Source organism: Halomonas ventosae (assembly GCF_004363555.1).
In the GTDB taxonomy this organism is placed as follows: Bacteria; Pseudomonadota; Gammaproteobacteria; order Pseudomonadales; family Halomonadaceae; genus Halomonas; species Halomonas ventosae.
In genome coordinates, this window is record NZ_SNZJ01000003.1 from 158,019 (window position 1) to 214,656 (window position 56,638).

Sequence of the window (56,638 nt, forward strand, 5' to 3'; positions counted from 1 at the left end):
GCGAAGCTGTCGAGGTAGCCGCCGTCGGTGGCGTCGGCGACGCTGTCGTTGTCGACGGTGCTGTCGAGCGTGTAGCTGTAGCTGAGGGTGCCGCCGGCAGCATCACCGCTGAAGCCGGTCAGCGTCAGCGTGCCATGATCGCTGGTCAGCGTCAGCGGGGTGCTGGCGGACAGGCCCTGCAGGTCGGCCAGCGACAGGCTCTGGCCACCCACGCTCAGGCTGCCCAACTCGTCCAGAGCAGTGAAGCTGAAGGTGCCGCTCTGGGTCAGCGCGGCAGCCTCGGGGCTGGAGCCCGCCGGCAGGTTGGCCTCAGCCACGGTCTGCTCGGCGCCTTCGGCGCTGAGCCCGGTGAGGGTCACGCCGTCGTCCTGGCCGGTGATGGTGATGGTCAGACTGGCGGTACTCTCATCGCCGTCGGCGTCGGTCAACGTATAGCCGAAGGTCTCGGTCAGCGTGTCGCCCTCGCCCAGCGCCTGGACCGCGGCCAGGCTGTTGTCGAGGCTGTAGCTCCAGGTGCCATCGCCATTGTCGGTGAAGGTGCCATAGCTGGCCTGGGTGTCGCCGAAGGCCACACTGGCGGGACGGTCGGCGCCCAGGGTGTCGTTGGCGAGCACGTCGCCGGTCAGCGCCGTGGTGGTGTCCTCGGCGATGCTGGCGCTATCGTCCCCGGCCTCGGGCTCGCTATCCCGGACCTGGATATCGAGGCTATCACTGGCGGTCTCGCCGGCCAGGTCGGTCACTACAAGGCCAAAGGAGTCGACGATGCTGTCGTCGCCACCGCTGTGGTCCTCGGCATTGCCATCCTCGGTGTAGTCGTAGCTGATCACACCGGTGGCGGCGTCGAAGCCGGTGATCACCAGAGTGCCGAAGCTACCAGCCAGGGTAACCGGGTTGGTAGCACTGGCATTGGTGATGTCCTGACCGCCGGCGGTCAGGGTGGCAATACCCGCTTCGGCGGTGACAGTGGCGGTGCCACTGACGGTGTTGCCGGTGGCTTCTACCACGTTGTTGTCGGCACCGGTCAGACTGCCATCAACGTCCTCGACCACGATAGTCGGCGGGCCGTCGGTCTGGCCATCGATGGTGATGGTCAGGCTGGCGGTACTCTCATCGCCGTCGGCGTCGGTCAGCGTATAGCCGAAGGTCTCGGTCAGCGTGTCGCCCTCGCCCAGCGCCTGGACCGCGGCCAGGCTGTTGTCGAGGCTGTAGCTCCAGGTGCCGTCACCGTTGTCGGTGAAGGTGCCGTAGCTGGCTTGGGTGTCGTCGAAGGCCACACTGGCGGGACGGTCGGCGCCCAGGGTGTCGTTGGCCAGCACGTCGCCGGTCAGCGCCGTGGTGGTGTCCTCGGCAATGCTGGCGTTGGGATCATCTTCCGCGCTGGGCGTATCGTCGACGATCCGGATATCGAGCGCGGCGCTGGCACTGCTGCCGTCGGCATCGGTGATGCTGACCGCGAAGCTGTCGAGGTAGCCGCCGTCGGTGGCGTCGGCGACGCTGTCGTTGTCGACGGTGCTGTCGAGCGTGTAGCTGTAGCTGAGGGTGCCGCCGGCAGCATCACCGCTGAAGCCGGTCAGCGTCAGCGTGCCATGATCGCTGGTCAGCGTCAGCGGGGTGCTGACGGACAGGCCCTGCAGGTCGGCCAGCGACAGGCTCTGGCCACCCACGCTCAGGCTGCCCAACTCGTCCAGAGCAGTGAAGCTGAAGGTGCCGCTCTGGGTCAGCGCGGCAGCCTCGGGGCTGGAGCCCGCCGGCAGGTTGGCCTCAGCCACGGTCTGCTCGGCGCCTTCGGCGCTGAGCCCGGTGAGGGTCACGCCGTCGTCCTGGCCGGTGATGGTGATGGTCAGGCTGGCGGTACTCTCATCGCCGTCGGCGTCGGCCAACGTATAGCCGAAGGTCTCGGTCAGCGTGTCGCCCTCGCCCAGCGCCTGGACCGCGGCCAGGCTGTTGTCGAGGCTGTAGCTCCAGGTGCCATCGCCATTGTCGGTGAAGGTGCCATAGCTGGCCTGGGTGTCGCCGAAGGCCACACTGGCGGGACGGTCGGCGCCCAGGGTGTCGTTGGCGAGCACGTCGCCGGTCAGCGCCGTGGTGGTGTCCTCGGCGATGCTGGCGCTATCGTCCCCGGCCTCGGGCTCGCTATCCCGGACCTGGATATCGAGGCTATCACTGGCGGTCTCGCCGGCCAGGTCGGTCACTACAAGGCCAAAGGAGTCGACGATGCTGTCGTCGCCACCGCTGTGGTCCTCGGCATTGCCATCCTCGGTGTAGTCGTAGCTGATCACACCGGTGGCGGCGTCGAAGCCAGTGATCACCAGAGTGCCGTAGCTACTAGCCAGGGTAACCGGGTTGGTAGCACTGGCATTGGTGATGTCCTGACCGCCGGCGGTCAGGGTGGCAATACCCGCTTCGGCGGTGACAGTGGCGGTGCCACTGACGGTGTTGCCGGTGGCTTCTACCACGTTGTTGTCGGCACCGGTCAGACTGCCATCAACGTCCTCGACCACGATAGTCGGCGGGCCGTCGGTCTGGCCATCGATGGTGATGGTCAGGCTGGCGGTACTCTCATCGCCGTCGGCGTCGGTCAGCGTATAGCCGAAGGTCTCGGTCAGCGTGTCGCCCTCGCCCAGCGCCTGGACCGCGGCCAGGCTGTTGTCGAGGCTGTAGCTCCAGGTGCCGTCACCGTTGTCGGTGAAGGTGCCGTAGCTGGCTTGGGTGTCGCCGAAGGCCACACTGGCGGGACGGTCGGCGCCCAGGGTGTCGTTGGCCAGCACGTCGCCGGTCAGCGCCGTGGTGGTGTCCTCGGCAATGCTGGCATCGGCATCGTTCGCTGCCGCGGGCCCGTCATCGGTGATGGCGACCACCAGGGTCGCGGGGGCGGAGACATCGCCGTCATCGTCGGTCACGCGCACGGCGAAGGTGTCGGCCAACTGGTCGGCCTCGCCGGTCTCGCCCTGAGCCGGGTGATCGATGCTCTGGTCCAGGGTGTAGGTCCAGCTGCCGTCGGGGTTGACGCTCAAGGTGCCGTACTCACCCACGATAGTGCTGCCTTCGGCACCGACGGCGACCCAGTTGCCCTCGGCATCCTGCACCTCGATCAGCGCCAGCAGGTCGGTGCCGGTGTCGATCTGGAACGTGCCCGAGGTCGTCAGGGTGCCGCCGCCGCTGCCTTCCGGCAGGGCCGACTCCCAGACCGTGTCGCCATCCCCGTCGAGGTCGATGGTGTCGACGGTCGGGAACGAATCCCGCTCATCCTCGAGCGCCGGCTCCTCAACTGCCTGTCCCTCGACCTCGGGGATACCCCCGAGGGATGCCAGGCCGTACTCGTAGGAGAGCGGATTGACGTTCTCGGTGATGCGCGCGAGACGCACGAAGTCATGCCCGCCGCCTTCACCGCCGGCGCCCCCGGCACCGGCCGCGGTGGCATCCAGGTCCTCGAGCAGGTCCCCCTCCCCCTCGTCGATTGCCGTGAGCAGGGCCTCCAGGTCCTCGTCCTGGGCGCTCGCCTCCTCCGCGGCCACCGGCTGTTCGGCATCGAGGTCGGAGGTCATGACGACCTCCTGCCCCCCGTCGATCACTGTGGGGTCGAGGCTGTCGGCGAAGTCGAGCTCCACCCGGCCATTGTCCGAGGTGACGAGCGTCTCGCCCTCCTGCAGGGTGTCCCCCACCCGCAATTCGCGAAGGTTGCCGGCCTCGTCACGTGCCCAGGCCTGGCCGCTGATGGAGATGATGGTTGCGATGGTCATGAGATGACTCCCTGCATACGAAGCGCGCGTGATGCCGCCTACGGAAGAACGGGTTATATGATCAAACTAGGCCAGGTTCCGGGGAAGGAATATTGTACTGTTGGGCAGGGCAGCGCCCTGCCATTGACCTGGGTCAAGCCAATGGCCATCTCAGGTGCAACCTGGGCTCAAACCGCTTCCCGCTGGGACAGGCGAAGGATCAGCTGGAGCCGGTCGCGCACGCCGAGCTTGCGGAAGATGGCGCCGAGGTGCGCCTTCACGGTCCGCTCGGTGATCTCGAGCCGGCGCGCCACCTCCTTGTTGCTCTGCCCTTCCGCCACCGCTAGCGCCACCGCCCTTTCGCGATCGGTCAGCCCGGAGAGGGTCTCGTCCTGGTGCTGCGACTCCCCGCCCAGGGCCCGGTAGGCCCCACCCATCACCTGGGCCAGCAGTTCCGGGGGCACCCAGATCCCCTGGTGGCGGGTTACCAGCGCCATCTGGCGCAGCAGCTCGGGGGCCGAGAGCGCATGGCCGTAGCCCCGGGCACCGGCATTCATGGCCCGCAGCGCCTCCCGCGAGCTGGGCATATAGCTCAGCACCTTGACGGTGGCCCCGCGGGCGGCGAGCAGGGAGACCAGGCCCTGCCAGCCCGCAAGGTTGCTCATGACCCACACGCCGTCGCCGGACCCGGCCTGGGCGCGGGCCTGTTGTGGCGTGACCAGGCGCGCCTCGTCGAAGGCCGCACGCCAGCGCGGGATCTCGTCAGGCCCCTGACAGACGAAGAGCTCTGTCATCATCGTTCTCCCATGGAATTGTCCCAGGCCCGCAGCACGGGCTTGAGCAGGTACTGCATCACGGTTCGCTTGCCGGTCATGATGTCCACCTGGGCGGTCATGCCCGGGATCACGTCCAGTTCCTGGTGCATCTGGGCGTCGTCTGCCGTCCGCACCCGCACCAGGTAGAAGGTGTTGCCCTCGTCATCGGTGATGGTGTCGGCACTGATATGGTCGAGTTCGGCCTCGATCCCGCCGTAGATGGCGAAGTCATAGGCGGTAAGCTTGATGGTCGCCGGCTGCCCGGGGCGCAGGAAGGCAATATCCTGCGGCGCGATGCGCGCCTCCACCAGCAGGGCGTCGTCGGTGGGCACGATGTCGACCACCTCCTGGCCCGGCTGGACGACCCCGCCGAGGGTCGTGATGCCAAGGCGCTGGATCACGCCATCCACCGGCGAGCGGATCTCCGACAGCCGCACACGGTCCTGCAGTCCGGCGCTGGACTCGTCCAGGGCCGCCAGCTCACCCAGGGTCCGCGAGAGCTCGGTGCGCCACTCGTTGCGGGCTTCCAGCTCGACCTCACGCAGCTGGGCCTGGGCCTCCTCGATTGCCGACTGCAGCCGCTCCACCTGGGCTGCGGCCTGGGCGCGATCGCCGCTGGCCCGGGAGACCTCCCGCTGGAGCCTGAGCACCTCGACCTCGGACACGGCGCCGGACTGCAGCAGCGGCCGGGTGAGGTTGAGCTCCTGGCTGGCCATGCCCAGCTCCCTGGCGGCGGTATCGCGCCGCGACTGGGCCTCCTCGAGCTCGGCGCGCCGCTGGGAGAGGCGCTCCTGCAGGATGCTCTTCCCCTCGGCCAGCTTGTCGAGGCCGTTCTCGTAGAGCTCGCGCTCCTGGTCGACGATCTCGGGGGCCTTGTCGACCAGCTCCTCCGAGGGGGTGAACGGCGACCCGGTGGCCAGGGCCCGCAGCCGCTCTGCCCGTGCCTGGAGCGACTGCGCCTTGGCACGGTTCTCGCGGTAGTTGGAGACGAAACGGGTGGGGTCGATGCGCATCAGCAGCTCACCGGCGTCGACGCGCTGCCCCTCCTCGACCAGGATCTCCTGGACCACCCCGCCATCGAAGGACTGTACCCGCTGCAGTTGACTCGAAGGGATCACCCGCCCCGTGCCGCGGGTCACCTCGTCGATGGAGGCGAACCAGGCCCACACCAGCAGGGCGGCGACGGCCAGCACCACCACATAGAGGAAGCCGCGCGCGCGGATCGGGTCCTGCTGCAGGCGGGCCCAGTCGGCGTCGCTCGCCCAGTCGCGGCTCAGGTGCGCCGCGGTGACGCGCTTGGCAAAGAGCCGGTCGATGAAGGGCCGGAAGGGCCTGCCACCCGCCTCGGAGAAGCGGCCGATGGCCTCGAAGCCCTGCTGCTCGGCGGTCTTGTCCGGGGCTGCCATCAGCTGGCCCTCCCGATCTGGCCCTTGCGCAGGGCTTCCACCACCTTGTCCCGCGGGCCATCGGCCACCACCTTGCCGGCATCGATGACCAGGATGCGATCGACCAGCGAGAGCAACGAGGTGCGGTGGGTCACGACGATCAGGGTCTTGCCCTGGCCGTAGGCCTTGAGGTTGGCCTTGAAGGCCTCCTCGCTGGCATGGTCCATGGAGCTGGTGGGCTCGTCGAGCAGCAGGATGCGCGGGTCATGGACGAGCGCCCGGGCGATGGCCACGGCCTGGCGCTGGCCGCCGGAGAGCATCTGGCCACGCTCGCCCACCGGCAGGTCGACGCCCTGGGGGTGCGCGTTGACCAGGCTGTCGAGGCCGCTCAGCCTGATGGCGCGCAGCAGCGCCTCGTCATCGACCCCGTCGCTGCCGCCTCCGGCGATGATGTTGTCGCGCAGCGAGCCGAAGAACAGGCTGACATCCTGGGGCACGTAGCCGATATGGCGGCGCAGCTGGACGGGGTCGAACTGGCGGATGTCAACGTCGTCGATCATCACCGCCCCGGCGGTGGGCTGGTAAAGCCCCAGCAGCAGCTTGTTGAGGGTGGTCTTGCCGCAACCGACGCGTCCCAGCAGCGCCACCCGCTCGCCCGGCTCGATGGTCACCGAGACGTCATGCAGGGCCTCGCGCTCCGCCTCAGGGTAGTGGAAGGAGACCTTGTCGAAATGGATCTCGCCACGCACCACCGGGCGGTCGATGAACGTCTTGCCATCGGGACGCTCCACCGGCCGCTCCATCACCGCATTGAGCGACTGCAGCGCCGTGGAGGACTGGTGGTACTGCGCCAGCAGCGCCGCGGCCTGGCTGATCGGGGCCATGGCTCGCGACGACAGCAGGTAGGCGGCGATGAGGCCGCCCTGGGTCAGGTTGCCCTCGATGATCTGGTAGACCCCGATGATGATCACGCACACGGCGACGCTGTGCTGGGCCCAGAGGGCGACGCTGGATACCGAGGAGCTCACCAGGCGCAGCTGTGCTGAGGTGCGCGACAGGAAGGCCGAGGCCTTCTCCCAGGTGCCCTGGATGCGGCTCTCGGCCCGCAGCGTCTTGACCGTCTCCAGGTTCGAGAGCGACTCGACCAGGGTGGCGTTGCGCTGGGCCCCCACCCGCCAGGTGGTCTCCGAGAGCTCATGGAGCTTGCCCTGGGCGGCCATGGCATAGAGCAGCACGAAGACGATGCCTGCCAGCACCGGGATCACCAGCGGCGGGCCGATCAGCGCGATGATCCCCGCGAACATCAGCACGAAGGGCAGGTCGACCAGCGCCACCACCGTGGCCGAGCCGATGAAGGCGCGCACCGACTCGAAGGACTGCAGCGTCGCCGCGAAGGAGCCGGTGGAGGCCGGCCGCGCCTCCATGCGCAGCCCCAGCACCCGGGCCATGATCGACGACGACAGCTTGACGTCGGCGCGGCTGGCGGCCAGGTCGACGAAGGCGTTGCGCATCAGGCGCAGGGCCAGGTCGAAGCAGAGCACGATGAAGATCCCCGCCGAGAGCACCCAGAGCGTCTCGGTGGCATGGTTGGGCACCACCCGGTCGTAGACGTTGAGCACGAACAGCGGCATCGCCACCGCGAAGAGGTTGATCACCACCGAGCCGGCGATGACGTCGCGGTAGAGCCTGCGGTTCTCGCGGATCACGCCCCAGAACCAGTGGCGCGAGCGCTGCCGGTTGACCTCGGGCCCGCGGGCGTCGAAGCGGAAGCGCGGTCGCACGTAGATGGCCTGGCCGCTGTAGCTCGCCTGCAGGCCATCCAGGCTCACCTCGGTCTCGGCATCGCCCAGCTCGGGAAAGATCACCCTCGCCTTGCGCGCCTTGAGGTCGAGGGCCACCAGCACGCAGGCGCGCCCCGGCTCGAGCAGCAGGACGGCGGGAAACAGGGCGGGATTGAGCTGCACCAGGCGACTCCGGATGATCCGGGCGGTGAGCCCGGCGCGGGACGCGGCGCGAGCGAAGACGCCAGGGGTCAGGCGCCCCTCCTCCAGGGGAAGACCGGCGGTCAGCGACTCGGCCGTGACCGCATGGCCATGGACCTGCGCGATGGTCTGCAGGCACTCGAGCAACTCGTCATGCACGGCCGACCGGGAGGGACCCGGTCCCGGGTCCAGATCTTCTTTCTGCGACACAACCACCTCGAGAATCGATACGCCCCGCCGCAATCACGGCAGGGCGAGGCAAGCCGGCAGGCCGCGCCTGCCGGCGTGATGCGTCATGGGTCAGCCGCTCACCGCATGGCTACCGTCGAAGGCGCGCCCGCTGAGATCCAGGTTCTCGCCGACCCGCTCCAGGGTCACCTCGACACGACGGTTCTGGCGGCGGCCTTCCACCGTGGCATTGCTCGCCACCGGCTGGCGCGAGCCATAGCCGCGCGTCTCGACCAGCCCCTGGTCGACCCCCTGGCTCACCAGGTAGCCCGCCACACTCTCGGCGCGCGCCCGGGAGAGCGGTTCGTTGATGGCATCACTGCCGGTGATGTCGGCATGGCCGGCGATGAAGACCCGGGCGAGGTTGTCCTTGCCGCGGATCTCGGCGGCCAGGGCGTCGAGCTCGCCGCGCGCCTCGGCGGAGAGCTCGGCACTGTTGATCTCGAACAGGGCATCGGCCGAGAGGGTGACGTCCGGCGCCCGGGCCGGCGCCTCGATGCCGCCGGTGAAGTCGGCCAGGGTGAAACCCCGGGGGCCCTGGGTCGGGCAGATCACCTCGGGGTTGATCTCCACCCCGTCGCTGCCCAGCTCGGCGAGGGTCGGCAGGTCGTCGCGCCGCACCTCGAGGGTCTGCATCAGCTGCCCCATGGCGGCCAGGGTGCGGGCATCGGCCAGCGCAGCGTCATACTGGGCATTGGCGTAGGCGCGACTGGCCTCGAAGTACTCGTTCTCGCTGTCCAGCACGTCGAGCAGGGTGCGCTGGCCAATGTCGAACTGCTGCTGGTAGGCGCCACGCACCCGGTCGATGGACTGGCGGTGCTCGTTGAGGTACTGCAGCTGCTCGCGCAGGCGATGGGTATCGTTGTAGGCAATCTGGGTGGTCTGGCGCACGTCGACGCAGGCCTTCTCGCGAAGGTTCACGGCCTGCTCGACCCGGTCGCTGGCGGCGCGGAAGGAGGCCCGGTCGCTGCCGCCGCGATAGAGGTTCATGCTGGCCACCAGCTCGATGCTGTGGCGATCCCGGTGCTCGCCGTCGGCAATCACGTCGTAGTTGCCGTCGCTGTTCTCGTAGGTGCCGGTGCTGCCGCGCAGGTCGAGGCGCGGCTGGAAGGCCGAGCGGGTACCACGCTGCTCGGCGCGGGAGGCCTCGATATTCTCGATGGCGGCATGGAACTCGGGGTTGCCCTGGAAGGCCAGGTCCAGTGCCCGGCCCACATCCGCCGGCAGGCGATCGTCCAGCTCCGGGGCCGGGGCCAGGGTCTCCGCCGGCAGGTCGCCGACGATGCGCTGGTAGCGCGCGGTCACGTCATGGAGGTTGGAGGCCTCGGTCATCAGGTTGGACTCGGCCAGCGCCAGGCGGCCGCTGATCTGTTCCAGGTCGACCCGGCGCCCCGCTCCGGAGATCACGCGCGCCTCGATCTGGTTGTAGACCCGCAGGTGCTCGCGATAGTTGTCCTGGGCCAGGCGTACCAGCTCCCGGTAGCGCTGCACGTCCAGGTAGGCCCGCGTCGCCTCCAGGGCGACCTCCTCGCTGGCGCCCAGCAGCTCGTAGTAGCGCACCAGCTCGGCGCGGTCGAGGCGTTCGACCTCGCTGGCCGTGGCGAAGCCGTCCCAGAGCATCTGGGTGATGGTCAGTTCGGCATAGCTGGTGTCGTAGCTGCCGCGAGTGTCGAGCTGACGATCCTCCACGCCGATACCGGCCGAGACATCGACGCTGGGGAGATAGTTGCCGCGCGCCACCCCGATATCGTTGCCGGAGGCACGAAAGCCGTTCCAGGCGGCCTGAACCTCGGGGTTGGTGGAGATCGCCTGCTGGACCACCTGGCGCAGGTCGGTACTCCCCGGGGTCGCCAGGCCCGCCGGCAGTGACTGGGCCACGGCCGAGGCGAGCGGCAGCAGGGCCAGGGAGGTGCCAAGGGCCAGGCTGCCGGCAAGGCGACGAACACGGGTGCTGCTCACTGGATCGGTAATGCGTTTCATGGGTGTTCCCTTTCATGATGGCAAGGGCCTGGTATCTCGGCGACCGGGCTTGCCAGGAAATGAGGTGATCTTCTTGTTATGGCGGGTCCCATGGGGCCGTATGACAGGCCCATGGCGCTTCCCTTCCCGACTTCCTATGTCGACCACCCCGAGGCGCCCCATCGGCCAGGCCCAGGGTCGGTCGAAAGCGTCAGACACCTCATGCCATTTCATGATGTGTCGCTTTGTAATCCAGCGTAACCGAATAGGAAGATTTGTCCACTGCTGGAGAGTGCGCAGCGGGCAGGAGGAGACCGACACTTGATGTAGGACAAGACCGACAAGGCGCCACCGCCCCGGCCACGACGGCACCTACACCGGCCGGCCACGCCGGGCGGCAAACGTGGTATCGTCTGACCGGTCCCCGAAACGGCATGGTCACCCAAGGAGAACGTCATGGCCTCATCGGAAATCCAGAAGACCCGCGTGATCAACGAGCTGCGGGGCTTCATCAAGAAACTTCTGCAGGACCCGAAGATCCTCGAGCAGTCGCTGGAGATCACCCGCCGCCAGCTCGGCGAGCCGGGCGAGGGGGACGTGATGGCGCGGATCGCCAACGAGATCTCCGACACCACCAGCGTGCACATCCCCGAGGATCCCCAGGAGCACTCCGAGGCCGACCGGCTCTTCCTTGAGCTGCTCAAGGAAGTGGTCAAGGAGGAGCAGGCGCTCTACTGACGCCCGGCCCGCCCCGCTACCCGGCCCTCTCCCGGCCACGCGCCGGGAGAGCAACGTCAGCGACCTGCACGCCCCCCATTACGGGGCCGGGCCTGCCCTTGGTCGCCCGCCCTTGGTAGAATGGGGCGCACATTGTTGCTGCTGTTCCTGTCGAATGACCTACCTGCTCAAGCTCCACCCCGAGATCACCATCAAGTCCCGTTCCGTGCGCCAGCACATGACCCGCTGCCTCGCCAGCAACGTGCGCAACACCCTGCGCCAGCTGGAGGAAGGCGTGCGCGTCAAGGGTGGCTGGGACGCCCTGCTCGTGAGCCTGCCCGACGCCCTTCCCGCCGGCCGTGTGGAAGAAATGGAGGACACCCTGGCCCGGATCCCTGGCATCCATGAGATTCTGGCCACCGAGGCGGTGCCCTGCGGCTCGCTGGACGAGGCCGCCGCCTGGATCGTGCCGCACTGGAAGGCGGCCATCGCCGGGCGCCGCTTCCGGGTCCGGGCCAAGCGCCGGGGCGATCATGACTTCTCCTCCATGGATCTCGAGCGCCGCCTGGGCAGCGCCCTGCTCGCGGCCGATCCCACGGCACGGGTCGACCTCAAGCACCCCGAGGTCGTGGTGTCGGTGGAGCTGACCCACCGACGGCTGCAGCTGATCCGCTCGCGCCGCCCGGGCCTGGGGGGCTATCCGCTGGGGGTTCAGGGCCAGGCCCTGGCGCTGGTCTCGGGTGGCTTCGACTCGCCGGTGGCGGCCTGGCGGATGCTGCGCCGCGGCATCAAGACCCACTACCTCTTCTTCAACCTGGGCGGACCGGCCCACGAGAGCGGCGTGCGGGAAGTCACCCACCACCTCTGGCAGCGCTACAGCGCCTCCCACAACGTCGACTTCACCTCGGTGCCCTTCGAGGGGGTGGTCGCGGAGATCCTGCGGACCATTCCCGATGGCCTGATGGGCGTGATCCTCAAGCGCATGATGGTACGCGCGGCCAGCCGCGTGGCCGCCCGGTCGGGGATCCCGGCGCTGGTCACCGGGGACGCCATCGCTCAGGTCTCCAGCCAGACCCTCACCAACCTGGCGCTGATCGATGCCGCCAGCGAGCTGCCGATCCTGCGGCCGCTGGTCACGGAGGACAAGCAGGAGATCATCGACACGGCCCGCCGCATCGATACCGCGCGCTTCGCCGAACAGATGCCCGAATACTGCGGAGTCATCTCGCGCCGTCCCCACACCCGGGCGCCTGCCGACAAGGTGCTCGCCGCCGAGGCCGAGTTCGACTTCGGGGTTCTCGATGCCGCCATCGAGGCCGCCGCCGTGACCCGCGCCAGCCGCCTGCTGGAGGACCAGCGGCAGCCCGGCGAGGTGACCGTCGTCGACTCGCTGGCCAGCCTGGCCCGGATGCCGGCGGTCAGCGTGATCGACATCCGCCCCCCGGACGAGCGCGAGGCGGCACCGCTCGAGCTTCCCGAGATACCCTGCCTGGCGATCCCCTTCTACGAGTTGCAGGACCAGGCGCAGACGCTGCCCGGCGACCGCGACTACCTGCTCTACTGCGACCAGGGGGTGATGAGCCACATGCAGGCGCTGCACCTGAAGGATCGCGGCATGGACCACTTCGGCGTCCTTCGCCACGCCTCCTGAACCCGGGGCAGGCACAACTCGTGGAGATTTTCTCCTGCCCGACTGATCCACTTTCCCCGGCATCCGGCTACGCTACAAAAGGATACAATCTGCAAACGGATCTTGCCGGGGGTGGCACATGGGCGGGGATGACTCGGCGTCACGGGGAAGCGGCGACCGGCAGGCTGACGGCACCATCGGCCGCGAGGCGCCACCGGCGGGGCAGGCCCCGCCGCCTCGCAGGCTCCTGCGTCACCGGGGGCTGATCCTTCTGGCGCTGCTTGCCATCACGCTCGCCACCCTGCTGGTCGCCGAGGCCAGGACCTCCCACCTCCAGTCCCAGGAGCTCTCGCGCTATGCCGCCACCCTGCGCTATACCCTGGCGCCGGGGCCAAGCCCGTATATCCAGTTCCCGCACCACGGCCCCTTCGACCAGCGACTGGGCTATACCCGGCTTCCGGAGATCCAGCAGCGACTGCTCGCCGACGGCTATGCCATCGAGCGCCAGGTGCGCTTCTCTCAGCCACTGCTGGAATACACGCAGCGCGGCTTCTTTCCGCCCTATACCGAGAAGACCCGGAGCGGGCTGACGCTCGAGGAGTGCCGCGGCGGCACCCTCTACCACTTTCGTCATCCGCAGCGCCACTACCCCCACTTCGACGCGGTACCACCGCTGGTCCTGCAGGTGCTGCTCTACATCGAGAACCGCCAGCTGCTGGATGCCGACACCCCCAGGGCCAACCCTGCGGTGGACTGGCCACGCTTCATCAAGGCCGCGTTCTCCCAGGCGGGACGCGCACTGGACCTGACCGGCCAGGCCGCCGGCGGCAGTACGCTGGCCACCCAGGTCGAGAAGTATCGCCACTCCCCCGACGGACTGACCGCCTCGCCCATGGAGAAGCTGCGCCAGATGGTCTCGGCCAGCGTACGCGGCTACCGGCACGGCCCGCAGACGCTCGCCGCACGCCAGGACGTGGCGCTGGACTACCTCAACTCGGTGCCGCTCTCAGCGGCCCCCGGCTATGGTGAGGTCCATGGCCTGGGGGATGGCCTGTGGGTGTGGTTCGGCGCCGATTTCGACGACGTCAACCGCCTGCTGGTGCCGACCTTCAATGCCCCGGACAGCCTCGCCGCCCAGGGCCTGGCGCTGCGCCAGGTGGTGGCCCTGATGATCGCCCAGCGTCGTCCCTCCTGGTACCTGAACAGCGGCCACCAGTCCCTGGAGTCACTGACCGACAGCCACCTGCGACTGCTCGCCGACGAGGGCCTGGTGACACCGCCCCTGCGCGACGCCGCCCTGGACCATCGCCTGACCTTCCGCGACTTCGCCAAGGAGCCGGTACGCCTGCGGGTCGACCACGACAAGGGCCTGCAGGTGGCCCGCCAGCGGCTCGGCCGCCTGGTGGGCCTGTCCTTCTACGACCTCGACCGGCTGGACCTCTCGGCACGCACCACCCTGCACGGTGACCTCCAGCGCCAGGTCAGCGAGTATCTGCAGCGACTGGTCGACCCGGCCTTCGCGAGCGAGGTCGGGCTGCTGGGCGAGCGCATGCTGTCGCCCGAACGGGCCGCCGACGTGCGTTACAGCTTCACCCTGCTCGAGCGCGACGCCACGGGCTTTCGGGTGCGCGTCCAGACCGACACCACCGGCCAGCCCTTCGACATCAACGAAGGCAGCAAGCTGGAGCTCGGCTCCACCGCCAAGCTGAGGGTGCTGGCCACCTACCTGGAGGTGATCGCCGAACTGCACGGCCGCCATGCCGGCATGCCGGTGGAAGCCCTTCGCCGGGTCGAACTGGATCGGCAGGACGTGCTGAGCCGCTGGGTGATCGACCGACTCATCGCCGAGCCCGGCATGGGCCTTCGCCCCCTGCTCGAGGCCGCTATGCAACGTCGCTACTCGGCCAGCCCCCACGAGGCCTTCTTCACCGGCGGTGGCCGCCATACCTTCGGCAACTTCCGCCGCGAGGATGACGGCCGCCACCCCGGCCTCGATGATGCCCTGCGCGAATCGCTCAACCTGCCCTTCGTGCGCCTGCTGCGCGACCTGGTGCACCATGTGATTCATCAGGGCGAGAGCCGCCGCCAGCTGCTCGAGGACGATCATGACCCGCGTCGGCAGGCCTACCTGGCGCACTTCGCCGACCGCGAGGGCCAGGTCTTTCTCCAGCGCTTCTGGCGCAAGTACCAGGGGAACTCGCGCGATGAACGCCTGGCCCGCTTCCTCGACGGCCTGCGCCCCACGGCGTCCCGGCTGTCAGCCGCGCACCGCTACCTGTTTCCCGACGCCGACCGCGATGCCTTCGCCGCCTTCCTCGCGGCCAGGCTGCCTGGCGAGGCGCTTGGCGAACGACGCCTCGAGGCGCTCTACCGCGACCACGCGCCGGGCAGGCACGGCCTCAACGACCAGGGGTACATCGCCGGGGTGCACCCGCTGGAGCTGTGGCTGGTCGGCTATCTGCTGGACCAGCCCGAGGCGGGGTTGCGCGAGGTCATCGCGGCGAGCCACCAGCAGCGCCAGGAGGCCTATGGCTGGCTGTCCAGGACACGTCACCGCAGCGCCCGCGACGTGCGCATCCGCACCATGCTCGAGGTGGAGGCCTTCGACGAGATCCACCGCCGCTGGCAGCGCCTGGGCTATCCCTTCGACCAGCTGGTGCCATCGCTTGCCACCGCCGTGGGAAGCTCCGGAGACCGTCCCGCCGCACTGGCCGAACTGATGGGGATCATCCTCAATGACGGCGTCCGCCTGCCGGTGCTGCGCATCGACGAGTTGCACTTCGCGGCGGATACCCCCTACGAGACACGCTTCGTTCCCGCCGGCTCTCGCGCCCGGCGCGTCATGGCCCCGGAGGTCGCCGCCGTGCTGCGCGAGGCCCTCGCCCAGGTCGTGGCGGGCGGGACCGCCCGCCGCCTGCAGGGCAGCTTCACCCTCGCGGATGACGCCCCGCTGGTGATGGGCGGCAAGACCGGCACCGGCAACAACCGCATCGAGACGGTGACCCGCAGCGGCCAGGTGATCGACTCCCGCGCCCGCAATCGGACCGCCACCTTCGTCTTCCACCTGGGCGAGCACCACTTCGGCACACTCACCGCCTACGTGGCCGGCAGTCAGTCCGACGACTTCCGCTTCACCTCGGCACTGCCCGTCCAGGTGCTCAAGGGGATGGAACCCTTGCTGGCCCCCTACCTGGCCCCTGGAGCCGCCGGCCGATGCCGCTCCCCCGAGGCCGAGGAAGGGCAGCTGGCGATGCGCTGAACGCCAGTGGGAACCTGCACAACCGCCAGAGAGACCACGGCCCGGCAGGTCGCCTGCCGGGCCGTGGTGTTCGAGCTTGCCAGATGGGAACCTATCTTGCTCAGGGAGCCGGCCCGATCATGCCACGAGCCCGAGCGCCACTGAGGTGTAACGGCGCGAGGGGCTCACTCGCAGGGCACCACGCGACGCGCGGTATCCTTGGCCCAGAGGCTCTTGCCGTCCGGGGTGGTGCCGTGGGCGTTCCAGGTCTCGCTGACCTCGACGCAGTAGGAGCCAAGATCCTCGATGCGCTTCTCCGGGTTGGCGGGGCGCTCGTCGCTGATCCGCATGATATCCGGGTTGGCACTGGTATAGGTCGGGGAGATGGCACTGCTGGCGCAGCCGGCGGTAAGGGCGGCGAGCACTGCCAGGGGCAGGGCATGACGTAGACGCATGGGGAATTCCTCCGGGAGGGGGGACAGGGTTCTCCAGCGTGACTTCGGTTGCAGGACCTCCGGCCGGCCGTCACTCCGTTTGACGCCCCGCCAGATGGCGGCATCATACCCGAGCGGTCGAGATCGCGCCAATCGGGCGCTCGGCGCGGATGCAGCCATGCGCGAAGATGGCTACAATCGTGGCCTGATTTTCAACGGGATACCCTGAGCCGCCATGTCGAACACCGCCCGCGCCTCGCGCAAGATCCTGGTCACCAGCGCCCTGCCCTACGCCAACGGTGCCATCCACCTGGGCCACCTGCTGGAGTACATCCAGACCGACATCTGGGTGCGCTTCCAGAAGAGCCGCGGGCATGAGTGTCACTACGTGTGTGCCGACGACGCCCACGGCACGGCCATCATGCTGCGCGCGGAGCAGGAGGGCATCACCTCCGAGGCGCTGATCGAACGGGTCTCCCGCGACCACCAGACCGACTTCTCCCGCTTCGGGGTGGCCTTCGACAACTATCACTCGACCCACTCCCCGGAGAACCGCCACTTCAGCGAGCTGATCTACACCCGGCTGCGCGACAAGGGGCATATCGCCACCCGCGATATCGAGCAGATGTTCGACCCGGTGAAGGGCCTGTTCCTGGCCGACCGCTTCATCAAGGGCACCTGTCCGAAGTGCAAGGCCGAGGACCAGTACGGCGACAACTGCGAGGCCTGCGGCGCCACCTACACGCCGGCGGAGCTGATCGATCCGGTCTCGGCGATCTCCGGTGCCGCCCCCGAGGTGAGAAGCTCCACCCACTACTTCTTCAAGCTGCCGGACTTCGCCGATTTCCTGAAGGCGTGGATCGACGATGACCATGTCCAGCCGCAGATCCGCAACAAGCTGATGGAGTGGTTCGAGTCGGGCTTCAACGAATGGGACATCTCCCGCGACGCCCCCTACTTCGGCTTCGAGATCCCCGACGCGCCGGGCAAGTACTTCTACGTCTGGCTGGATGCGCCGATCGGCTACCTGGCCAGCTTCAAGAACCTCTGCGACCGCCGGGGGATGGACTTCGACGCCTACTGGGCACCCGACTCCGACGCCGAGGTCTACCACTTCATCGGCAAGGACATCGTCTACTTCCACGCCCTGTTCTGGCCGGCCATGCTCCACGGCGCCGACTTCCGGACGCCCACCGCGGTCAACTGCCACGGCTTCGTCACCGTGAACGGCGCCAAGATGTCGAAGTCGCGGGGCACCTTCATCAAGGCCGCGACCTATGCCGACCACCTCAACCCCGAGTACCTGCGCTACTACTTCGCCGCCAAGCTGACCTCGCGGGTCGACGACCTGGACCTCAACCTCGAGGACTTCGCGGCGCGGGTGAACAGCGACCTGGTCGGCAAGGTGGTCAACATCGCCAGCCGCTGTGCCGGCTTCGTCAAGAAGCTCGGCGGCGGGAGGCTCGCCGCCCACTGCAGCGAGCCCGAGATGGTGGCGCGCTTCATCGCCGCCGGTGACGCCATCGCCGAGGAGTTCGAGGCCCGCGAGTTCGGCCGCGCCATGCGCCGCGTGATGGAGCTGGCCGACGAGGCCAACACCTACATTGCCGACGCCGAGCCCTGGGTGCTGGCCAAGCAACCCGGCCGCGAGCAGGAGGTGCTGGAGATCTGCTCGGTGGGTATCAACCTGTTCCGCCAGCTGATGGTCTACCTGGCCCCGGTAGTACCGGCCATGGCCGAGCAGGCCCAGGCGTTCCTCGGGCTCGACACTCTCGACTGGCACAGCCGCCACACCCTGCTGGTGGACCACGAGATCGCCAAGTTCAAGCCGCTGATGACCCGCGTGGAGCGGGACAAGATCGATGCCATGATGGCGGCATCGAAGGAGGACCTGGTGGAAGAGCAGAAACTCAAGGAGACGGCGAAGGGCCCCCTGGCCGAGGAGCCCATCGGTGAGGAGATCAGCTTCGACGACTTCGCCAGGGTCGACCTGCGCATCGCCCGCATCGCCCGGGCGGAGTATGTCGAGAAGGCCGACAAGCTGCTCAAGCTGACCCTGGACCTGGGCGGCGAGACCCGCACCGTCTTCGCCGGCATCCGCGCCGCCTATGCCCCGGAGGCCCTGGAGGGGCGGCTGACGGTGATGGTCGCCAACCTGGCGCCGCGCAAGATGCGCTTCGGCGTGTCAGAGGGCATGGTGCTCGCCGCCGGCAGTGACGACGGCATCTACCTGCTCGGCCCTGATTCCGGCGCCGAGCCGGGCCAGCGGGTGCGCTGAGGCGCCGCCGTGACGGAGACCGATGCCCGCCCCCGGGCCGCGCTGATCGAGGCCATCGATGCCGAACTGCCCCAGACCCAGTGTGGCAAGTGCGGTCAGCCCGGCTGTCGTCCCTATGCCGAGGCCATCGTCGACGGCGAGGCCATCAATCGTTGCCCGCCCGGCGGCGAGGCTACCGTGGCCCGGCTGGCGGCGCTGACCGGTCGCGCGCCGCTGCCGCTGGCCGAGCCCGCCCAGTCGCCGCTGGTGGCGTGGATCCGCGAGGCCGAGTGCATCGGCTGCACCAAGTGCATCCAGGCCTGCCCGGTGGATGCCATCCTGGGCGCGGCCAAGCGCATGCACACGGTCCTCGTCGACGAGTGCACCGGCTGCGAGCTGTGCGTGGCGCCCTGTCCCGTGGACTGCATCGACCTGCTGCCCCACCCCGCCTGGGAAGCCGCCGAGACCGATGAGGCGCGCGACGCCTACCTGGCCCGCCGCGCCGAGCAAGGTCGCCGTCGCCATCGCGCCCGCCAGCAGCGCCTGGCCCGGGAAGCCCGGGAGAGGCGGATGGAGCGCCAGAAGCGACTGATTCGGCAGCGCCAGCGGTCGGGGCCGGGCAGCGCTGCCGGCCCGGGGCCGCAGCGCCAGCGTCAGATGGCCGTCAAGGCCGCCGAACAGGCCCTGCGCCGGGCCAGGCAGCAGCTGGCCCACGCCGAGCGCCAGGGCGAGACCGGCGCGGTCGAGGCGGCCCAGGGCCAGGTCGACAGCGCCAGTCGACTTCTTGCTGAAGCGCGAAAGGCGCTGGAGCAGGCAACCGCAGACGAATGATGCAAAACAACAATGGCTAATCAGCCAGCACCCGACTGAGAGGGGCGCCGGAGACAGGTCGGAGAGGAGTTCCTACGCCAGGGATGGCGTCGGTAGCGCCCAGGGAGGGGTTCACAGCGCCTCCTCGGTGGTCCGACACTTCGGGACCTGTCACCGGCAAAGCCCCGGGCATTGCCACTGACCCGGAACACCATGAACGCCCAGAAACGCCACGAGATCTTCGCGCGGCTGCGCGACCACAACCCCGAGCCGACCACCGAACTGCACTGGAGCACGCCCTTCGAGCTGCTCGCCGCCGTGCTGCTCTCGGCCCAGGCCACCGACGTGGGGGTGAACAAGGCCACCGCCCGGCTCTTCCCGGTGGCCAACACGCCCCAGGCGATCCTCGCGCTGGGGCTCGACGGCCTCAAGGCACACATCCGGACCATCGGCCTCTACAACACCAAGGCCGAGAACCTGATGAAGACCTGCCGGATCCTGGTCGAGCAGCACGGCGGCGAGGTGCCCCGCACCCGCAAGGCCCTCGAGGCCCTGCCGGGCGTCGGCCGCAAGACCGCCAACGTGATCCTCAACACCGCCTTCGGCGAGCCCACCATCGCCGTGGATACCCATATCTTCCGCGTGGCCAACCGCACCGGGATCGCCAGGGGCAAGGACGTGGTCGAGGTCGAGAAAAAGCTGCTGCGCCATGTGCCCAGGGAGTTCCGCCAGGATGCCCACCACTGGCTGATCCTCCACGGGCGCTACACCTGCCTGGCGCGCAAGCCCCGCTGCGGCAGCTGCATCATCGAGGACCTCTGCGAGTACCCGGAGAAGACCGAACTGTGACAGGCGCCCTCGCCGTCCTGCCGTGGCGACACGCATCTCGCCATCGCCGGCCCGCGAAGGGCCCTGGCTGGCACAAGTGCCCGTCGGCTGGTTCACTGGCGGCATGACCGTCAACGAGACCCGCCCATGGAAGCGCTGAAGTACCTCCTGCTGCCGCCGGTGATCAATGCCCTGCTTCTCCTCGCCGGCCTGGCCCTGGGCGCTCGTCGGCTGAGCGGCGGCCTGTTGGTCACCCTGGGGCTGGGCGGCCTGCTGGCCCTTTCCACCCCGCTGGCGAGCCACGCCCTGCGCCAGGGGCTGGAACCACCGGCCCTTGCCAGCCCCGCCCAGCTGCGTCAGGCCCAGGCCATCGTGATCCTCGGCGGTGGACGCGACTACGCCTCGCCGGAGTTCGGCTGGGGCGATGCCCCCTCCAATGCCAGCTGGCGCCGGCTGGCCTACGGCGCCTACCTGCATCGCGAGACCCGCCTGCCGATCCTGGTCAGTGGCGGTCGCGTGCACGACGAGCACAGCGCCGAGGCGAGCCTGATGGCCGCAGCGCTGCGTGAGGTCTTCGAGGTGCCCGTCCGCTGGATGGAAGGGCGCAGCCGCAGCACCGCCGAGAATGCCCGCTACACCGCCGAGATGCTGGGCGGCGAGGGCATCGGGCATGTCGCAGTGGTCTCCCAGGCCTGGCACCTGCCGAGGGCGGTGGCGGAGTTCGAGCGCGCCGGCCTTGCCGTCACCGCCGCGCCGACCGAGTTCGCGAGCGCCCCACCGCCGGGCATACACGCCATGATCCCGCGTGCCTACCACCTCCACCAGAGCACCCGCGCCCTGCACGAGTGGCTGGGGCGGGCCGAGCTGGCCCTGCGCAACCACCTGCTGCGACGCGGTGACTGACCCCAACGTCGAAGCGCCAAGCCTGCCGTGAGGCGCTAGGCTGGCCGCTACGTTCCGTCTTCTCGACACGAGGCCCGACATGCTGGACCTGCTGATCCCCCTCTCCCTGGCCGCCGCCTTCGGTGCCCTCCTCGGCTCGCTCTGCCGGCTGACCCGCTGGCCCGGCCGCGACCGCCCGCTGCTCTTCACGCTGGTGGGCCTCGTCGCCGGCATCACCGCCTTCTTCATCCATCTGGTGCTCAACTGGGTGACCGGCGCGCCGGTCTGGTGGCTGCCGGTGCTGGTGGTGCTGCAGGTCTGGCTGTGGCTGGGGCCGCTGGGACCACGGCGAGGACTCGACCGGCAGCGCAAGTAGCCACGGCCCCGTCACGACAGGGAGAACTCGCCGCCTCGCTCCACCGCCCGGCGATAGGCCGGGCGCTCGCGGCAGGCCGCCAGGAACGCCTGCAGCCTGGGGTAGCCGGAGAGGCCGCCGCCGTCCTCCAGGGCGAGCAGCGGAAAGCTCATCTGGATGTCGGCCGCACTGAAGGCGTCGCCGGCGAACCAGGTGCTGCGCCCGAGCTCGGCTTCCCAGTAGTCGCTCAGCTGGCGGATCTGCGGTCCCAGCAACTGCTGCTCCACCCCGCGGGCGAAGAGCCGGCCGAGGGGCCGGGCCAGCGCCGGTACCGGGGGCTTGCCCAGCGAAGTGAAGACCAGCCGCATCACCAGCGGCGGCATGGCAGAGCCCTCGGCATGGTGCAGCCAGAAACGGTAGCGCTCATGGGCGTCACTGCCCGCCGGCGGCGCCAGAAGTCCCTCCTGATCGAAGCGTTCGACCAGGTACTCGAGGATCGCTCCCGATTCCGCCACCACCCGACCGTCCCGGGCCTCGTCGCTGATCACCGGCGACTTGCCGAGCGGGTGGACCTCGCGCAGCGACGCGGGCGCCAGCATGGTGCGGGGGTCACGCCGATAGGTGATGACCTCGTAGTCGACGCCGAGCTCCTCCAGCAGCCACAGGACACGCTGGGAGCGGGAGTTCTCCAGATGATGGACCTTGATCATGCCGTCCTCCTCGGTGGGCCCCCAAGGAGCGGGGGCAACCCCCGCACCCTAGCACGCCACTCGCGTCGCCTCCTGCCAAGGTCGTCTTTGCGACCGCCCGGCCGCCCACTAGACTGATCGGCAACCATGCATAAAAGACCGCACACTCATAGGAGGGCACCATGGCCAAGGTGCTGGTGGTGGACGACGAACCCAATATCGTCCTGTCCCTGGAATTCCTGATGCAGCAGGCCGGCTTCCAGGTGGACACCGCCGAGGACGGCGAGAGTGCCCTGTCGCGGATCGCCGAGTCGCCCCCGGACCTGGTCCTGCTGGATATCAGCCTGCCCGGCATCAGCGGCTTCGACGTCCTCGAGCGCCTGCGCAGCGACCCCGACCATGCCCGGCTGCCGATCATCATGCTCACGGCCCACGGGCGGGAAGTGGAGCGCGAGAAGGGCCTGGCCCTGGGCGCCGACGACTACATCACCAAGCCCTTCTCGACCCAGGCGCTGGTCGAGAAGGTCAAGAAACTGCTCGCCGAGGTGTCCTGATGGCCAAGCGTGGCTCGCGACTGCCCCGCCGCCAGCGGCTGATCGGCCTGTGGCTGCTGCTCAGCGGTATCAGTATCTTCGGCGGCGCCGTGTTCGCGCTGTGGCTGGACAGCCTCGCCGGCCTCGAGGGCACGGCGCGGCTACTGCTGTGGCTGGGCTGCTTCTCCGGGGGCGGCACCATCTTCCTGGTCGGCCTGCTGCTCGAGCGCCAGCTGTTCACCCCCCTGCGACACCTGCAGGTCCAGCTGGCCCGCCTGGTGGCCAACCCGGATGCCCGCCAGGACTATCCGCCCGAGGGCTGGCTGCGGGGGCTCGGTCCCGACCTGATGCGCGTTCGCGAGGCCTGGCGGGCCGACCGCGAGCGCCTGGCGACCGCCCATGCCGAGGGCGCGCGCAGTGCCGCCCGCATCCGCCAGGAACTCGAGACCCTGCTCCAGGTGCTCGACACGCCGCTGCTGCTCTGCGACCACCACCGCCGGGTGCTGCTCTTCAACCAGGCCGCCGAGACGCTGTTCGAGGGCCATCCCGGCCTGGGGCTCGGCAAGCGCCTCGACGCCCTGATCCCCATCGCGAGCCTGGAGGATGCACTGGGCCAGCTGCCCGACGACGGGGCGCCGCGGGAGATCCTGGTCCCCTGCGACGAACGCTGGCTGCACGTGGTGCTGCGCCGCGTCCCCGACAGCAACCACGAGACGCTGCTGACCCTGACCGACACCACGGCGGCCTGGACCAGCGAGATGGGCGCCCGTGCCGACATCGCCGAGATGCTGCCGGTACTGCGCCGCCACAGCGCCAGCCTGACCAGTGCCGCCGATGCCCTGGTGGGCGTGCGCGACGACGCTGCGACCGGCGAGCTCGGGAAGCGCCTGGAGGCGGTGATCGACGAGGAGAGCCGGGCGCTGGCCGCCCAGCTCGAGCGCATGGGCCGGCTGATGGAGGACATGCACCGCGAGGGCGAGCGCCTGGTCCCGCTGTGGTCCAATGACCTCTGGGCGGCCCTCGAGGAGCGACAGGACAGCGCCTCCCTGCGCATCACCCCCATCGGCATGCCCGCCTGGTTGAAGGGCGACGCCCCGGCCCTGCTGGCGCTGCTCGACTCGCTGCTCCCTCACCTGGCAGCGCATGCCGGCCAGGCCGAGCTGGAGGGCGAGGTCTGCCTGGGCAACCGCCGGGTCTACCTGGACCTCATCTGGCGCGGGCGCCCGCTGGGCGAGAAGGTCCTGGACGAGTGGCGCGCCGAGCGCCTGGACGCCCTGCCCCTGGCCCCGCGGGTCGGTGACGTGCTGCGCCAGCACACCAGCGATGCCTGGAGCATCGCCGACCAGGACGGCGAGCATGCCCGCCTGCGCCTGCCGCTGCCCGCTACCGAACGGGTCGGCGCGCCGCGCCCGCGCACCCCGCCGCGCCCGGAATTCCACGACTTCGGCATCGCCGACATGCCCCCGCCGGACAGCGAGCTGGCGGCCCGGCCCCTGAAGACCCTGGAGGTCGTGGCCTTCGATACCGAGACCACCGGGCTGGAGCTTCGCCGCGGCGACACCGTGGTCAGCATCGGCGCCTGTCGCATCGTCAATGCACGACTGCTGGCCAGCGACATCTTCGACCTGCGGGTCGACCCGGAACGGCCCATTCCGCCGGCCAGCACCGCCATCCACGGCATCACCGATGACGACGTGGCCGGGGCACCGCCCCTCAACGTGGCCCTGCCGCGCTTTCGCGACTATATCGGCGAGGCGGTGATCCTCGCCCACAATGCCGCCTTCGACCTGCTGGCCATCCAGCCCCCCGGCGGCGGCATCGCGTTCGACATGCCGGTGCTCGACACCCTGCTGCTCTCCCGGGCACTCGACGACAGCCTCGACGGCCATGACCTGGACAGCCTGGCCGACCGCTATGACCTGAGCTTCCCGCCCGGCACCCGCCACACCGCCCTGGGCGACGCCCGGGTCACCGCGGAGCTGTGGCTCTCGCTGCTGCCCCGGCTGGAGGCGCGCGGCATCGAGACGCTGGAGCAGGCGCTGGCGCTGCAGGCCAGTGCCTTCGACAGGGAGGACGCCTTCGCCTCGTGAACACGCCGCGCCTGAAGGAGCGCCTGGTCGCGCTGATCGTGCTGGCGGCCCTGCTGTTCTCCCCGCCCCTGCTGCTGGTGGCCGACCGCTCCCCGACGGCCCCGGGCTGGCTGGTGGCCTACCTCTTCCTGGCCTGGGGCGCGGTGATCGCGCTGATGGCCTGGCTGATGGAACACCGTCACGAGGAGTGACCACGGATGCAGGCTGACACGCCATGAGAAGCAGTGTCGTGGTCCTGACGGTGGCCTTCGGCTACCTGGCGCTGCTCTTCGTCATCGCCGCCTGGGGGGACCGCCGCGCCGAGCAGGGTCGCTCGCTGATCGGCTCGCCCACCGTCTATGCACTCTCCATTGCCGTCTACTGCACCGCCTGGACCTTCTACGGCAGCGTCGGCCGCGCGGCCCAGTATGGCCCCAGCTTCCTTCTGATCTACCTGGGCCCGACCCTGGCGATGCTGATTGCCCCCTTCGTGATCCGCAAGATGGTGCGCATCGCCAGCGCCCAGCGCATCACCTCCATCGCCGACTTCATCAGCGCCCGCTACGGCAAGAGCTCGAGCCTGGGCGCCCTGGTGGCGCTGATCGCCCTGATCGGCATCACCCCCTACATCGCCCTGCAGCTCAAGGCCATCACCGTCAGCCACGCGGTGCTGGTCAACTACCCCCAGGCCGCCGAGCTGCGCCTGGCCGACGAGAGCTTCTGGGCCGACAAGTCCTTCTGGGTCGCCCTGGTGCTGGCGGTGTTCATCATCCTCTTCGGCACGCGCCACCTGGATGCCAGCGAGCGCCATGAGGGCATGGTGGCGGCCATCGCCTTCGAGTCGCTGGTCAAGCTGGTGGCCTTCCTCTCGGTGGGGGTCTTCACCGTCTTCGTGCTCTTCAACGGCCCGGCGGAGCTCTTCGCCCGGGTCGGCGCGATGCCCGAGCTGACCCGGCTGATGAGCCTGGAGGCGGTGCCCGGCGGGGCCCTGGGCTGGGTGGGCATGCTGGTGCTGGCGTTCCTGGCCTTTCTCACCCTGCCGCGGCAGTTCCAGGTGCTGGTGGTCGAGAACGTCGACGAGCGGCACCTCAAGCGCGCCAGCTGGCTCTTCCCGCTCTACCTGCTGGTAATCAACCTCTTCGTGATCCCCATCGCCCTCGCCGGGCTGCTGCTGGGCGACGCCAGCGGCGACCCGGACAGCTTTGTGCTCACCCTGCCCCTCTCGGCCGGGCTGGAAGGGCTGCCGCTGCTGGTCTTCATCGGCGGGCTCTCGGCCGCCACCGGCATGATGATCGTCGAGACCATCGCCCTCTCGACCATGGTCAGCAACCAGTTGGTGATGCCGCTGCTGCTGCGCTCGCGCCACCTCCACCTGAGCACCCGGGGCGAGCTCGCCGGCTGGCTGCTGCGCATCCGCCGCGTGGCCATCCTGCTGATCCTGCTGCTCGGCTACCTCTACCATGCGCTGATCGGCGACGCCTACAGCCTGGTGACCATCGGCCTGGTCTCCTTCGCCGCCGCCTGCCAGTTCGCCCCGGCGCTGCTGGTCGGCATGTACTGGCGAGGCGCCAACCGCCTGGGGGCCGGGGTGGGCATGATCGCGGGTGTCCTGATCTGGGCCTGGACCCTGCTGATCCCGGGCTTCGCCCAGTCGGGCTGGCTGGATGCCGGCTTCCTCGAACAGGGCCCCTGGGGGCTCTCCTGGCTCAAGCCCTATGCGCTGTTCGGCCTCGAGGGCTGGGACATCTATACCCACTCGCTGCTGTGGAGCCTGGGTGCCAACCTCGGCCTGCTGGTAGGGATCTCGCTCTTCACCCGCCAGTCGCCGCTGGAGCAGACCCAGGCGGCGCTGTTCACCGAGGCCATGCACCCCGGCCTGGTCCAGACCACGCTGTGGCAGGGCCAGACCACCCGTGGCGAACTGCGCGCCCTGCTCGACCGCTACCTGGGCGGCGCTGCCACCGCCCGCGTCTTCGCGATCCATCCCGACGAGGCCGCCGACGACAGCCAGCCCGCCCCGCCGGGGCTGACCACCCGTGCCGAACAGGCCCTGGCCGGTTCCCTGGGCAGCGCCTCGGCACGGGTACTGATCGACTCGGTGGTGCGCGGCGAGGCCCTGAACCTCGAGTCGATCCTCAGCATCCTCGACACCACCTCCGAGACCCTGGAGGTCAACCGTCGACTGGAGCAGAAGTCCCGGGAGCTCGCGCGCACCAGCGAGGAGCTGCGCGCGGCCAACGAGCGCCTGCGCGAACTCGACCGCCTCAAGGACGAGTTCGTGGCCATGGTCAGCCACGAGCTGCGCACGCCCCTCACCTCGATCCGCGCCTTTGCCGAGATCCTGCGCGACAGCGACGACCTGCCCGACGAGAAGCGCCGCCACTTCCTCGACGTGGTGGTGCGCGAGAGCCAGAGGCTCTCGCGCCTGATCGAGGAGATCCTCGACCTGGCAAGGCTCGAGAGCGGCCGCCTGACCCTGGAGCCCCGGCGTCTGGACCTGGTGGCCCTGGCACGCCACAGCGTGGATGCGGTGCACCGCCTGCAGGAGGACCGCGGGGTAAGCCTCGCGGTCGAGATCACACCAGAGACCGCGACGGTCATCGGCGACCCGGACCGTCTCGAACAGGTGATCATCAACCTGCTCGACAACGCCGGCAAGTTCGCCGCCGACGACGACCCCAAGGTGCTGCTGCGCCTCGAGCGGTACAAGGACCACTACCGCCTCGCCGTGGAGGACAACGGGCCCGGCATCGCCGAGGACGAGCGCGAACGGGTCTTCGAGAAGTTCCACCAGATCCAGCGCCAGGAGGGGGGCGAGACACGCGGCCGCCCCCGCGGCAGCGGCCTGGGGCTGCCCATCAGCCGGGGCATCGTCGCCCACCTGGGTGGGCGACTGTGGGTCGAGGAGGCGCGGCGACTGGGCGGTGCCTGCCTGGTGATGGAGCTGCCCGAGGCGCCACCGGAATAAGGCCCAAGGAGCAAGGAGCAAGGAGCAAGGAGCAAGGCATTGTGCGCTACCGAGGCAGTTGGCTAGTGGCCAGCCTGCGGGCGTTCAGGGCCGCCGCGCATGGCGCAACAGTCGACGGATCTGCAGCAGGTCATGACGCAGAAGCAGGCGCTTCTCCTCGCCCAGCCGGGCGATATCCACCCAGCCATCGGGGCTGCGCCCCTCGATGAGGGCCCGGCGCTGCTCGTCGAGCATCAGCGCCTGCAGCCGCTCGTGCGCCGCGGTCAGGGCCCGGGCATGCTCGGCGTCGAGCGCCTCCTGCATCACCAGCGCCACCAGCCGCGAGCGGGTATCCGGCGGCCGCACCCCGTGGCGGACGGCCAGCAGGCGCACCGCATTCACCAGCGGCAGCATTCCCTGGCGCTTGAGGTTGATGGCTCGCTCATGGGGGGCGCCCTCGCCGTCGCCGCCGAGCCGGCCGAGCCGGTCCAGGGCCAGCGGCAGCTCATCGAGCAGGCTCGCCATCTCGTCGAGGAAGAGGTGGGCCTTCGGCAGCAGCCGGGCCACCCGATCGGCCAGGGCCTCGGCGAGCGCGGGCTCGCCATGGACCGGGTGGAAGTCGAGCAGGATATTGGCCTGCTGGACCCGCTTGACGCGACGCTCCGCGGTCCAGATCTCCAGCTGTGCACGCCACTCCGAGAGCCGCTTGCGCCACATCGGCCAGCGCGCCATGACATGGCCCTGGCAGAGCGGGATCCCGGCCGCATCGAGGCGCGCGGTGAAGCGCTCGCCCAGCGACTGGAAGTAGCCGTCGATCTCGGTATGCCGCTCGTCGGGGTAGTCGGCGATGATCATGGCGTTGTCCTGGTCCGGCGCCAGCAGGCTCTCGTGGCGCGCCCCCGAGCCGAGGGTCAGCACGCAGAAGGCCGCCGGCGGCGCCCCCCAGCCCTGGCCGCGCATCTCCTCCAGGGAGAGGGTGATGGCGCGCCGGTAGAGCCAGTCGTTATGGTCGCTGATCAGCTGGCTGATACGCCAGGCGGGCAGGTCGAGCCGGTCGAGGGCCTCCACCAGCTGGCCCTGCCAGGCATGGGCCTCGTCCAGGTCGGGAGCGGGCCCCAGGCTCGCCAGGGCCTGGCCCAGCGGGGCCAGCAACGCCGGCCAGCCGCTCGGGTCGGGCAACGCATCGGTGGCGAAGAGCCCTCGCCAGGGCGAGGGTCGGTGCAGCAGGCGCATGGTGGCTCCGGATCATGCTATGGATCGGCATGTCCTGAAGTATAGGGCGAGCCTCAGCGCGGCGAGAACATCTCGTCGCCCACCTCGTCGATGAAGCGCTGCGCCTTGCTGATCATCAGGGCGTCGCAGGCCTCGCGGCCGGGCAGCATGTCGGAGCGCTCGAAGCGGTGCTCGAGCATCTCGCCCTCCTCATCGTCGGCGGCGGGCAGCGGCTTGCGGATCCAGCCGCTGACGCGGTACTGGCCGCCCTGGTCGGCGGGTTCGGAGATGATCAGGTAGCCCTTGTACTCCACCGGCTCGGCGGCCGCGGCGTTGCCGGACTTGCCCTCGCCACCGCCGAACAGGCCGGATAACAGCTTCTTGAACATGGTGCTCTCCTCGCTTGTGGCAGCCCTCGACACGACGACGCCGGCGGCGGGCCGGCGTCGAGGAAGGCATGACGCTGCGTCTCAGTCCTGCCTGCGGCCCTTGCCGGCGGCGATGCGCAGGCGAAGGGCATTGAGCTTGATGAAGCCCTCGGCATCCTTCTGGTCGTAGGCGCCGGCATCATCCTCGAAGGTGGCGATGGACTCGTCGAAGAGCGAGGCGTCGGACTTGCGCCCCGCCACGGTGGCACTGCCCTTGTAGAGCTTCATGCGCACCACGCCGGAGACGTTCTTCTGGGTCTCGTCGATCGCCGCCTGCAGCATGCGACGCTCCGGGCTCCACCAGTAGCCGTTGTAGATCACCTCGGCATACCGGGGCATCAGCTCGTCCTTGAGGTGCGCCTCCTCGCGGTCGAGGGTCAGCGACTCGATGGCGCGGTGGGCGCGCAGCATGATGGTGCCCCCCGGGGTCTCGTAGCAGCCGCGGGACTTCATGCCCACATAGCGGTTCTCGACGATGTCGAGGCGGCCGATGCCGTTGTCGCCACCCAGCTTGTTGAGCTTCTCGAGCACCTCATGGGGCTTCATCGGCACGCCGTCGATGGCCACGATGTCGCCCTGATCAAAGGTCAGCTCGATATAGGTGGGCGTATCCGGCGCGGCCTCGGGCGACACGCTCCAGCGCCACATCTCCTCCTCGGCCTCGGCCCAGGGGTCCTCGAGGATGCCGCCCTCGTAGGAGATGTGCAGCAGGTTGGCATCCATCGAGTAGGGCGACTTCTTCTTGGAGGAGAAGTCCACCGGGATGTCGTGCTGCTGGCAGTAGGCCATCAGCTTCTCGCGAGAGTTGAGGTCCCACTCGCGCCAGGGGGCGATCACCTTGACGCCCGGCTTCAGGGCATAGGCGCCGAGCTCGAAGCGCACCTGGTCGTTGCCCTTGCCGGTGGCGCCGTGGGAGATGGCGTCGGCGCCGGTCTGGTCGGCGATCTCGATCAGGCGACGGGCAATCAGCGGGCGAGCGATGGAGGTGCCGAGCAGGTACTCGCCCTCGTAGAGGGTATTGGCGCGGAACATCGGGTAGACGTAGTCGCGCACGAACTCCTCGCGAAGGTCCTCGATATGGATCTCCTTGACCCCCAGCGCCTGGGCCTTGGCCCGGGCCGGCTCGACCTCCTCGCCCTGGCCGATGTCCGCGGTGAAGGTCACGACCTCGCAGTCATAGGTTTCCTGCAACCACTTGACGATGACGGACGTGTCCAGGCCGCCGGAATAGGCGAGCACGACCTTCTTGACATCGGACATGCTGAGGCTCCTCTAGTAGCGTTCTCGAAGGAGGCGATTATAGCGCGCCGAGCCAGCAGCGAATACCGGCGACGCGACTCGCCGAGGGCAAGCTGCTAGACTTTCGCGGTTTCGAGACACGATGGCCCAGACAAGGAGAGGTGCATGAGCGAGGCGATCGCCCGCGAACTCATGGCGCAGCGATTCCGCAGCTTCCTGCCCGTGGTGGTGGACCTGGAAACCGGCGGATTCAATCCCGAGCGCGATGCGATCCTCGAGATCGCCGCCGTCACCCTGACCATGGACCCGGACGGCAACCTGGTCCCCGACGCCACCTACGCCTACCATGTCACCCCCTTCGGGGGAGCCAACGTGGAGCAGTCGGCGCTGGACTTCACCGGCATCCGGCTGGATGACCCGCTGCGCCGCCAGGTGGCTGTCAGCGAGGCCGAGGCACTGGGCGAGATCTTCCGCCCGGTGCGCAAGTCCATCAAGGCCCACGGCTGCACCCGGGCCGTGCTGGTCGGCCACAATGCCGCCTTCGACCACGGCTTCCTCAACGCCGCGGTCAACCGCTGCGGCATCAAGCGCAACCCCTTCCACCCCTTCTCGAGCTTCGACACGGCCTCGCTCGGTGGCCTGGTCTATGGCCAGACCGTACTGGCCAGGGCCTGCCGCGCCGCGGGCATCGAGTTCGACAACAGTGCCGCCCACTCGGCACGCTACGACACCGAGCGCACCGCCGAGCTGTTCTGTGCGATGGTCAACCGCTACAAGGACCTGGGCGGCTGGGCCCTGGCCCAGAAGGAGCAGGGGCTGGAGGAGTAGCGCCAAGCGGCCAAGCGGAGGCTAGGTTCAATCAACAACAAATAGCAAGAAACCCCGCCAGACGTTAGTCCGGTGGGGTTTCACGTTGCAGCCTCGCTACCTGTCGCCCGTCACCGGACAGCTTGGCGGCTTGGCGGCTTGGCGCTTGATGCCCGGCGTTTACTGCTTCTCGTCGCCCGGCTCCTCGGCCTGGGCACGGGAGGCCGCGGCCTTCACCAGCTTTTCCAGCTCGCCGGTCTGGTGCATCTCGACCACGATGTCGCAGCCGCCGACCAGTTCACCCTCGACCCACAGCTGCGGGAAGGTCGGCCAGTTGGCCACCTTGGGCAGCTCGGCACGGATGTCCGGGTTGTCCAGGACGTTGACGAAGGCGAAGCGCTCGCCGCAGGCCATCAGGGCCTGGACGGTCTGGGCGGAGAAACCGCACTGCGGCAGCTGGGGGGTGCCCTTCATGTAGATCAGGATGGGGTTCTCGCCGATCTGGCGCTGGATGTTCTCGACGGTGGTGCTCATGACGTCTCCCTTTCTCGTGTGTCCGGGCCCCGGCGAACCGGGCCTCGATTGACCGTGGCCGTCAGGCGCCCGGGCAATACCCGAGTATGCTGGTCGGCCTTGTGGATGAGGGCCATTCTACTGATGACGGTCGCGTTGCGCATCCCCCGTGGCCTGGCTAGGATGGTCGTTTTTTCCCGTGGAGCGACACCATGGCCACCCGCCATTTCCTCACCCTGCTTGACCTCGGTCCGGACGAGCTGCGCTACCTGATCCAGCGAGCCATCTCGATCAAGAACGGCCTGAAGACCCACGGGCCGACCTACACGCCCTTCGCCAACCGCACCCTGGCGATGATCTTCGAGAAGTCCTCGACCCGTACCCGGGTCTCCTTCGAGACCGCCATGGCGCAGTTCGGCGGCCATGCGCTGTTCCTCTCGCCCCGCGACACCCAGCTCGGCCGCGGCGAACCCATCGGCGATACCGCACGGGTGCTCTCGGAGATGGTCGATGCGGTGATGATCCGCACCTTCTCCCACGAGGGCCTGGAGACGTATGCCGCCGCCAGCACGGTGCCGGTGATCAACGCCCTCACCGACGACTACCACCCCTGCCAGCTGCTCGCCGACGTGATGACCTGGACCGAGCTCCGCGGCAGCGTGAAGGGACGTACCGCGGTGTGGATCGGTGATGGCAACAACATGTGCCACTCCTGGATCAACGCCGCCCGGCAGTTCGACTTCCAGCTGCGCATCTGCTGTCCGGAAGGCTACGAGCCACGCCAGGACATCCTGGCGGCTGCCGGCGAGCGGGTGACTATCATGCGCGATCCTCAGCAGGCCGTGGCGGAAGCCGACCTGGTGACCACCGACGTCTGGGCCTCCATGGGCCAGGAGGAGGAGCAGGCCAGGCGCCAGGCCGATTTCGCCGGCTTCCAGGTGAGCGAGGCGATGCTCGACCGGGCGAAGGACGACGTGCTCTTCCTGCACTGCCTGCCCGCCCACCGCGGCGAGGAGATCAGCACGACCCTGCTCGATGACCCGCGCGCCGTGGTCTGGCAGGAGGCCGGCAATCGCCTGCATGCCCAGAAGGCGCTGATCGAGTTCCTGCTGCTGGGACGCGTGGAGGGCTGAGGGACTCGCCCCGCCCGGCGGGCAGGATTCCCGGGCGGGGACATCTTAGACCTTGGTATGACATCGACCTTCGTCGCATGTATAATGCGCTGCAGCAGAATCCTAAAGGAGATGCGGCAGCATGAGACATGAGACCCCCAGCACCACCGGCATGCAGCGCAGCCTGCGCCAGTGCCTCTCCAACATGGCCGCCCTGCTCTATCGCCAGGGGCACGTCCTCGAGACGGTCACCGTTCCCCACCGCGGCCTCGACCGCCACGCCCTCGAGGCACTCGGCCAAGCCGACCGCGACTGGGCACCCTGCCAACACGTCCTCGAGACCAGCCGGGCGGCCACCTGGAATGACCAGCAGCGCTTCGTGCTGACCGGCCTCGGCCGCGAGCTGCTGTTCGACATGTTCGGCGAGGGGGCCGCCGACTGCGCCTGAGCCGAACAGAGCGCCACTCCTATGATGCCCGGGCATGCGACGAGATTGCGTGCCCGGGCATCTTTGGTTAAGTTGGCAGGACTTGTCGGGGAGCCCCGGTACGCTCAGGGAGACGTGCACGGGGGCTGAGATCGGTACGGCCGAACCCGTTGAACCTGATCAGGTTGATGCCTGCGGAGGGAACAAGCGCATGTCACGCCTGCCTGCCCCCTGTCGCCATCCCGCCTGGTCAGCCATGTCTCCTGCTGGATGGCCACTATCTTGACAACCACCACCGATCACGTCGCCGTCACCGGGGCCGGCCTGCTGGGGCGCCTGTTCGCCTGGCAACTGCTCGCCGACGGTCACGCCGTCACCCTCTATGACGCCGGGGACCTGGACGTCCCGCCGGCTGCCGCCTGGACCGCCGCCGGCATGGTCGCCCCGCTCTGCGAGACGGCCATCTCCGAGCGCTGCGTCCATGACATGGGCCGCTTCGCCCTGACCCAGTGGCCGCAGTGGCTCCAGGCCCTCGACGCCGCGTCGCTGTGGCAGCAGCACGGCAGCCTGATGGTGGCGCATCCCCAGGACCTGGGCGAGCTCACCCAGTTCCGCCACGACCTCGACCACGCGCTGGGCGGCAACGCCCCCTGCCAGCCCCTCGACGCCCGAGAGATCCACCGGCTGGAGCCCGACCTGGCGCCTGGCTTCCAGCAGGGCCTCTACTTGCCGGACGAGGCCCACCTGGACAACCGGGCCCTGCTCACCCGCCTGCTCGACGAGATTCGCGCCCTGGGCGGAGAGTGCCATGCCCACTGCCCGGTGGAGACCTTCCCCGGCGAGGTCGTCACCGCCGACGGCCGCCGGCGCTTCGACCTGGTCATCGACTGTCGCGGCACCGGCGCCCGGCCGCGCCACCCGAGCCTGCGTGGCGTGCGCGGGGAGACCCTGCACGTGCAGACCGACGAGATCCGGCTCTCGCGCCCGGTACGCCTGATGCACCCTCGCTACCAGCTCTATGTGGTCCCCAAGCCGGAGGGACGCTTCGTCATCGGCGCCACCCAGATCGAGAGCGAGGACCGCTCGCCCATGTCGCTGCAGTCCTCGCTGGAACTGGGCAGTGCCCTCTACACCCTCTCCCCGGCGTTCGCCGAGGCGCGCATCCTGGAGCAGGGGGTCAACCTGCGCCCCGCCTTCCTCGATAACCTGCCCCATGTCACCCACCGGGAGGGGCTGGTCACCGCCAACGGCCTGTTCCGCCACGGCTACCTGCTGGCCCCGGCCGTGGTCTGCCACCTGCTGGCCGTGATCCGCGGCCACGGCGAACGGCCCTTCGCCGACACTCTGGCGGCACGCCCGCCGCAGGAGAATGCTGCATGAACGAGATCACCCTGCGCCTCAACGACGAGGCCGTCCGCCTTCCCGCCGGCACGCCGCTCACGGACGCCCTGCAGGCGTGGCACTACGCCGACCGCCGGGTTGCCGTGGCCGTCAACGGCGAGTTCGTGCCCCGCTCCGCCTACGCCGGCCGGGTCCTGCAGGACGACGACCGCATCGATATCGTGGCCCCGGTGGGAGGTGGCTGATGGACGCGCTGCACGACGATACCCTGACGCTTTATGACGAGGCCTTCGCCAGCCGCTTCCTGCTCGGCACCGCCCTCTACCCCTCGCCCACGGTGATGCAGGAGGCCATCCGGGCCGCCGGCTGCGAGATGGTCACCCTGGGGCTGCGCCGCCAGAACCCCGCCGGCGGCGACGGCGAGGCCTTCTGGCAGATCCTGCGCGACAGCGGCTGCCGGCTGCTGCCCAACACCGCCGGCTGCCGCTCGGCCCGGGAGGCGATCACCCTGGCCCAGATGTCCCGCGAGCTCTTTGACACGCCCTGGATCAAGCTCGAGGTGATCGGCGATGACTACAACCTGCAGCCGGACCCCTTCGGCCTGCTGGAGGCGGCCCGGGAACTGGTCGACCAGGGCTTCAAGGTGCTGCCCTACTGCACCGACGACCTGGTGCTCTGCCAGCGCCTGCGCGATGCCGGCTGCCAGGCGCTGATGCCCTGGGGCTCGCCCATCGGCACCGGTCGCGGACTGATGAACCGCTATGCCCTCGAGACCCTGCGCCGGCGCCTCGACGTGCCGCTGATCATCGATGCCGGCCTGGGCGCCCCGTCCCAGGCCGCCGAGGCCATGGAGATGGGCTTCGACGGCGTACTGCTCAATACCGCCGTGGCCCGCGCCCATCGCCCCCCGCTGATGGCCGAGGCCTTTGCCGAGGCCATCCGCGCCGGACGCAAGGCCTACCTGGCCGGGCTGATGCAGCAGCGCCAGACCGCCAGCCCCAGCACGCCGACGGTGGGACAGCCCTTCTGGCACCGCGACGGCGGCTGACCTGGCGCCGCTTCCCACGCAGGTGCCCCCGGGGGGATGACGTCATGGCGGGGAAGTCTGCTATCGTCTGCCCGAGTCGATCCCCCAGACGAGAGGAGGCACCCAGTGAGCAGCGAGATCCTTCCCGACACCATGGCCGCCATGCTGCTGACCGAACATGGTGACGTCGACAGGCTGGTCTACCACGACGACGTGCCGACCCCGCAACCGGGGCCCGGCGAGGTGCTGGTGCGGGTCACGGCCACCGCCAAGAACAACACCGACCGCAAGGCCCGCGAAGGGCTCTACCCGGTGAAGAAGGGCGAGGTGACCTCCTTTGCCATGGGCGGGGAGCCGACCCTGACCTTCCCGCGCATCCAGGGCGCCGACATCGCCGGGCGCGTGGTGGCGGTGGGCGAGGGAGTCGAGGCCTCGCGGATCGGCGAGCGCGGCCTGCTCGACTTCAACCTCTACCCGGATGCCCGGCGCGACATCAACCTGACCCCGGACTACTACGGCCATGGCGCCGACGGCGGCTTCGCCGAATACGTCGCCGTGCCCTCGGACCAGTTCCACCACGTGCCCAACCCGGAACTGCGCGACGCCGAGCTCGCCGCCCTGGGCATGTGCTCCTACCAGACCGCCTACCACATGATGACGTCCGCCCGAGTAAGCGCGGGTGAACGGGTTCTCGTCAGCGGGGCCAGCGGCGGGGTCGGCACCGCACTCATCCAGCTCTGCCGCATCGTCGGCGCCCTGCCCTACGCGGTGAGCCAGCAGGAGAAGGCCCCGGCGCTGAAGGCGCTGGGCGCCGAAGCGGTGATCGACCGCGGCGACCTCGAGGGCTTCGCCGAGCGGGTGCTCGAGGCCACCGGAGGCGCGCCCATCGACGCGGTGATGGACCTGGTCGGCGGCGAGATGACCGACCGCTTCATCGACACCATGATCCAGGACATGAAGGCGCGCAGTACCTACCCGCGGCTCTCCATCGCCGGCGCCAGTGGCGGCAACATCTCGGAGATCCTGTGGACGCGCATCTACCTCTACCAGGTGCAGATCTTCGGCGTCTCCCACGGCACCCGCGAGGAGGCCGAACAGCTGATCGCCTGGATCCGTTCCGGCGAGCTCAAGCCGGTGCTGCACGCCGCCTTCAAGCTCTCCGACCTCCACCAGGCCGAGCGCTACTTCGTCAGCCGCGGCAGCAACTTCCTGGGCAAGATCGTGATCGTCCCCGACAGCCAGTGGGACGAGCATGGCGCGCCCTTCGCCCTCGAGGGACACTCATGAGCCAGGAACTGACCCTGCAACTGATCGATACCCATGCCGGCGGCGATGTCAGCCGCATCGTGGTCGGCGGCATCGAGCCCCTGCCCGGCGCCACGGTGCGTGACCAGATGCACTACCTGCGCGACGACGCCGACGGCCTGCGCAGGCTGCTGCTGGAGGAGCCCTACGGCATTCCCGAGATGTCGGTGGACCTGCTCGTGCCCGCCACCGACCCGGCCGCCGAGGTGGGCTACATCATCATGGAGGTGATGGGCTATCCGATCTACTCCGGCTCCAACACCATCTGCACCGCCACGGCGGTGCTGGAGAGCGGCCTGGTGCCCAAGCAGGAGGGACGCCAGCGCTTCAAGCTGGAGTCGCCGGCGGGACTGGTGCAGATCGAGGCCCTGGTCGAGAACGGCGTGGTGGAGTCGATCACCTGCGGCGGCCTGCCCAGCTATATCGACACCTACCGCGCCACGATCCATGTGCCCGGCATCGGCGACGTCACCTATTCGGTGGCCTACAGCGGCGGCTTCTACGCCCTGGTGGACGCCGCCGAGCTGGGCTTCCACCTCAACCGCGACGAGGAGCGGGAGCTCGCCGACTGCGCCCACCGCATCGTCGAGGCGATCCAGGCCGAGCGCGGCTTCTCCCACTACACCCTGGGCGACGTGGGCCCGCTGCCCTTCCTGCACTTCATGGGGCCGGTGGAGCAGGTGGCCGACGACTTCTACCGCTCGCGCTCGGCCACCTACGTGCACCCGGGGGTGATCTGCCGCAGCACCACCGGCACCGGCACCTCGGCGCGCCTGGCCCTGATGCGCCACGAGGGCACCATCGAGCCCGGCGACAAGCTGGAAACTGTCTCGCTGCGCGAGACCGGCTTCATCGGCGAGTTCACCGGCACGCGACAGGAAGGGACCCACACGGTCGTGGAGAACACCATCACCGGCAAGAGCTACGTGCTGGCCCGCTCCGACATCGTGGTCAACTGCGACGACCCCCTGGTGGCGTGCGCCGGCCTGCACCACATCCTCAGCGCCGGCCAGGCCGCGCCCGACTGAGTGCCGCTCGGAGGGCGGCGGGAAGACCGCGCCCCGGTCACCAGGTCCGGCGAAAACGCATGGCGGTGACCACGCGCTCCCGGGCCATCTCGACGGCCGCCTGACGGGGAAGTCCGCCGGCGGCCTCGGCCCGCTGCAGCACCTCGGTGACGTTGGCGCGGACCTTCTCCGCGATGCTCTCGAGGGCCTCCCCCTGGCGGCCGCCACGGTGCTCGACGGCCGCGCAGATCACCCCGCCGGCGTTGACGATGAAGTCCGGCAACACCAGCACGCCGCGCTCGGCGAGCCGCCGCTCCGCCGCCTCGGTGACCGGGATGTTGGCCCCCTGTGCCACCACCCGGGCCCGCAGCCGGTCCACATTGCCCTCGTGGATGACGTCGGGCCGAGCCGCCGGAATCCAGATGTCGCACTCGGCGTCGATGATCGCATCCCGCGGTCCAGCCTCCCCACCCGGGAACTCGGCCAGGCGACCGCCCTGGCGCTTCCAGTCGATCAGCGCCGGGACATCGAGGCCCTCGGCTCGCGCCAGGCTGCCCGCGGAATCCGAGGCCGCCACCAGCCGCGCTCCGCGCTCGGCAAGAAAGCGCGCGGCGTTCATGCCGACCGCCCCGAAGCCCTGGATGGCAACCCGCGCACCGGCGAGCGGAAAGGCCGCGAAGGGCTCGGCCGCCTCGAGGGCAACGGCCAGGCCGAACCCCGTGGCGCCGATCTCGTCGAGGGGGATGCCGCCGATCTCCCGCGGCAAGCCCACGGCGCGGCCGATGACGTCATGCACCCAGGCCATGGCGGTCTCGTCGGTACCCATGTCCGGGCCCGCGATGTAGTCCTTCACGTCCTTCAGCGCATAGGCGTAGGCGCGCACCAGCCGCTCCTTGTCACCGGCCGGCATTGCGGGGTCGGCGAAGATGACCGCCTTGGCCCCGCCATGGGGCAGGCCGGCGGCCGCATTCTTCAGGGTCATCGCACGGGCCAGCCGTGCACATTCCGCCAGGCTCACGTCCGGTGCCATGCGCGTGCCGCCGATGGCCGGCCCGGCCGCCACATTGTCGATCACCAGGATGGCCCGGAGACCCGTGGCCGGGTCATGCAGGTAGAGGACCTTCTCGGGCCCCAGGTCATCAACCAGCTCGAAGGCATCACCCATCGCCGCTCTCCCCATCGCGTCATCCCTGAGCTCAAGCTAGCAGGCTTCGCCCGACATGGCGCCATGCCCGGCGAGCCCGAGAGCCGGCGAGACGCCCGTCATCAGCGCCGGCGCCAGTCCAGCTCAAAGGGCGTGATGTTTCGGAAGGCGCCGGTCCTGGCCATCTCGCGTCGCAGGGGAAAGGCCGCCAGGGCATCAATCGGGTCGAGTTCCGCCAGCCGGTCGAAGTCGAGGCCCTCCCACGCCTCGCGGGTGACCTTGGCGCTGAAGAGGTAGCTGGCCTGCAACTCGCTGCCCTCCGGGGCCTCGACCCGGCGATGGCCGGAGACCAGCACGTGCTCGATGCCCGGCAGGCGGGCGAAGACCGTGCCCAGCACCCGGAAGGCCACGCCATGCACGTGGCGCCGGTAGAGCTCGCGCTGTCGCGTGGCGCCGAGCTTGCGCGGCGAGAGCTTGAGGCGCTTGGCGGGCATGGTCCAGTAGCGATCGGGCATCTCCTCCTCGCCCGGCAGGTCGATGTCCAGGGCAATGGTGCGGCAGTCGTCACTCAGCTCGAAGTCGACCAGCGTCTCGCGCGGCCAGTCGAGCTCGTCAAGTCGTTCGGCCAGCGTCTGCTGCATGGCCTCGGGGTCGCTCCAGGCCGCCACCTCCTCGCGCTGCTGACGCTCGAACTCGCGGGCATCGAACTGGGCCTTCTCCCACTCCCAGGCACGATAGGCCTCGGCATGCGACGCCTCGCGGCGAGCGTTCTCCCGCTCGAGCCGTGCCCGAGCCCCCGGCCAGAGGGCATGCCGCCAGTCGGGCCGTTCCAGGGTCACCGGCGCGGGAGGAGGCACCGGGTAGTTGCGCGGCTGATAGCCGGCCGCCTCCGGTGGCGGCGTCTGCTCGTGCAGGCGCTCGAGCCGGTCGAGCTCGGCATTGAGCAGCTCGCAGTGGGTCTCGAGCGCTGCGCGTATCGCCGCCTCGCCCTGGCGGCGCAGCGCCCGGGCCTCGGCATCGGGAAGGCGGCGTCCATCGGGATGCCGGTAGCGGATCTCCCCGCTGGCGGCGATGTCGAGCTGCACCGGCAGTTCCTCGCCGCTTTCACCGGTTGCCAGGGACAGATGGATACCGGGCGGGCCGACCGAGAGCCCGGGACGCAGCCTGCAGGTAAGGAGTCGCGCACCGGGTGCGAGACGAATGCGACGCTGGAAGCGAAACCCCACGATGGCCTCTCCCTGATGACCGGTCCAGCTACAGGGTACTGCACTGGCCGTCATTCGTGACAAACGATGTGACCGCCGCAGGCAGGCTGGCCCCTCAGGCCCCGCGGCCCCGCCAGGAGGCAGAGGGGCACGCACCAACGAAGACGCCGCCTGAAGCAGGGCTTCAGGCGGCGTTTTCATGAAGGTGGTTGGTGGAGCCTAGCGGGATCGAACCGCTGACCTCAACACTGCCAGTGTTGCGCTCTCCCAGCTGAGCTAAGGCCCCACGTCGTTCCCGCCTTGCGAGAACGAGGCGAATATTACGCAGCCCATTCGGAAGCGTCAACCCCATGAGGGCAATTTCACTCTTCTGCCTTGGGCCAATTCCCCTTAGGGACGGGATGTGCCACCCTACCGGGACTGATACCGAGCCGGCCGACATGTTGGCATCTTCTTAGCCAGGCCCCATCTCGGGACGACACTCACCCACCACGTTTTCAGGAGCGTCAGCGTTGATCAGGGTTCTCGTCGCCGATGACCATCACCTGGTACGGACCAGCATCGCCCACCTGCTGAATGCCGAGCGCGGGATCCGCGTGGTCGGTGAGGCCGCGGATGGCGAGGAAGCCATCACCAAGGCGCGCAAGCTCGAACCGGACATCGTGCTGATGGATATCCGCATGCCCGGGATCGGCGGCCTGGAGGCCACCCGCAAGATCAACCGCTTCACCAGCGACATCCGCATCCTGGTGCTGACCGCCTTCATCGAGGAGACCTTCGCCCAGCGCCTGCTCGAGGCCGGGGCCCACGGCTTCATCAGCAAGGGCTGCCAGCATGACGAGATGGTCGAGGCGATCCACTGCGTGTTCGGCGGCAAGCGCTATGTCAGCCCCGAGATCGCCCAGCGGCTGGTGCTGTCGCGCATCGATGCGCCGGACAACCCCTTCGACCAGCTCTCCCAGCGTGAGCTCCAGGTGGCGATGATGGTCGTCAACTGCCAGCGCGTCGCCGACATCGCCGACCGCATGTTCCTGAGCCCCAAGACCGTCAACACCTACCGCTACCGGATCTTCGAGAAGCTCGGCGTGACCTCCGATGTGGAGCTGACCCACCTCGGCCTGCGCCACGGCCTGGTCGACGGCTTCAGCGACGCTGACTGAGCGCCTTGCCGGGGGCTCCGATCTGGTAGAATGAGGCCTCCGCTTCCCGTCTACGGCACGCCGTTTCCATGAGCTTCGATTCCCGCGACTTCCTCGGCAGCGTCAGCGAATCCCCGGGGGTCTACCGCATGCTCGACGAGCACGGCGAGACCCTCTATGTCGGCAAGGCGCGTCGCCTCAAGGCCCGCCTGGCGAGCTACTTTCGCGGTGCGCTCAACACCAAGACCCAGGCCCTGGTCGGCCGCATCGCCGACATCCAGGTGACGGTGACCAACAGTGAGACCGAGGCCCTGCTGCTCGAGCAGACGCTGATCAAGGAGCTGCGCCCGCCCTACAACATCCTGCTGCGCGACGACAAGTCCTACCCCTTCGTCTTCGTCAGCGACCGCCACCCCTTCCCCGCCCTGGAGTACAAGCGCGCCCGGGTGCGCCATAACGATGGCCGCTACCTGGGCCCCTACCCCAGCAGCGGCGCCGTGCGCGAGAGCCTGTCGCTGATGCAGAAGATCTTTCGCATCCGCAACTGCGAGGACAGCGTCTTCGCCCACCGCACCCGACCCTGCCTGCAGTACCAGATCCAGCGCTGCAGCGCGCCCTGCGTGGGCCATATCAGCGAGGCGGACTACCGGCGCGACCTCGAGCATGCAGTGATGTGCCTCGAGGGCAGGAGCGAGGCGGTGACCCGCGAGCTGAGCGAAGCCATGGAGGCCGCCAGCGCCCGCCTCGACTTCGAGGAGGCCGCCCGGCTGCGCGACCAGGTCCAGCACCTGCGCCAGATGCAGCAGCGCCAGTTCGTCGATACCGGCGGCGGTGACGCCGACGTCTTCGCCCTGGCCAGCCGTCCCGGGGCACTGTGCATCTCGGTGCTCACGGTGCGCCAGGGCCGCCTGCTGGGGGCCCGCCACCATGCCCCGGCCAACGGGCTCGACCTGGGCCCGGAGGCGCTGCTCGGCGACTTCATCAGCCAGTTCTACCTGGGCCAGGCCAGGGAGATCCCCGCGGAGGTGATCACCAGCCACCCGGTACCGGACGCCGACCTGATCGCCCGGGCGCTGGGGGAGCGCGCCGGCAAGCGCATTCGCCTGACCGATCAGGTCCGCGGTCATCGCGCCCAGTGGCGGGAGCTGGCCCGCACCAATGCCGAACAGCAGCTGGCCAGCCAGCTGGCCAGCCAGACCCAGCTCTCGAAACGCTTCGCGGCCCTGCGCGAGGCCCTGGCGCTCGAGGACACCCCCCGTCGCCTGGAGTGCTTCGACATCAGCCACAGCCATGGCGAGGCCACCGTGGCTTCCTGCGTGGTGTTCGACGAGAACGGGCCCCGCAAGTCCGACTACCGTCGCTTCAACATCGAGGGCGTGGCCGCCGGCGACGACTATGCCGCCATGCGCCAGGCCTTGATCCGCCGCTTCAAGCGCCTTGCCGACGGCGAGGGTGAACGGCCTGACATCCTGGTCGTCGACGGCGGCAAGGGGCAGCTGAACATGGCCCGGGAGGTGTTCGCCGAACTGGGCGTCAGTGGCGTCACCCTGCTCGGCGTGGCCAAGGGCACCACCCGCAAGGCGGGGCTCGAGACGCTGTTCGTCGAGACCGTCGACCGCAGCCTGGACCTCGACGGCGCCTCCCCGGCCCTGCACCTGATCCAGCACATCCGCGACGAGTCCCACCGCTTCGCCATCGCCGGTCACCGGGCACGCCGCGACAAGACAAGGCGCACCTCCACCCTGCAGGATATCCCGGGGGTGGGGCCGCGTCGCCGACGCGAGCTGCTGCGCTTCTTCGGCGGCCTGCAGGGGGTCAGGCAGGCGAGTCGCGAGGAACTGGCGCGGGTTCCCGGCATCAGCGCCACCCTGGCCGAGACGATTCATCGCGCCCTGCATGGATGAGTCAGGCCCCGGCGGATAGAATGAGGGGGTTTCCGGTATCTCCCAAGGCAAGGACCGCACCTCCCGATGAACATACCCAACCTGCTCACCCTGGCCAGAATCCTCTTCATCCCGCTGCTGGTGGTGCTGTTCTACTTGCCCTTCGCCTGGAGCATGCCCCTGGCCGCCGCCCTGTTCGCCCTGGCCGCGGTGACCGACTGGCTCGATGGCTACCTGGCCCGGCGCTGGGACCAGTCCACGCCCTTCGGCGCCTTCCTCGACCCGGTGGCCGACAAGCTGATGGTGGCCGTGGCCCTGGCCCTGCTGATCGAGCGCTACGAGGCCATCTGGCTGACCCTGCCGGCACTGGTGATCATCGGTCGCGAGATCGTCATCTCGGCCCTTCGCGAGTGGATGGCCGAGATGGGCAAGCGCGGCCAGGTGGCGGTCTCCTGGATCGGCAAGGTCAAGACCACCCTACAGATGGTCGCCCTGCTGGTGCTGCTGGCCTTCGCTCCCGGCACCCCCGTGGCCCTGCTGGGCGTGGCGACCCTCTACGTGGCGGCCCTGCTGACGCTCTGGTCGATGTTCCTCTACCTCAAGGCGGCCTGGCCGCACCTGAGCAGCTCGATGCGCTGAAGGGTAGTGAAAAGTGTTTGACAGTCACCGACTTATCCGTATAATTCGCTCTCGAGTCAGGCGGGAATAGCTCAGTGGTAGAGCATCGCCTTGCCAAGGCGAGGGTCGCGAGTTCGAATCTCGTTTCCCGCTCCAGACTCAAGGCAACATCGTGAGTGGAAGAGTGCGACAGCGAGGGTCGCGAGCTGGAAGGCCAGCCCCGTCGAATCTCGTTTCCCGCTCCAGACTCAAGGCAACATCGTGAGTAGAAGAGTGCGACAGCGAGGGTCGCGAGCTGGAAGGCCAGCCCCGTCGAATCTCGTTTCCCGCTCCAGACTCGCAAGCAGTAACAGAGTCATTGCGTGCGACAGCCAGGGTCGCGAGCCGGTGCGCCGGTCCGATCGAAGCTCGTTTCCCGCTCCATTCCCCACGAATGGCACGACTCATGAGGCTGGATGGCAGAGTGGTTATGCAGCGGACTGCAACTCCGTGTACGCCGGTTCGATTCCGACTCCAGCCTCCATCATTCCCCTAGCTGCCCGCTCGGAACCGTGCCGCCCGGATGGCGAAATTGGTAGACGCAAGGGACTTAAAATCCCTCGGTGGCAACACCGTGCCGGTTCGAGCCCGGCTCCGGGCACCAGCTTTCCTGCACCCTTCCGGCAAGCGTCGGGCGCGACCCTCCAACGGGACGCCGTGACATGATCCTGCCGCGCCTGCGCGACCCCTACTTCAACTATCAGCATCGGCGCAAGCTGCACGTGCTGCGCATCGTGCTAGCCCTGTGCCTCACCTTCGCCATCATCGAGTTCTTCGCCATCCAGCACAGCGGCTGGGCGCTGGTCAGCACCATCATGGTGATGGGCAACCTGCCGCACATCGGTGGCGTGCTGGACAAGGGGCGCCAGCGCCTGCTGGGCACCCTGCTCGGTGCCGGCTGGGGCCTGCTGCTGATCCTGCTGCCGCTGCCCTGGCCGCCGCTCGTCCCCCTCGCCACCCTCGCCGGCATCGCCGTCGCCACCTGGTTGACCTTCAGCAACCGGCACGGCTACAGCGGCCTGATGTTCGCCATCAGCCTGCTGCTGGTGGTCGGCGACGGCACCCAGGAGCTCGATATCGCCCTGTGGCGCGCCTTCGACGTCCTGCTCGGCACCCTGGTGGGTATCGCCGTCACGGTGCTGGTACTGCCGCAGAAGGCCACCGACATGATGCGCTTCATGCTGGCCGACAACCTGGACCGCATGGGCCGCCTCTACCATGCGCACACCTCGGCCACGGCGGCCCCCGACATCGATACCCGCGAGATGCTCAAGGCCACCAGCAGCCTGCTGGTCAAGCAGCGCGGCCTGGTGGATGCCATCCATCGCGAGCGACGGCTGACCCGCCATGAGCTGGACGACCTGATCTCGCTGCAGCGACGCATGCTCTCCACCATCGAGCTGCTGCTCGAGACCCACTGGAGCAGTCGCGATGGGCACGAGCGCATCGACGCCATGACCGGCCTCCGCGAGGAGCAGCACACCCTGGCCCGCGGCATCGGCACCCTGGCCTTCCAGGTACGCACCGGCCAGCCGGTCGACGTGACCATCACCCCCTTCGAGCTGCAGCGCCACGCCGAGCTGGCCGGCAATGCCCGCTCCGCCGATGGCCGCATGCTCTTCAGCCCCAGTGGCTACCTGTGGCTCAATCGGGAGCTTGCGCGGCTGACCGCCGACCTCACCCGGCGCCTGGGCGGCCTCGAGCGACTGCCCAGCCGGCGGCTGCGTCGCCGGGCACCCCACCATGGGCTCACCGAGGATGCCTCGGCGATCGTGCGAGCCACCACGCAAGAAGGAAAGGCAGATGACAGACGGCAAGCATGAGGTGCTGGTCATCGGCGGCGGGGTCGCCGGGCTGGTGCTGGCACTGGAAGTGGCCGACCATCGCCGGGTCACGCTGCTGCGCCCGACCAGCGACGACCAGGGTGCCAGCCGCTGGGCCCAGGGCGGCATCGCCGCCGTGCTCTCCCCCCAGGACGACATCGAGGCCCACGTGGCGGACACCCTGGTGGCGGGCGACGGCCTGTGCGACGAGCGGGCGGTGCGCTTCACCGTGGAACAGGGGCCATCGGCCATCGAGTGGCTGGTGTCACTGGGCGTCCCCTTCACGCCCGACGCGAGCGCCGATGCCGGCTATCCCTACCACCTCACCCGCGAGGGGGGCCATGGCGCGCGGCGTATCATCCACGCCGACGACGCCACCGGCCGTGCCGTCGTCGAGACCCTCAAACAGCATGTGGAGGCCCACCCGAACATCAGGCTGTGCGGTGACCTCACCGCCATCGGCCTGATCGGTGACGGCGAGGGCCACTGCCGCGGGGCACGCTGCCTGGATGCGGATGGCCGGCTGCAGGAGCTCGCGGCCGAGGACACCGTGCTCGCCACCGGCGGGGCCAGCGGCCTCTATCGCCATACCACCAGCCCCCAGCCGGCCAGCGGCGAGGGCATGATGATGGCCGCCGAACTCGGCGCCGAACTGATGAACCTGGAGTTTCAGCAGTTCCACCCCACCTGCCTCTATGACCCCGAGGGCCCCGCCTTCCTGATCAGCGAGGCGGTTCGCGGCGAGGGCGGGCTGCTGATCAACGCCGCAGGCGAGCGCTTCATGCCGGCGGTGGACCCTCGGGCCGAGCTGGCGCCCCGCGACATCGTCGCCCGGGCCATCGACGCCCAGATGCAGCGCACCGGCACCGACCATGTCTACCTGGACATCCGCCACCTCGGCGAGGCCGCTATCCGCCACCACTTCCCGACCATCCATGCCCACTGCGCCCGTCGCGGGCTGGACATCGTGCACCAGCCGATCCCGGTGGTGCCGGCCGCCCACTACAGCTGCGGGGGGGTCACCACCGATCTCGGGGGCGCCACCACGGTCCCGCGGCTGCACGCCATCGGCGAGGTGGCCTGCACCGGCCTGCACGGCGCCAACCGCATGGCCAGCAACTCCCTGCTGGAGTGCCTGGTCTATGCCCGCAGCTGTGGGCGACGGCTGCGTTCCGCAGCCCCTTTGCCGACGGCCGAGCTGGCCCCGGCGCACTGGGGCCGGCAGCCGGTCGCCCTGGACGACATCGGGGAGATCCGTGACGCGATGCGCCAGCTGATGAGTGCCCGGGTGGCCATCGTGCGCACCGACCAGGGACTGGACGAGGCTGCCCGAGGCCTCGCGCAGCTGCACCGCCGGCTCGCCCCCCGCATGGCGGACGCCGCGCCCACGATTGCCCTGGCGAACCTCTGGCATGCGCTTCGCCTGGCGCGCCTCACCGTGGCCTGCGCCCGGGCACGGCGCGAATCCCGCGGCCTGCACTTCAACCCGGACTGCCCGGTGCATGGCGAAGCCATGCCACGCCCCTCGCGGATCCACCTGCAGGACCTCGAGGCGATCTGACCCCCGGGCTGATGGGGCCCTAGGGCAACGGCAGCAGCTCTCGGCGCAGGCGACGCAGCGACTCCGCGTCGCTGCTGTCGGGCCACAGCCAGAGGCGCCGCCCCTCGAGCCTGAGCCCGATCAGCCAGGGCCCGAGGTAGTCGCAGCGCAGGCTCACCGGGCGCCAGGCCTGGACGGCGCTGTCGCGCCAGGACCACTCCACGCCACCCGCCGCCTTCGGCGTGCCCCGCAACTCGCCACGCGGGCGCCGCAGGGCCAGCGTCGCCAGCACCCCGCCAAGTACCCCTGCCGCCAGCAGACCGGCCCAGGGCGGGGCCACCACCGCTACCAGGCCGACGACCGCCGCGGCGCATAGCCCATGGGCGGCCAGCGACAGCCTAGAGGTTGCGATAGCGATCGTTGTCGGTGGTCTCGGCATGCTCGACGATCATCTTGACGATGCGGCGCCGCGACGGATCCTCGGGCCACTCGCGGCGCATCAGCCAGGCAAACAGGTCCTGGTCCTCCTCCTCGATCAGTGACCGGAAGGCCGCCTGGTCCGCCTCGTCCAGGTCGCCATAGCACTGCTCGAGGAAGGGGATCAACAGCAGGTCCAGCTCCCACATGCCGCGACGCGAATGCCAGTAGAGGCGCTTGCGGAGGGTGGCTTCCGGAGACGAATCGTCGTTCAAGGTGGGCCTCGTTGGGTCGGATGAGTGTGCGGCCAGTATACCCGAGCCCCGCCCCGCCGGCAGCCCGCCGCCTCCGCGCGCTCCGCCGCCTCGAGAAAAGGTCGTAGTGCGTTGTTTTCTCGAGAGTTGCACAGTATGCTTTGGAAAAACAACAACGCCGGGATCGCGTCGACCCAGGCAGGACCGCACGGAGTAGAGCCGATGACCAAGTCCGAACTGATCGAACAGATCGCCATGCGACAGCCGGAGCTGTCGGTCAAGGAGGTCGAGGCGGCGGTACGCCTGATCCTCGACGACATCACCGACACCCTGGCCGAGGGGGGACGCGTGGAGATCCGCGGCTTCGGCAGCTTCTCGCTGCACTATCGCGAGCCCCGGGTGGGTCGCAATCCCAAGACCGGGGAACCTGTCGCACTCGACGGCAAGTTCGTGCCACACTTCAAGCCCGGCAAGGAGCTGCGCGAACAGGTGGATGCCAGCCGCGCGCTCGGCTACTGAGCGGCGCCCAGCGACCGCCGTCTCTCCTTCAACCGACATGGGAACAAGCACATGCGTTGGCTCAAAGGCCTGATCCTGGCCATCATCCTGCTGGCGGTGCTGCTGATCGGCATCCTCTTTGCCGTCAACAACCAGCAGGCCCTGCCCCTCAACCTGATCTGGATCGAGCTGCCTGCAGCCTCGCTCTCCGTCTGGCTGCTGGCCTCGCTGGCCGTGGGCGTGCTGCTGGGCATGCTCGCCATGAGCGGCGTCTACCTCCGCCTGCGCACCCTGCTGACCCGCGCCCAGCGGCACAACCAGCAGCAGCGCAAGGAGCTCGACCGCCTGCGCGTCCAGGAGATGAAGGAACTCCCCTAGAATGCCCGATGTCTTCCTGCTGGCCCTGCTGGTGGTGGCCGTTGCCATCGGCTGGTGGCTGGGCCGCCGGGAGCGCCAGGACACCGGCAGGAGAACGCAGCCCCCGGCGCTGGCGCGGGACTACTTCGTCGGCCTCAACTACCTGCTCAATGACCAGCAGGACCGGGCCATCGAGACCTTCATCGGCGCGCTGGAGGTCAACAGCGACACCATCGAGACGCACCTCGCGCTGGGCAACCTCTTCCGCACCCGGGGCGAGGCCGACCGTGCCCTGAAGATCCACCAGAACCTGCTCGCCCGCCCGACGCTGACCGCCGGGCAGAGCGACAGGGTCCAGCTCGAGCTCTCCCGTGACTTCCTCGCCCTGGGGCTGCTCGACCGCGCCGAGCGCCTGCTGCAGGGCCTGGTGCGCGACAGCCAGGATGACGAGCTGCGCGACACGGCACGGCGGCTGCTGGCCGACCTGCTGGAGCGGGAGGGGGAATGGCAGGCGGCGCTGGATGTCGCCCTGCCGAGGCTGGTCCGCCAGCACGAGGACATCCGCCGCGCGGCGGCGCACTGGCTCTGCGAGCTGGCCGACCAGGAGCGCCATTCGGCCAGCCCCGTGCTGGCCAGGCGTCACCTTCGCCAGGCCCTGGCCACCGATCCGCACTGCGTGCGCGCCAACCTGCTGCTGGCCGCCATGGAGCACGATACCGGGCAGTACAAGGCCTCCATCCGGCTGCTCAGGCGGATTCCCGACCAGGACCCGGCCTTTACCCCCACCATCCTCGAGCCCCTGGCCCGCGCCTACCGGCTGCTGGATGACGAGGAGGGCCTGATCCGCTGCCTGCAGGAGCTTCTCGAGCAGGGGCCCTCTACCAGCGTGATCACCCGCCTGGCCGAGACGCTGCGCCACCAACACGGCGATGACCGGGAGGCCCTGGCGCTGGTCACCGAGTCGCTCGACCATGCGCCGAGCCTCGGCGCGATGCACTACCTGCTGACCCTCTACCGGCACACCGCCGTCGGCGAGGAGGACGAGCGGCTCGCGCTGCTGCAGCGCCACACCCACACCCTGGTCCAGGCCTTGCCCCGCCACCGCTGCCGGCGCTGCGGCTTCTCAGGCGAACGGCTGCACTGGCTGTGCCCCCGCTGTCGCAACTGGGGCACCACCAAGCCGATCACCGGTATCGAGGGCCAGTAGCCAGGCTCAACCGCCGGAAAGCTCGGTCTCGATGGCGGCCAGGGCAGCCATCGGCTCCTCCGCCTGGGTCACCGGGCGCCCCACCACCAGGTGGGTACTGCCGGCGGCCATGGCATCGGCCGGGGCCATGACACGACGCTGGTCGCCCGCCGCGGCGAAGCTCGGACGGATGCCCGGGGTCACCTTGAGGAAGTCGCTGCCACACAGCTCGCGCAGACGCGACGCCTCCAGTGCCGAGCAGACCACCCCATCCATGCCACTGTCACGGGCCAGCGCGGCCAGGCGCTCGACCTGGTCGGCGGGCGACGCCGCGATGCCCACCTCCGCCAGGTCGGTGGCCTCCATGCTGGTCAGCACCGTCACCGCGATCAGATGGGTCGTGAGGCCATGCTGGACCAGGCGCTGCTTGGCCGCCTCCATCATCCGGCGGCCACCGCTGGCATGCACGTTGACCATCCACACGCCCTGCTCGGCGGCGGCCTGGACCGCCCCGGCCACGGTATTGGGGATGTCGTGGAACTTGAGATCCAGGAACACCTCGAAGCCGCGCCCATGCAGGGCATCGAGCACCTCCGGGCCGCTGCGGGTGAAGAGCTCCTTGCCCACCTTGAGCCGGCAGCGTGAGGGATCGAGGCGATCGGCCATGCACAGGGCAGCGTCCAGGGAGGCATAGTCGAGGGCGATGATCAGGGGGGAGGCGGTGGGCACGGGCAGGCTCCTGTCGGGATGGGCGGACCGGCCCAGTATATCAGCCATGGACTACGGCGCATGTCCGCGACCTCTTCGACGCGCCTTCGGCAATCGCTGACAAGACGTGGTCACATTCGATGACACGGGCTTGGCCAGCGGCCCACTAGCTTGATAGGGGCAGGCCGGCGCTGCGTGGTGTCGGCCGCGACCATCCAGGAACAAGGAGAGTGAACATGAAGACTGCCATCATGCGACGCCTGCCCGGCCTGCTGCTGGTCATGCTGCTGGGCCTCGCCCCCTTCATCGCCGGCCAGGCGCTGGCCCAGGAGATGGAGCCGATCGACGTCAACAGCGCAGACGCCGAACTGCTGGCCGAACTGCCCGGGATCGGGGAGACGCGCGCGGCCGCCATCGTCGAGGACCGGGAGGCGAATGGCCCCTACGAGAGCGCCGAGGACCTGACGCGGGTCAGTGGCATCGGCGAGGCCACCGTGGAGGGGCTCGCCGACCAGGTGACCTTCTGACCGAGGGCTCGCCTGGCAACCACGACGACGCCGGCCGCGCGGCCGGCGTCACCCTTCCTGTCCTGTCGCCACGGGTCAGAGACGCAAGCCACCGTCACACTCGACCACGCGGCCGGTGAAGTAGTCATTGGTCATGATGAAGGCCACGCTCTCGGCGATGTCCTCGGGCTGGCCGAGCCGTCCCAGGGGCACCCCCGCCGTCAGCTTCTCGAGCATGTCCTCACGCATCGCGGCGGTCATGTCCGTCTCGATGAAGCCCGGCGCCACCGCCCCGACGCGAATGCCGTAGCGTGCCAGTTCCGATGCCCAGGTCGTGGTCAGCGCCACCACCCCGGCCTTGGCCGCGGCATAGTTGCTCTGGCCCATGTTGCCGGCCCGCGAGATGCTCGAGATATTGACGATGACGCCCCGGTGACCGGCCTCGATCATCTGCACCGACGCCTCGCGCCCGCACAGGAAGACCCCGGTCAGGTTGACGTCGATCACCTGCTGCCACTGCTCCAGCGGCAGGGTCTTCTCCACCTTGCCCTCCCTGGCCTTGACCAGCAGGCCGTCCCGCACGATGCCCGCATTGTTGACCAGGCCGTGAATCGGGCCCAGCGAGGCGGCGATATCCCGGAACGCCTGGGTCACCGACGCCTCGTCGGCCACGTCGACCACGAAGCCGCGGGACTCGATTCCCTCGGCGTGCAGGGCGGAGACGGCACTGTCCAGGGTATCGCCATCCATGTCCATCAGGGCAAGCCTCGCCCCCTGACCACCGAGCCGTCGTGCCATGGCCAGGCCGAGGCCACGGGCGCCGCCGGTGATGGCGATAACGGAATTGTCGAGTTTCATGGGCGCTTCTCCTGGGGAATGGGAAATCGCGCTGTCGGCGCGCTTGCCGGGCAGCCGCCGGCTCGGGGACCGGCTCTCGGTATAACCTTATTATGGTGCACTGCACCATCACCATAGCGAAATATGGAAGGAGATTCCATCATGCCGCATGGCGCGGCGACAGCTTGAATTCTCCTGCCCTGCCCCCATCACCTGCGCAACGGCCACACGCGGAGTCACCATGCCCTTTCTCGTCCTCTTCACTCTCTTCGCCCTGCTCGACTTCGTCATCCTCTTCTCGGTCGGCAGCCAGATCGGCCTGCTGAGCACCCTGCTACTGGTCTTGGCCACCGGGTTCATCGGCCTGCACCTTATCCGTCGGGAAGGCGTGGCGACCTTCGCCCGTGCCCAGGAGCGCATGGCCCAGGGAGAGATCCCCTCGGGCGAACTGTTGACCGGGGCGGCCCTGATCTTCGGCGGAGCCCTGCTGATGGCCCCCGGCTTCCTCTCCGACGCCCTGGGCTTCATGTGCCTGATCCCGAATGCGCGGCGCCTGCTGGCCAGGCTGCTGGGCTGGGTGGGCGTACGCATGAAGGGGCTGCACGTGCATGCCGAAACCTATCGCCCGCGCCAGGGCACCGATGCCGACTGGCAGCAGGCCGGCCCGCATCGGGAGCCCCGCGACGGGCGGGACACCGACGAGCAGGACACGGCGTCGCCTGGCGACCGTCAGGACGCGCCTCTCGAGGGCGAGTTCATCTCGCGTGACGACAGGCGCTGAACGGGGCACAAAAAATTTTCCGGTGGGGCCTTGAAAGCCCAATGCCGAGCCCCACTTATCCGACAGCATCAGGATTCGGCACGGGTTGACCCCCGAGCCATCGACAAGGAAGGCGAACCCCGCCTCCACCCCGCAGCATGGCTGCGGGTAGATGATGAAAACCGCCCGGACAATGTCCTGGCACAGCAAACCATCAGGAGAACGTGAGCAATGAACATCCGTCCCTTGCACGATCGCGTCGTGATCCGTCGCGTTGAAGAAGAACAGAAGACCGCTGGCGGCATCGTGCTTCCGGGAAATGCCCAGGAAAAGCCGACACGTGGCGAGGTACTGGCCGTCGGTAACGGCCGGATCCTCGATAACGGCGACGTCCGTCCTCTCGACGTAAAGGTCGGCGACACCGTGATCTTCAAGGATGGCTTCGGCGTCGAGAAGCAGAAGATCGACGGCGAGGAAGTGCTGATCATGAGCGAGTCCGACATCCTGGCCGTCGTCGAAGGCTGACCCCGGACACGACCCGCAACTGCTCGATACTGACGTTCACGAACTCACAGGAAGCATACGAAAATGGCAGCAAAACAAGTCAAGTTCTCCGATGATGCCCGCAAGCGCATGGCGCGCGGCGTCGACCTCCTGGCCAACTCCGTCAAGGTCACCCTGGGGCCGAAGGGCCGCAACGTGGTGCTGGAGAAGTCCTTCGGTGCACCGACCGTGACCAAGGATGGCGTCTCCGTGGCCAAGGAGATCGAGCTCAAGGACAAGTTCGAGAACATGGGCGCCCAGATGGTCAAGGAAGTCGCTTCCAAGACCTCCGACGTGGCCGGCGACGGCACCACCACCGCCACCGTGCTGGCCCAGACCATCGTCACCGAGGGCATGAAGGCCGTCACCGCCGGCATGAACCCGATGGACCTCAAGCGCGGCATCGACCAGGCCGTGGCCGCCGCCGTCCAGGGTGTCCAGGAGCTGTCCGTGCCCTGCACCGACTCCAAGGCCATCGCCCAGGTCGGCACCATCTCCGCCAATGGTGACAAGCGCATCGGCGAGATCATCGCAGACGCCATGGAGAAGGTCGGCAAGGAAGGCGTGATCACCGTCGACGAGGGTCGTGGCTTCGAGGACGAGCTGGATGTCGTGGAAGGCATGCAGTTCGACCGTGGCTACCTCTCGCCCTACTTCGTCACCAATCAGGACACCATGGCGGTCGAGCTGGAAGACCCCTACATCCTGCTGGTCGACAAGAAGATTTCCAACATCCGCGAGCTGCTGCCGACGCTGGAAGCCGTCGCCAAGGCCGGCAAGCCGCTGGTGATCATCGCCGAGGACATCGAGGGCGAGGCGCTGGCTACCCTGGTGGTCAACACCATGCGTGGCATCGTCAAGGTCGCGGCCGCCAAGGCACCGGGCTTCGGTGACCGTCGCAAGGCCATGCTGCAGGACATCGCCATCCTCACCGGCGGCACCGTGATCTCCGAGGAAGTCGGCCTGACCCTCGAGCAGGCCACCCTGGACCACCTGGGCACCGCCAAGCGCGTGACCATGTCCAAGGAGAACACCACCCTCATCGACGGCGCCGGCAAGGACGGTGACATCGAGGCCCGCGTCGGCCAGATCCGCGCGCAGATCGAGGAGACTTCCTCCGACTACGATCGCGAGAAGCTCCAGGAGCGCGTCGCCAAGCTCGCCGGCGGTGTAGCCGTCATCCGTGTCGGTGCCGCCACCGAGATCGAGATGAAGGAGAAGAAGGCCCGCGTCGAGGACGCACTGCACTCCACCCGCGCCGCCGTCGAGGAAGGCGTGGTGCCCGGGGGCGGTACGGCCCTGGTGCGCGTGCTGACCAAGCTCGCCGGCCTCAAGGGTGACAACGAGGACCAGAACCACGGCATCGCCCTGGCGCTGCGCGCCATGGAAGCCCCGCTGCGCCAGATCGTCACCAACGCCGGTCAGGAAGCCTCCGTGATCCTCAACAAGGTGAAGGAAGGCGAAGGCAACTACGGCTACAACGCCCAGACCGGCGAGTTCGGCGACATGTTCGAGATGGGCGTGCTGGACCCGGCCAAGGTGACCCGCTCTGCCCTGCAGTCCGCTGGTTCCGTTGCCGGCCTCATGATCACCACCGAGGCCATGATCGCCGACGACCCGGACGAGAAGGACGCCGCGCCGGACATGGGTGGCATGGGTGGCATGGGTGGCATGGGCGGCATGATGTAAACCAGCCCCCTGCCCCAGGCACTGCCCTTCAAGGCAAGCCCTGAGACAGACCCCGCCGGCTCTCGCCGGCGGGGTTTTTTAGTGCCAGCGCCAGGCACCAAGCAACCCCGACCTGGCGGCTTGGCGGCTTGGCGGCTTGGCGGCTTGGCGGCTTGGCGGCTTGGCGGCTTGGCGGCTTGGCGCGGTAAGATACCCGCCCTGACTCCTATCACCACCAGGCCTTCCCGAGCCCCATGCTATCGAACATCCGCATCGTCCTCGTCCAGACCTACCACCCCGGCAACATCGGCGCCTCGGCCCGGGCCATGAAGACCATGGGCCTGACCGACCTGGTGCTGGTCAATCCCCGCCGGCTCCCCGATCCCGAGGCCTCGCGACTGGCCGCGGGCGCCGAGGACCTGGTCGACAGCGCCCGGGTGGTCGGCTCGCTGGCCGAGGCGGTAAGCGACTGCGTCCAGGTCGTGGGGGCCAGCGCGCGGCTGCGCAGCCTGCCGCTGCCCCACTTCGACGAGCCGGATGAGATGGCCCGGGAGCTGGTGGGCGAGGCCAGCCAGAATCCGGTGGCGCTGGTGTTCGGCCGCGAGCGCTTCGGCCTGACCAACGACGAGATCCGCTGCTGCAGCCACCAGGTGAGCATCCCCGCCAATCCCGACTACGGCATCCTCAACCTCTCCCAGGCAGTGCAGGTCCTGGCCCACGAGCTCTTCACCGCCTGGCGGCGCCGCCCCGACAGCGGCTACCGCCCACCGCGGCCGGCGCAGGAGCGCCAGCCGACCCGTGAGCAGCTCGGCCACTTCCATGACCACCTGCGCCGGGTGATGCGGCACAGCGGGTTCATCACCCAGCCCCATGCCCGCACCGAGGACCAGCTCGAGGCACTGTTCGCCCGGGCCCGGCCAAATCGCAAGGAGCTCTCGCTGCTGCGCGGCCTGCTGGCCTCCCTGGAGAGCCACCTTCCCGAGTCATGACAGCAGAAACAGCGACGGCGGCCCCAGGGCCGCCGTCGTCGATCATGCAGGGAGCGCGATCAGAGGGTCATCGCCGCCAGCCAGCCGAAGGCGATCAGCGGGATGTTGTAGTGCAGGAAGGTGGGCACCACGCTGTCCCAGATGTGGTCGTGCTGGCGGTCGACGTTGAGGCCCGAGGTCGGCCCCAGGGTGGAGTCCGAGGCCGGCGAGCCGGCATCCCCCAGCGCCGCGGCGGTCCCCACCAGCGCCACCGTGGCCAGCGGCGAGAAGCCGAACTGCACCGCCAGGGGCACGAAGATCGCCGCGATGATGGGGATGGTGGAGAACGACGAGCCGATGCCCAGGGTGATGAAGAGCCCCACCAGCAGCATCAGCAGTGCGGCCAGGCCGCGGTTGTCGCCGATCACCTCGACGCTGGAGTCCACCAGGGTCTCGATCTGCCCGGTGGCGGTCATCACCGCGGCGAAGCCGGAGGCGGAGATCATGATGAAGCCGATCAGCGCCATCATGCGCATGCCGCTGGTGAAGAGGTCATCGGCCTCCCGCCACTTGAAGATGCCGCCCACCGAGAGCAGCGCGAAGCCCACCAGGCCACCCAGGATCATCGACCCCGTCCACAGCTGGATGCC

The 56,638-nt window shown here is 68.9% G+C and carries 51 protein-coding genes, 4 tRNA genes and 1 riboswitch (1 of these 56 running past the window's edge); of the genes, 36 read left to right on the forward strand and 19 right to left on the reverse strand.

The window, feature by feature from the left end:
• From DFP85_RS03485 to DFP85_RS03505, 5 genes are all read right to left on the reverse strand, one after another.
• Positions 1-3,740: retention module-containing protein (locus tag DFP85_RS03485; protein WP_166644591.1), on the reverse strand; the 3,740-nt coding region annotated here is incomplete at its 3' end.
• A 167-nt stretch (positions 3,741-3,907) separates the two neighbouring features.
• A complete protein-coding gene (locus DFP85_RS03490) occupies positions 3,908-4,513 on the reverse strand; it encodes a response regulator transcription factor (RefSeq protein WP_133634942.1) in 606 nt (201 codons plus the stop codon).
• Positions 4,513-5,940, reverse strand: coding sequence for an HlyD family type I secretion periplasmic adaptor subunit (locus tag DFP85_RS03495; RefSeq protein ID WP_133634943.1), 1,428 nt, complete (start codon positions 5,938-5,940; stop codon positions 4,513-4,515). The genes DFP85_RS03490 and DFP85_RS03495 overlap by 1 nt, the downstream gene beginning before the upstream one ends.
• On the reverse strand, positions 5,940-8,111 hold the full coding sequence (locus DFP85_RS03500) for a type I secretion system permease/ATPase (protein WP_133634944.1): 2,172 nt from the start codon (positions 8,109-8,111) through the stop codon (positions 5,940-5,942). The genes DFP85_RS03495 and DFP85_RS03500 overlap by 1 nt, the downstream gene beginning before the upstream one ends.
• A 90-nt stretch (positions 8,112-8,201) precedes the next feature.
• Positions 8,202-10,109: a TolC family outer membrane protein gene (locus tag DFP85_RS03505; RefSeq protein WP_133634945.1), complete on the reverse strand. Its 1,908-nt coding sequence runs from the start codon at positions 10,107-10,109 to the stop codon at positions 8,202-8,204.
• A gap of 435 nt (positions 10,110-10,544) precedes the next feature.
• Here DFP85_RS03505 and DFP85_RS03510 point away from each other — a divergent pair, with 435 nt between their 5' ends.
• The 3 genes from DFP85_RS03510 (at position 10,545) to DFP85_RS03520 (ending at position 15,694) form a co-directional block, all read left to right on the forward strand.
• On the forward strand, positions 10,545-10,826 hold the full coding sequence (locus tag DFP85_RS03510) for a hypothetical protein (RefSeq protein WP_106231644.1): 282 nt from the start codon (positions 10,545-10,547) through the stop codon (positions 10,824-10,826).
• Between the two features lie 154 nt (positions 10,827-10,980).
• On the forward strand, positions 10,981-12,456 hold the full coding sequence (gene thiI / locus DFP85_RS03515; RefSeq protein WP_133634946.1) for a tRNA uracil 4-sulfurtransferase ThiI: 1,476 nt from the start codon (positions 10,981-10,983) through the stop codon (positions 12,454-12,456).
• Between the two features lie 118 nt (positions 12,457-12,574).
• Positions 12,575-15,694, forward strand: a complete 3,120-nt coding sequence (locus tag DFP85_RS03520; RefSeq protein WP_133634947.1) for a transglycosylase domain-containing protein — start codon at positions 12,575-12,577, stop codon at positions 15,692-15,694.
• Between the two features lie 164 nt (positions 15,695-15,858).
• On the opposite strand, the gene DFP85_RS03525 is transcribed toward DFP85_RS03520, so the two are convergent.
• Positions 15,859-16,128: a hypothetical protein gene (locus tag DFP85_RS03525; protein ID WP_133634948.1), complete on the reverse strand. Its 270-nt coding sequence runs from the start codon at positions 16,126-16,128 to the stop codon at positions 15,859-15,861.
• A 214-nt stretch (positions 16,129-16,342) separates the two neighbouring features.
• Between DFP85_RS03525 and metG the strand changes: the two genes are divergently transcribed.
• The 5 genes from metG to DFP85_RS03550 all read left to right on the forward strand — a co-directional run bounded on the left by metG (position 16,343) and on the right by DFP85_RS03550 (position 21,260).
• On the forward strand, positions 16,343-18,385 hold the full coding sequence (gene metG, locus DFP85_RS03530; RefSeq protein ID WP_133634949.1) for a methionine--tRNA ligase: 2,043 nt from the start codon (positions 16,343-16,345) through the stop codon (positions 18,383-18,385).
• Positions 18,386-18,394: 9 nt separating this feature from the next.
• Positions 18,395-19,195 carry an RnfABCDGE type electron transport complex subunit B gene (locus DFP85_RS03535; RefSeq protein WP_133634950.1) on the forward strand — a complete coding sequence of 267 codons (801 nt, stop codon included), beginning with the start codon at positions 18,395-18,397 and terminating at the stop codon, positions 19,193-19,195.
• A gap of 192 nt (positions 19,196-19,387) precedes the next feature.
• Positions 19,388-20,023, forward strand: coding sequence for an endonuclease III (gene nth / locus DFP85_RS03540; protein ID WP_133634951.1), 636 nt, complete (start codon positions 19,388-19,390; stop codon positions 20,021-20,023).
• A gap of 126 nt (positions 20,024-20,149) precedes the next feature.
• Positions 20,150-20,905 carry a YdcF family protein gene (locus DFP85_RS03545; protein WP_133634952.1) on the forward strand — a complete coding sequence of 252 codons (756 nt, stop codon included), beginning with the start codon at positions 20,150-20,152 and terminating at the stop codon, positions 20,903-20,905.
• Between the two features lie 79 nt (positions 20,906-20,984).
• Positions 20,985-21,260: a hypothetical protein gene (locus DFP85_RS03550; protein ID WP_133634953.1), complete on the forward strand. Its 276-nt coding sequence runs from the start codon at positions 20,985-20,987 to the stop codon at positions 21,258-21,260.
• Positions 21,261-21,271: 11 nt separating this feature from the next.
• On the opposite strand, the gene DFP85_RS03555 is transcribed toward DFP85_RS03550, so the two are convergent.
• Entirely contained in the window at positions 21,272-21,949 is a 678-nt protein-coding gene (locus tag DFP85_RS03555) for a glutathione S-transferase family protein (protein ID WP_133634954.1), read from the reverse strand.
• 161 nt (positions 21,950-22,110) lie between these two features.
• Here DFP85_RS03555 and DFP85_RS03560 point away from each other — a divergent pair, with 161 nt between their 5' ends.
• Genes DFP85_RS03560 through DFP85_RS03575 form a run of 4 tightly spaced genes read left to right on the forward strand, consistent with a single transcriptional unit; the run spans position 22,111 to position 27,498 of the window.
• On the forward strand, positions 22,111-22,482 hold the full coding sequence (locus tag DFP85_RS03560) for a response regulator transcription factor (protein WP_133634955.1): 372 nt from the start codon (positions 22,111-22,113) through the stop codon (positions 22,480-22,482).
• On the forward strand, positions 22,482-24,551 hold the full coding sequence (locus DFP85_RS03565) for a 3'-5' exonuclease (RefSeq protein WP_133634956.1): 2,070 nt from the start codon (positions 22,482-22,484) through the stop codon (positions 24,549-24,551). The genes DFP85_RS03560 and DFP85_RS03565 overlap by 1 nt, the downstream gene beginning before the upstream one ends.
• Positions 24,548-24,742 (forward strand): hypothetical protein, encoded by a 195-nt coding sequence (locus tag DFP85_RS03570; RefSeq protein ID WP_106231616.1) that lies wholly within the window; start codon positions 24,548-24,550, stop codon positions 24,740-24,742. Before DFP85_RS03565 ends, DFP85_RS03570 begins: the two co-directional genes overlap by 4 nt.
• A gap of 23 nt (positions 24,743-24,765) precedes the next feature.
• Positions 24,766-27,498, forward strand: coding sequence for an ATP-binding protein (locus DFP85_RS03575; protein WP_133634957.1), 2,733 nt, complete (start codon positions 24,766-24,768; stop codon positions 27,496-27,498).
• Positions 27,499-27,582: 84 nt separating this feature from the next.
• Here DFP85_RS03575 and DFP85_RS03580 read toward each other — a convergent pair whose 3' ends face one another.
• From DFP85_RS03580 to DFP85_RS03590, 3 genes are all read right to left on the reverse strand, one after another.
• Positions 27,583-28,710, reverse strand: coding sequence for a DUF294 nucleotidyltransferase-like domain-containing protein (locus DFP85_RS03580; RefSeq protein WP_133634958.1), 1,128 nt, complete (start codon positions 28,708-28,710; stop codon positions 27,583-27,585).
• Between the two features lie 53 nt (positions 28,711-28,763).
• Positions 28,764-29,078: an HlyU family transcriptional regulator gene (locus DFP85_RS03585; RefSeq protein ID WP_133634959.1), complete on the reverse strand. Its 315-nt coding sequence runs from the start codon at positions 29,076-29,078 to the stop codon at positions 28,764-28,766.
• Between the two features lie 81 nt (positions 29,079-29,159).
• Positions 29,160-30,377, reverse strand: a complete 1,218-nt coding sequence (locus DFP85_RS03590; RefSeq protein WP_133634960.1) for an argininosuccinate synthase — start codon at positions 30,375-30,377, stop codon at positions 29,160-29,162.
• Between the two features lie 144 nt (positions 30,378-30,521).
• Between DFP85_RS03590 and rnt the strand changes: the two genes are divergently transcribed.
• Positions 30,522-31,184, forward strand: coding sequence for a ribonuclease T (gene rnt / locus DFP85_RS03595; protein ID WP_106231603.1), 663 nt, complete (start codon positions 30,522-30,524; stop codon positions 31,182-31,184).
• A 159-nt stretch (positions 31,185-31,343) separates the two neighbouring features.
• Here the strand turns inward: rnt and grxD are convergent, their stop codons facing one another.
• Positions 31,344-31,697 carry a Grx4 family monothiol glutaredoxin gene (grxD, locus tag DFP85_RS03600; protein WP_133634961.1) on the reverse strand — a complete coding sequence of 118 codons (354 nt, stop codon included), beginning with the start codon at positions 31,695-31,697 and terminating at the stop codon, positions 31,344-31,346.
• A 191-nt stretch (positions 31,698-31,888) separates the two neighbouring features.
• Here grxD and argF point away from each other — a divergent pair, with 191 nt between their 5' ends.
• From argF to DFP85_RS03635, 7 genes are all read left to right on the forward strand, one after another.
• Entirely contained in the window at positions 31,889-32,809 is a 921-nt protein-coding gene (gene argF, locus DFP85_RS03605; protein WP_133634962.1) for an ornithine carbamoyltransferase, read from the forward strand.
• 121 nt (positions 32,810-32,930) lie between these two features.
• The gene (locus DFP85_RS03610) at positions 32,931-33,236 is read left to right on the forward strand and encodes a hypothetical protein (RefSeq protein WP_133634963.1); all 306 of its coding nucleotides are present in this window, start codon (positions 32,931-32,933) and stop codon (positions 33,234-33,236) included.
• 76 nt (positions 33,237-33,312) lie between these two features.
• Positions 33,313-33,435: riboswitch (TPP riboswitch) on the forward strand.
• 62 nt (positions 33,436-33,497) lie between these two features.
• On the forward strand, positions 33,498-34,595 hold the full coding sequence (gene thiO / locus DFP85_RS03615; RefSeq protein WP_243737191.1) for a glycine oxidase ThiO: 1,098 nt from the start codon (positions 33,498-33,500) through the stop codon (positions 34,593-34,595).
• Entirely contained in the window at positions 34,592-34,801 is a 210-nt protein-coding gene (gene thiS / locus DFP85_RS03620; protein ID WP_106231595.1) for a sulfur carrier protein ThiS, read from the forward strand. Before thiO ends, thiS begins: the two co-directional genes overlap by 4 nt.
• Positions 34,801-35,604 (forward strand): thiazole synthase, encoded by an 804-nt coding sequence (locus DFP85_RS03625; RefSeq protein WP_208108439.1) that lies wholly within the window; start codon positions 34,801-34,803, stop codon positions 35,602-35,604. Before thiS ends, DFP85_RS03625 begins: the two co-directional genes overlap by 1 nt.
• Before the next feature lie 132 nt (positions 35,605-35,736).
• Positions 35,737-36,870 (forward strand): alcohol dehydrogenase catalytic domain-containing protein, encoded by a 1,134-nt coding sequence (locus DFP85_RS03630; protein WP_133635041.1) that lies wholly within the window; start codon positions 35,737-35,739, stop codon positions 36,868-36,870.
• On the forward strand, positions 36,867-37,916 hold the full coding sequence (locus DFP85_RS03635; protein WP_133634965.1) for a proline racemase family protein: 1,050 nt from the start codon (positions 36,867-36,869) through the stop codon (positions 37,914-37,916). The genes DFP85_RS03630 and DFP85_RS03635 overlap by 4 nt, the downstream gene beginning before the upstream one ends.
• A gap of 37 nt (positions 37,917-37,953) precedes the next feature.
• Here DFP85_RS03635 and DFP85_RS03640 read toward each other — a convergent pair whose 3' ends face one another.
• The 3 genes from DFP85_RS03640 to DFP85_RS03650 all read right to left on the reverse strand — a co-directional run bounded on the left by DFP85_RS03640 (position 37,954) and on the right by DFP85_RS03650 (position 40,530).
• Positions 37,954-39,060 carry a Glu/Leu/Phe/Val family dehydrogenase gene (locus tag DFP85_RS03640; RefSeq protein WP_133634966.1) on the reverse strand — a complete coding sequence of 369 codons (1,107 nt, stop codon included), beginning with the start codon at positions 39,058-39,060 and terminating at the stop codon, positions 37,954-37,956.
• Between the two features lie 101 nt (positions 39,061-39,161).
• Positions 39,162-40,265 (reverse strand): DUF4236 domain-containing protein, encoded by a 1,104-nt coding sequence (locus tag DFP85_RS03645; RefSeq protein WP_133634967.1) that lies wholly within the window; start codon positions 40,263-40,265, stop codon positions 39,162-39,164.
• Positions 40,266-40,454: 189 nt separating this feature from the next.
• Positions 40,455-40,530, reverse strand: a tRNA-Ala gene (locus tag DFP85_RS03650).
• 226 nt (positions 40,531-40,756) lie between these two features.
• Here DFP85_RS03650 and uvrY point away from each other — a divergent pair.
• From uvrY to nadB, 8 genes are all read left to right on the forward strand, one after another.
• Positions 40,757-41,404 (forward strand): UvrY/SirA/GacA family response regulator transcription factor, encoded by a 648-nt coding sequence (gene uvrY / locus DFP85_RS03655; RefSeq protein ID WP_106231584.1) that lies wholly within the window; start codon positions 40,757-40,759, stop codon positions 41,402-41,404.
• Positions 41,405-41,472: 68 nt separating this feature from the next.
• Positions 41,473-43,287, forward strand: coding sequence for an excinuclease ABC subunit UvrC (gene uvrC, locus DFP85_RS03660; protein WP_133634968.1), 1,815 nt, complete (start codon positions 41,473-41,475; stop codon positions 43,285-43,287).
• Between the two features lie 66 nt (positions 43,288-43,353).
• Positions 43,354-43,905 (forward strand): CDP-diacylglycerol--glycerol-3-phosphate 3-phosphatidyltransferase, encoded by a 552-nt coding sequence (pgsA, locus tag DFP85_RS03665; protein ID WP_133634969.1) that lies wholly within the window; start codon positions 43,354-43,356, stop codon positions 43,903-43,905.
• 60 nt (positions 43,906-43,965) lie between these two features.
• Positions 43,966-44,040: transfer RNA gene (locus DFP85_RS03670), tRNA-Gly, on the forward strand.
• 293 nt (positions 44,041-44,333) lie between these two features.
• A tRNA-Cys gene (locus DFP85_RS03675) sits at positions 44,334-44,407 on the forward strand.
• 33 nt (positions 44,408-44,440) lie between these two features.
• Positions 44,441-44,527 (forward strand) — tRNA-Leu (locus DFP85_RS03680).
• Positions 44,528-44,585: 58 nt separating this feature from the next.
• Positions 44,586-45,746 (forward strand): FUSC family protein, encoded by a 1,161-nt coding sequence (locus DFP85_RS03685; protein WP_133634970.1) that lies wholly within the window; start codon positions 44,586-44,588, stop codon positions 45,744-45,746.
• Complete coding sequence (gene nadB, locus DFP85_RS03690) at positions 45,727-47,307, forward strand: L-aspartate oxidase (protein WP_133634971.1); 1,581 nt, start codon at positions 45,727-45,729, stop codon at positions 47,305-47,307. Before DFP85_RS03685 ends, nadB begins: the two co-directional genes overlap by 20 nt.
• Before the next feature lie 19 nt (positions 47,308-47,326).
• Here nadB and DFP85_RS03695 read toward each other — a convergent pair whose 3' ends face one another.
• Both DFP85_RS03695 and DFP85_RS03700 read right to left on the reverse strand, forming a co-directional pair.
• Positions 47,327-47,725, reverse strand: a complete 399-nt coding sequence (locus DFP85_RS03695) for a protein YgfX (protein ID WP_133634972.1) — start codon at positions 47,723-47,725, stop codon at positions 47,327-47,329.
• Positions 47,685-47,978 carry an FAD assembly factor SdhE gene (locus tag DFP85_RS03700; protein WP_133634973.1) on the reverse strand — a complete coding sequence of 98 codons (294 nt, stop codon included), beginning with the start codon at positions 47,976-47,978 and terminating at the stop codon, positions 47,685-47,687. The genes DFP85_RS03695 and DFP85_RS03700 overlap by 41 nt, the downstream gene beginning before the upstream one ends.
• A gap of 201 nt (positions 47,979-48,179) precedes the next feature.
• On the opposite strand from DFP85_RS03700, the gene DFP85_RS03705 reads away from it, so the two are divergent.
• Genes DFP85_RS03705 through lapB form a run of 3 tightly spaced genes read left to right on the forward strand, consistent with a single transcriptional unit; the run spans position 48,180 to position 50,019 of the window.
• Entirely contained in the window at positions 48,180-48,476 is a 297-nt protein-coding gene (locus DFP85_RS03705; RefSeq protein ID WP_040187190.1) for an integration host factor subunit beta, read from the forward strand.
• Positions 48,477-48,527: 51 nt separating this feature from the next.
• Complete coding sequence (locus DFP85_RS03710; RefSeq protein WP_106231565.1) at positions 48,528-48,833, forward strand: lipopolysaccharide assembly protein LapA domain-containing protein; 306 nt, start codon at positions 48,528-48,530, stop codon at positions 48,831-48,833.
• A gap of 1 nt (position 48,834) precedes the next feature.
• Positions 48,835-50,019, forward strand: a complete 1,185-nt coding sequence (gene lapB, locus DFP85_RS03715) for a lipopolysaccharide assembly protein LapB (protein ID WP_133634974.1) — start codon at positions 48,835-48,837, stop codon at positions 50,017-50,019.
• A 6-nt stretch (positions 50,020-50,025) separates the two neighbouring features.
• Here the strand turns inward: lapB and pyrF are convergent, their stop codons facing one another.
• Positions 50,026-50,727, reverse strand: a complete 702-nt coding sequence (gene pyrF, locus DFP85_RS03720; RefSeq protein WP_133634975.1) for an orotidine-5'-phosphate decarboxylase — start codon at positions 50,725-50,727, stop codon at positions 50,026-50,028.
• Between the two features lie 215 nt (positions 50,728-50,942).
• Between pyrF and DFP85_RS03725 the strand changes: the two genes are divergently transcribed.
• On the forward strand, positions 50,943-51,233 hold the full coding sequence (locus DFP85_RS03725) for a ComEA family DNA-binding protein (protein WP_279512917.1): 291 nt from the start codon (positions 50,943-50,945) through the stop codon (positions 51,231-51,233).
• Positions 51,234-51,308: 75 nt separating this feature from the next.
• On the opposite strand, the gene DFP85_RS03730 is transcribed toward DFP85_RS03725, so the two are convergent.
• The gene (locus DFP85_RS03730) at positions 51,309-52,070 is read right to left on the reverse strand and encodes an SDR family oxidoreductase (protein WP_133634976.1); all 762 of its coding nucleotides are present in this window, start codon (positions 52,068-52,070) and stop codon (positions 51,309-51,311) included.
• Between the two features lie 220 nt (positions 52,071-52,290).
• Between DFP85_RS03730 and DFP85_RS03735 the strand changes: the two genes are divergently transcribed.
• From DFP85_RS03735 to DFP85_RS03750, 4 genes are all read left to right on the forward strand, one after another.
• Positions 52,291-52,830, forward strand: coding sequence for an FxsA family protein (locus tag DFP85_RS03735; protein ID WP_133634977.1), 540 nt, complete (start codon positions 52,291-52,293; stop codon positions 52,828-52,830).
• Between the two features lie 210 nt (positions 52,831-53,040).
• Positions 53,041-53,334, forward strand: a complete 294-nt coding sequence (locus DFP85_RS03740; protein WP_010628243.1) for a co-chaperone GroES — start codon at positions 53,041-53,043, stop codon at positions 53,332-53,334.
• A 63-nt stretch (positions 53,335-53,397) separates the two neighbouring features.
• Positions 53,398-55,041, forward strand: coding sequence for a chaperonin GroEL (gene groL / locus DFP85_RS03745; RefSeq protein ID WP_133634978.1), 1,644 nt, complete (start codon positions 53,398-53,400; stop codon positions 55,039-55,041).
• Between the two features lie 233 nt (positions 55,042-55,274).
• Positions 55,275-56,009, forward strand: coding sequence for an RNA methyltransferase (locus DFP85_RS03750; RefSeq protein WP_133634979.1), 735 nt, complete (start codon positions 55,275-55,277; stop codon positions 56,007-56,009).
• A gap of 59 nt (positions 56,010-56,068) precedes the next feature.
• Here the strand turns inward: DFP85_RS03750 and DFP85_RS03755 are convergent, their stop codons facing one another.
• Positions 56,069-56,638, reverse strand: partial view of a Na+/H+ antiporter family protein gene (locus tag DFP85_RS03755; protein WP_133634980.1) — the 3' portion only. It continues 780 nt past the right edge of the window; only the last 570 of its 1,350 coding nucleotides appear in the window; its start codon lies beyond the right edge, outside the window; its stop codon occupies positions 56,069-56,071.

Coding starts and splice junctions, on each gene's coding strand:
- DFP85_RS03490 (WP_133634942.1), bottom strand. CDS start 4,513: ATGACAGAGCTCTTCGTCTGTCAGGGGCCTGACGAGATCCCGCGCTGG.
- DFP85_RS03495 (WP_133634943.1), bottom strand. CDS start 5,940: ATGGCAGCCCCGGACAAGACCGCCGAGCAGCAGGGCTTCGAGGCCATC.
- DFP85_RS03505 (WP_133634945.1), bottom strand. CDS start 10,109: ATGAAACGCATTACCGATCCAGTGAGCAGCACCCGTGTTCGTCGCCTT.
- DFP85_RS03510 (WP_106231644.1), top strand. CDS start 10,545: ATGGCCTCATCGGAAATCCAGAAGACCCGCGTGATCAACGAGCTGCGG.
- thiI (WP_133634946.1), top strand. CDS start 10,981: ATGACCTACCTGCTCAAGCTCCACCCCGAGATCACCATCAAGTCCCGT.
- DFP85_RS03520 (WP_133634947.1), top strand. CDS start 12,575: ATGGGCGGGGATGACTCGGCGTCACGGGGAAGCGGCGACCGGCAGGCT.
- DFP85_RS03525 (WP_133634948.1), bottom strand. CDS start 16,128: ATGCGTCTACGTCATGCCCTGCCCCTGGCAGTGCTCGCCGCCCTTACC.
- metG (WP_133634949.1), top strand. CDS start 16,343: ATGTCGAACACCGCCCGCGCCTCGCGCAAGATCCTGGTCACCAGCGCC.
- nth (WP_133634951.1), top strand. CDS start 19,388: ATGAACGCCCAGAAACGCCACGAGATCTTCGCGCGGCTGCGCGACCAC.
- DFP85_RS03545 (WP_133634952.1), top strand. CDS start 20,150: ATGGAAGCGCTGAAGTACCTCCTGCTGCCGCCGGTGATCAATGCCCTG.
- DFP85_RS03550 (WP_133634953.1), top strand. CDS start 20,985: ATGCTGGACCTGCTGATCCCCCTCTCCCTGGCCGCCGCCTTCGGTGCC.
- DFP85_RS03555 (WP_133634954.1), bottom strand. CDS start 21,949: ATGATCAAGGTCCATCATCTGGAGAACTCCCGCTCCCAGCGTGTCCTG.
- DFP85_RS03560 (WP_133634955.1), top strand. CDS start 22,111: ATGGCCAAGGTGCTGGTGGTGGACGACGAACCCAATATCGTCCTGTCC.
- DFP85_RS03565 (WP_133634956.1), top strand. CDS start 22,482: ATGGCCAAGCGTGGCTCGCGACTGCCCCGCCGCCAGCGGCTGATCGGC.
- DFP85_RS03575 (WP_133634957.1), top strand. CDS start 24,766: ATGAGAAGCAGTGTCGTGGTCCTGACGGTGGCCTTCGGCTACCTGGCG.
- DFP85_RS03580 (WP_133634958.1), bottom strand. CDS start 28,710: ATGCGCCTGCTGCACCGACCCTCGCCCTGGCGAGGGCTCTTCGCCACC.
- DFP85_RS03585 (WP_133634959.1), bottom strand. CDS start 29,078: ATGTTCAAGAAGCTGTTATCCGGCCTGTTCGGCGGTGGCGAGGGCAAG.
- DFP85_RS03590 (WP_133634960.1), bottom strand. CDS start 30,377: ATGTCCGATGTCAAGAAGGTCGTGCTCGCCTATTCCGGCGGCCTGGAC.
- rnt (WP_106231603.1), top strand. CDS start 30,522: ATGAGCGAGGCGATCGCCCGCGAACTCATGGCGCAGCGATTCCGCAGC.
- grxD (WP_133634961.1), bottom strand. CDS start 31,697: ATGAGCACCACCGTCGAGAACATCCAGCGCCAGATCGGCGAGAACCCC.
- argF (WP_133634962.1), top strand. CDS start 31,889: ATGGCCACCCGCCATTTCCTCACCCTGCTTGACCTCGGTCCGGACGAG.
- DFP85_RS03610 (WP_133634963.1), top strand. CDS start 32,931: ATGAGACATGAGACCCCCAGCACCACCGGCATGCAGCGCAGCCTGCGC.
- thiS (WP_106231595.1), top strand. CDS start 34,592: ATGAACGAGATCACCCTGCGCCTCAACGACGAGGCCGTCCGCCTTCCC.
- DFP85_RS03625 (WP_208108439.1), top strand. CDS start 34,801: ATGGACGCGCTGCACGACGATACCCTGACGCTTTATGACGAGGCCTTC.
- DFP85_RS03630 (WP_133635041.1), top strand. CDS start 35,737: ATGGCCGCCATGCTGCTGACCGAACATGGTGACGTCGACAGGCTGGTC.
- DFP85_RS03635 (WP_133634965.1), top strand. CDS start 36,867: ATGAGCCAGGAACTGACCCTGCAACTGATCGATACCCATGCCGGCGGC.
- DFP85_RS03640 (WP_133634966.1), bottom strand. CDS start 39,060: ATGGGTGATGCCTTCGAGCTGGTTGATGACCTGGGGCCCGAGAAGGTC.
- uvrC (WP_133634968.1), top strand. CDS start 41,473: ATGAGCTTCGATTCCCGCGACTTCCTCGGCAGCGTCAGCGAATCCCCG.
- pgsA (WP_133634969.1), top strand. CDS start 43,354: ATGAACATACCCAACCTGCTCACCCTGGCCAGAATCCTCTTCATCCCG.
- DFP85_RS03685 (WP_133634970.1), top strand. CDS start 44,586: ATGATCCTGCCGCGCCTGCGCGACCCCTACTTCAACTATCAGCATCGG.
- nadB (WP_133634971.1), top strand. CDS start 45,727: ATGACAGACGGCAAGCATGAGGTGCTGGTCATCGGCGGCGGGGTCGCC.
- DFP85_RS03695 (WP_133634972.1), bottom strand. CDS start 47,725: ATGCCGAGACCACCGACAACGATCGCTATCGCAACCTCTAGGCTGTCG.
- DFP85_RS03705 (WP_040187190.1), top strand. CDS start 48,180: ATGACCAAGTCCGAACTGATCGAACAGATCGCCATGCGACAGCCGGAG.
- DFP85_RS03710 (WP_106231565.1), top strand. CDS start 48,528: ATGCGTTGGCTCAAAGGCCTGATCCTGGCCATCATCCTGCTGGCGGTG.
- lapB (WP_133634974.1), top strand. CDS start 48,835: ATGCCCGATGTCTTCCTGCTGGCCCTGCTGGTGGTGGCCGTTGCCATC.
- DFP85_RS03725 (WP_279512917.1), top strand. CDS start 50,943: ATGAAGACTGCCATCATGCGACGCCTGCCCGGCCTGCTGCTGGTCATG.
- DFP85_RS03730 (WP_133634976.1), bottom strand. CDS start 52,070: ATGAAACTCGACAATTCCGTTATCGCCATCACCGGCGGCGCCCGTGGC.
- DFP85_RS03735 (WP_133634977.1), top strand. CDS start 52,291: ATGCCCTTTCTCGTCCTCTTCACTCTCTTCGCCCTGCTCGACTTCGTC.
- DFP85_RS03740 (WP_010628243.1), top strand. CDS start 53,041: ATGAACATCCGTCCCTTGCACGATCGCGTCGTGATCCGTCGCGTTGAA.
- groL (WP_133634978.1), top strand. CDS start 53,398: ATGGCAGCAAAACAAGTCAAGTTCTCCGATGATGCCCGCAAGCGCATG.
- DFP85_RS03750 (WP_133634979.1), top strand. CDS start 55,275: ATGCTATCGAACATCCGCATCGTCCTCGTCCAGACCTACCACCCCGGC.